At 70.0% G+C, this 57671-nt stretch carries 29 protein-coding genes (1 of these 29 running past the window's edge); 11 read left to right on the top strand and 18 right to left on the bottom strand.

Features of this window, described 5'->3' with window-relative positions:
- The 12 genes from VFK57_19065 to VFK57_19010 form a co-directional block, all read right to left on the bottom strand.
- On the bottom strand, positions 1 to 159 hold the 5' portion of the coding sequence (locus VFK57_19065; GenBank protein ID HET7697822.1) for a hypothetical protein. It extends 1767 nt beyond the left edge of the window; the window shows 159 of its 1926 coding nt (coding positions 1–159); its start codon is at positions 157 to 159; its stop codon lies off the left edge, out of view.
- Positions 146 to 5605 (bottom strand): hypothetical protein, encoded by a 5460-nt coding sequence (locus tag VFK57_19060; protein ID HET7697821.1) that lies wholly within the window; start codon positions 5603 to 5605, stop codon positions 146 to 148. Before VFK57_19060 ends, VFK57_19065 begins: the two co-directional genes overlap by 14 nt.
- A gap of 9 nt (positions 5606 to 5614) precedes the next feature.
- A complete protein-coding gene (locus VFK57_19055) occupies positions 5615 to 8932 on the bottom strand; it encodes a hypothetical protein (GenBank protein ID HET7697820.1) in 3318 nt (1105 codons plus the stop codon).
- A complete protein-coding gene (locus VFK57_19050; protein ID HET7697819.1) occupies positions 8929 to 12429 on the bottom strand; it encodes a DUF6603 domain-containing protein in 3501 nt (1166 codons plus the stop codon). Before VFK57_19050 ends, VFK57_19055 begins: the two co-directional genes overlap by 4 nt.
- 73 nt (positions 12430 to 12502) lie before the next feature.
- Positions 12503 to 14224 carry a hypothetical protein gene (locus VFK57_19045; GenBank protein ID HET7697818.1) on the bottom strand — a complete coding sequence of 574 codons (1722 nt, stop codon included), beginning with the start codon at positions 14222 to 14224 and terminating at the stop codon, positions 12503 to 12505.
- Positions 14225 to 14229: 5 nt separating this feature from the next.
- Entirely contained in the window at positions 14230 to 15219 is a 990-nt protein-coding gene (locus tag VFK57_19040; GenBank protein HET7697817.1) for a M64 family metallopeptidase, read from the bottom strand.
- 121 nt (positions 15220 to 15340) lie between these two features.
- On the bottom strand, positions 15341 to 16996 hold the full coding sequence (locus VFK57_19035) for a hypothetical protein (GenBank protein HET7697816.1): 1656 nt from the start codon (positions 16994 to 16996) through the stop codon (positions 15341 to 15343).
- 7 nt (positions 16997 to 17003) lie between these two features.
- Positions 17004 to 22331 (bottom strand): VCBS repeat-containing protein, encoded by a 5328-nt coding sequence (locus VFK57_19030; protein HET7697815.1) that lies wholly within the window; start codon positions 22329 to 22331, stop codon positions 17004 to 17006.
- Positions 22328 to 24949, bottom strand: coding sequence for a hypothetical protein (locus VFK57_19025; protein ID HET7697814.1), 2622 nt, complete (start codon positions 24947 to 24949; stop codon positions 22328 to 22330). Before VFK57_19025 ends, VFK57_19030 begins: the two co-directional genes overlap by 4 nt.
- The gene (locus tag VFK57_19020; protein ID HET7697813.1) at positions 24946 to 28377 is read right to left on the bottom strand and encodes a DUF6603 domain-containing protein; all 3432 of its coding nucleotides are present in this window, start codon (positions 28375 to 28377) and stop codon (positions 24946 to 24948) included. The genes VFK57_19025 and VFK57_19020 overlap by 4 nt, the downstream gene beginning before the upstream one ends.
- A 7-nt stretch (positions 28378 to 28384) precedes the next feature.
- Positions 28385 to 30166: a phospholipase D-like domain-containing protein gene (locus VFK57_19015; GenBank protein ID HET7697812.1), complete on the bottom strand. Its 1782-nt coding sequence runs from the start codon at positions 30164 to 30166 to the stop codon at positions 28385 to 28387.
- A 230-nt stretch (positions 30167 to 30396) separates the two neighbouring features.
- Entirely contained in the window at positions 30397 to 31038 is a 642-nt protein-coding gene (locus tag VFK57_19010; GenBank protein HET7697811.1) for an NAD(P)H-binding protein, read from the bottom strand.
- A gap of 83 nt (positions 31039 to 31121) precedes the next feature.
- On the opposite strand from VFK57_19010, the gene VFK57_19005 reads away from it, so the two are divergent.
- Complete coding sequence (locus tag VFK57_19005) at positions 31122 to 31952, top strand: polyprenyl synthetase family protein (protein HET7697810.1); 831 nt, start codon at positions 31122 to 31124, stop codon at positions 31950 to 31952.
- Positions 31953 to 31965: 13 nt separating this feature from the next.
- Here the strand turns inward: VFK57_19005 and VFK57_19000 are convergent, their stop codons facing one another.
- From VFK57_19000 to VFK57_18985, 4 genes are read right to left on the bottom strand one after another with little or no spacing between them, the layout of a single operon-like run.
- Positions 31966 to 32967 (bottom strand): hypothetical protein, encoded by a 1002-nt coding sequence (locus tag VFK57_19000; protein HET7697809.1) that lies wholly within the window; start codon positions 32965 to 32967, stop codon positions 31966 to 31968.
- A 6-nt stretch (positions 32968 to 32973) separates the two neighbouring features.
- Positions 32974 to 34776: an AarF/ABC1/UbiB kinase family protein gene (locus VFK57_18995; protein ID HET7697808.1), complete on the bottom strand. Its 1803-nt coding sequence runs from the start codon at positions 34774 to 34776 to the stop codon at positions 32974 to 32976.
- A gap of 3 nt (positions 34777 to 34779) precedes the next feature.
- Positions 34780 to 35043 (bottom strand): hypothetical protein, encoded by a 264-nt coding sequence (locus tag VFK57_18990; GenBank protein ID HET7697807.1) that lies wholly within the window; start codon positions 35041 to 35043, stop codon positions 34780 to 34782.
- Between the two features lie 11 nt (positions 35044 to 35054).
- Complete coding sequence (locus tag VFK57_18985) at positions 35055 to 35420, bottom strand: hypothetical protein (GenBank protein ID HET7697806.1); 366 nt, start codon at positions 35418 to 35420, stop codon at positions 35055 to 35057.
- 230 nt (positions 35421 to 35650) lie between these two features.
- On the opposite strand from VFK57_18985, the gene VFK57_18980 reads away from it, so the two are divergent.
- From VFK57_18980 to VFK57_18935, 10 genes are all read left to right on the top strand, one after another.
- Positions 35651 to 36610, top strand: a complete 960-nt coding sequence (locus VFK57_18980; protein ID HET7697805.1) for a hypothetical protein — start codon at positions 35651 to 35653, stop codon at positions 36608 to 36610.
- 12 nt (positions 36611 to 36622) lie between these two features.
- Positions 36623 to 38194, top strand: a complete 1572-nt coding sequence (locus VFK57_18975; protein HET7697804.1) for a radical SAM protein — start codon at positions 36623 to 36625, stop codon at positions 38192 to 38194.
- 112 nt (positions 38195 to 38306) lie between these two features.
- On the top strand, positions 38307 to 39077 hold the full coding sequence (locus VFK57_18970) for an alpha/beta hydrolase fold domain-containing protein (protein ID HET7697803.1): 771 nt from the start codon (positions 38307 to 38309) through the stop codon (positions 39075 to 39077).
- Between the two features lie 12 nt (positions 39078 to 39089).
- Positions 39090 to 39917, top strand: coding sequence for a hypothetical protein (locus VFK57_18965; protein HET7697802.1), 828 nt, complete (start codon positions 39090 to 39092; stop codon positions 39915 to 39917).
- Between the two features lie 11 nt (positions 39918 to 39928).
- Complete coding sequence (locus VFK57_18960) at positions 39929 to 43165, top strand: DUF6603 domain-containing protein (protein HET7697801.1); 3237 nt, start codon at positions 39929 to 39931, stop codon at positions 43163 to 43165.
- A complete protein-coding gene (locus VFK57_18955) occupies positions 43165 to 46485 on the top strand; it encodes a hypothetical protein (protein ID HET7697800.1) in 3321 nt (1106 codons plus the stop codon). The genes VFK57_18960 and VFK57_18955 overlap by 1 nt, the downstream gene beginning before the upstream one ends.
- Positions 46485 to 51140, top strand: a complete 4656-nt coding sequence (locus VFK57_18950; GenBank protein ID HET7697799.1) for a hypothetical protein — start codon at positions 46485 to 46487, stop codon at positions 51138 to 51140. The genes VFK57_18955 and VFK57_18950 overlap by 1 nt, the downstream gene beginning before the upstream one ends.
- Before the next feature lie 2 nt (positions 51141 to 51142).
- Positions 51143 to 52903 carry a hypothetical protein gene (locus tag VFK57_18945; protein HET7697798.1) on the top strand — a complete coding sequence of 587 codons (1761 nt, stop codon included), beginning with the start codon at positions 51143 to 51145 and terminating at the stop codon, positions 52901 to 52903.
- A gap of 33 nt (positions 52904 to 52936) precedes the next feature.
- Positions 52937 to 55351, top strand: a complete 2415-nt coding sequence (locus VFK57_18940) for a hypothetical protein (protein HET7697797.1) — start codon at positions 52937 to 52939, stop codon at positions 55349 to 55351.
- A 2-nt stretch (positions 55352 to 55353) separates the two neighbouring features.
- Complete coding sequence (locus tag VFK57_18935; GenBank protein ID HET7697796.1) at positions 55354 to 56076, top strand: DUF5995 family protein; 723 nt, start codon at positions 55354 to 55356, stop codon at positions 56074 to 56076.
- Positions 56077 to 56882: 806 nt separating this feature from the next.
- On the opposite strand, the gene VFK57_18930 is transcribed toward VFK57_18935, so the two are convergent.
- Together VFK57_18930 and VFK57_18925 are read right to left on the bottom strand one after the other, a co-directional pair.
- On the bottom strand, positions 56883 to 57398 hold the full coding sequence (locus VFK57_18930; GenBank protein ID HET7697795.1) for a hypothetical protein: 516 nt from the start codon (positions 57396 to 57398) through the stop codon (positions 56883 to 56885).
- 52 nt (positions 57399 to 57450) lie between these two features.
- Positions 57451 to 57671 (bottom strand): hypothetical protein (locus VFK57_18925; GenBank protein HET7697794.1); only part of this gene is annotated, 221 nt, incomplete at its 5' end.

The raw sequence follows: 57671 nt of genomic DNA, 5'->3' as shown, positions 1-57671 counted from the left end.
GGACAGCATCCACAAGGCGTCGCGCACTTCGGCCTTCAGCGCGCGATCGAAATCGTGGGTGCGCGGACGACCCTCGAGACGGTTCCAGCGCGTCACCGCCGGATACAGCCGCGCGTCGAGCGCGTGGCCGATGTTGGAGACGATCTCAGGCTGGGCCATCGGCGGACCTCGCGATGCCGGCGTAGATGGACAGATTGCGCAGCAGATTGTTCGAGACCGAGATCTCGGGGAACGTATACGGCGCCATCGTCGCCGGAAGGAACCAGCTGTAAGGGGTCGTCGCGACGTGAACCGGTTCGATGGCGCGTTTCCGCGCCGAATCGAGCGCGTCCACGACCGCAGCGAGCAGCTCCCCCCACGACCACCGCGAGTCGTCGCCGACCGACGCGGGCACGGCGAGGAGCCAGCTCTGAGGAGCCTCGCTGTTCGGGCGATCGTACTGGAACGCGAGCCCGGTCGTTTCACGCACGTCCGGAACGACCTCGGTCCACTCGTCAATCAGCAGGCCGCAGATCGGCCGCGCCTCGTCGAACGGCACGGCGAAATGCGCGGTATAGAGCAGCCGATCGCTCGTGATCTCGTGGCCGGCGGGGATCTCGAGGCCCAGCCATGGCTCACCTTCGACGGACGGAATCTGCAGCGGCGTCAGATCCGACGTTCCGGCTGTCCCCTCGGGATCGGTCAGGAGGACGACGTTCTCCCAGTCGCGCAGCTTGCCGCGGACTCGCGCGACGCCGTGCAGCCAGTCGTCCAGCGGAAACTCGTGGGCACCGGTGAGATGCGCCGTCGACGCTCCGGACACGGCGGAATTCCACGCGTGGGCAAGCTCCTCGACCGCCTTCGCCGGCAGCCTCAGATGCGGCACGTACTGAAAGTCGTCGCCGAACAGGATCTTGCCGGCTTCCTGCAGCAGGCTCACGGCCGCGGCGCCGCTCGCCGTCGGCCCGGCGGCGGCGAGACGATCGTCGACGCGCGCAAGGCGGCCGGTCACCTCCTGCCTCAGGGACGTCACGGCACCGGCGAGCTGCGCGCGGAACCGTTCGATTCCCTCCACGTCGGCGGACACCTCGAAGTCGGTGACGTCGAACGCGGTGAGCGGCAGGGCGGCCCGCACGCCGTCGACGAGTCCCGCGAGCGTCGCCGGCGCGGCGGCGGCGAGCGCAGCCAGTTCATTCCGTTTGGCGACGAACGCGGCCCGGCGCGCCACGAGCACGGTGCCGCGATAATCGTCGGGATCGGCGGGCAGCGGGCGGGTCACCACCGTGCTGACGATCGCTTCCGCGCTGCCCAGCCGCGCGAAGCGCTCGTCATCCGGTGTCGCGGCCGGCAGATTGTCGTACTCGTCCAGCCGCGCGTCGAACCGCGAGAGGCGCCGATCCCAGTTCTCGACGTGCTGCCGGATCCTCTGGACGAGCGCCGAGTACGCGGCGTGGCGCCACTCGTAGACGAACCCGACGCCGGTCTGCGGCATCCGGTACGCGGCGAACTCGGCGACCGTCGCCGCGAACTCGTCGAGCGCCTCATCGATCGGCACCGTGCCATCGGCCACTGTCGCCGCCAGGGCGTCGAGCGCCGGCAGCAGCTCGTCGCGCAGACGGTCCCGGGCCGTGACCACGCGTGCCGCCGGGAGCGACACCGTGGCCTGCTGCTCCATCGTCGCGTCGTTCGCCCGCACCAGGTCAGCCGGCTGCAGCGGACGCGACGCGAGGAGCGATCGGAGGCTGCGAAGCAGCGCCTGCAGCGCGAACCAGCTGACCTTCCCCGCCACCCGCGCCGTGTGGTGAATCACGATCGGCCGATCGTGGCGCGGCGCGTGCGCGGTGTGCACCCGAAGCAGGATCAGCGCATCGATTTCGCCGAGCGCTTGATCGCCGTCCGCCCGGACGCGATACAGAAGGTCGATCGGGTGCAAGCCGAGCTGCGCCTGATCGATGAAGACCTGCTGCTCGGCGTTCGTCGCGCGATCCGTGAACACCACCGGGCAGCCGACGTCGACGGGCAGCGGCAGGCGGTCGCGCAGCCAGACGTTGACGGCCGGCTCCGCAATCGCGAGCGGCGTGGGATCGAGGCCCGGCAGCGGATCGCCGGGGGGATCATCGGAGAAGTGGATCGCCGCGCGCAGCGTGAGCGCGATCCCGGTTCGCGGCGTTCGGATGACGTCCGGCTCCGGCGGGTAGTTGCCCTTCGCGAAGGCGTCGAGCGTGCCCGACGACCGCTCGTAATTGCCGAGCACGGCCTGGTGCACGCCTTCGGCGAGGATGAGATCCGCCACCGCGTCGTTGATGTCGCGGATGTGGGCCAGCGCATCGGTGATCGCCTGCTCCTCGGCCGCCGGCCGCGGCGGCAGCGTCGAGAGGTCGAAGGGATAGATGAAGTTCGGCGGTTCGAGCCCTTCGGCATATTCGATCAGCCGCCGTCCGTCGACGACGTTGACCGCGCTGATCGATTCCTGGGCGGTGCCGGGCTCGCCGCTCGTCGTCTCGATCCGGTTGGCCGCCAGGGGAAATGCCCGCCGGAGCGGATAGATGAGCGCGCGGACGCCGATCGGCCCGTTGTCGTGGATGTGCCGCTCGAATTTGTACCCGAGCAGCGCGCCGAGCGACTGCCCGTTGCGCATGCCCTCGAGAATGTCGAGCGCCAGACGCACGCGCCGCGAAGTCAGATTCACCGCGAGCCGGCCGTCATTGGCCAGGTAGCCGTTGCGGAGGACCGCGGCGGTGGCGGCGTGATTGATCGACATGGCATGGATCAGGCCGGCGTTCGCCGGGTCGCGCATCAACGGCGCCGCGGCACGGCGGTTGACGGGCTCCTCCACGTCCCGCGGCAATTGCGCGGGCATCAGCACGCGCCCCGACGGTCGCAGCGATTCCAACCATCCGTACGCGCCGAGGTACAGTCCGCGTCCGGACGCGGCTCCGTCGCCGGGCCGGCGCAGCGTGTCCAGCTGGGCCGCCAGCAGCCCGGTCTTCCACGCGTCGAGCCGATGGCTGCAACAGTCGACGTGCTCGGCGAAGAGGCGCTCGAGCTTCGCCGTCGACAGCGGCGCCAGTTGATCCAGCGCATCGACCTGATCCTTCAGCCCCGGATCCACCGTGATGATCGTCCGCGCGATGAAGTCCCCGATGCGCTCCGCGTTCGACCCGGTGATGCTTTCCTGCGTCTTGAACAGCAGATCGTAGCGGCTCTCGCTGCCACGGCGCCGGTCGCCGACGTGCACGAACGCCGGTTCGCGCCGCGCGGCCTGCGCGTCCTCGATCAACCGGGCGTCGACGTGCAGCTTGATGCTGGTTTCATGGAAGCCGAGCTGCAGCGCATGGCGCAGCAGCAGATAGAGCAGGGCGGCCGGCGGACGGCCGCCGTCGAACCCCTGCTCCTCCTGCAGCGCCGTGATGCCGGTCCGCGCGGCCGCGGCGAGCCATTCGATGTAGTTCCGGTCACCCGCATAATCGCGAATCGGCTCCCGTTCCGAGAGCGGCCGGTCGTCGATCACCGGCCCCGTCAGCGGGGTCTGACGCGCCTTGAACACCTTGTTCAGAAGGTCGGGGACCTCGGCGCCGGTGTAGCCGAACTCGCGCAGCAGCATCAGCGGCAGGATCGCCGGGAAGGCGGAGAGAAGATCGAGCGACGTCGGGAAGCTGAAGAAGCTCAACTCGTGGAACTTGTGGTCGACGCTCTCCGCCTGGAGCGGGTGATACTCGACCGACGCGGGGTGCAGGCCGAGCACGTCGAGCAGCACCTGATGCGGATCGCTGCCGGGTTTTCCGATGTAGCTCAGCGCGTCCGCGAGCGGCTGCCAGTGCTCGTCGATCTTCATCAGCATCGCGTGCAACCGGCCGGCACGCGACGGCGGCCGTACGGGGAGGAAGGTCATGCGGCCGAACGCGGCGGTCGGCAGAATGCCGTAGGGCTGACGGCCGATGCGCAGCGCGGGCAGCGGACCCCGCCCCGCCACGTATCGGCTGAAGAACGCGCGCGTCCATTCCACGGTGTCGGCCGAGAACACGGACGTGAGTTCGCTCTTCATCATGTAGCCGAGCGTCGCCGGCCACAGCGCCGTCTGCATCGCCATCGCATCGCGCCGATCGAAACCATCGGCGTGAGGGACCTGCTGCACGAGCGCGTGCGGCAGCGCGAGCAGGTCGGCCAGCCACTGGCCGTCGCGGCGCAGGCGAACGTCCGGCTCGACGTCGTACAGCGGCTGGTTGCGGACGAACGCGGCAAAACTGGCGTCGGGATCGTCGCGGAACGAATACCCCGAGGCAGCGCTCTCGGTGTTGTTCGTGGGTGTGCCCTGCGGCAGGATCTCCAGGCCGGCACGGCTGTGCAGATGGTGTTCGAGGAGCCCGGCGAGCCGAGTGGCGCCGTGCTCCGCATCGTCCGCCAGCCTCACCCCGAGCACGATGACGCGCGCGAAGCCTTCGCGCGCCTGCGCCGCCGAAATGTCGACCCGAATCGCCATCCCGACGGCCTCCGCCGCCTCGAAGTCGAACATCCAGGCGAGGTCCGGCGGAATCTGCAGCGTGTCGTCGACCTGCCTGAGCGCCTGCGCCGGCGGCGCATTCGGATCGGGGCTCGCCGACAGCGGAACGCGAACCCGACCGCCGGCCATCGTGATGGGCGCTCCGGCAAACGGGTAGGCGACGACGACGAAGCGGTCCGGCAACAGCTCGATCCGCGAGGGCTGTGACCAGGACGTGCGCCGGGTCTCGAGCGACTCGATCGGCGGCAGCTCGAGCACCGCCACGACGACCCGCGCCGTCTCGCGCGTCGTGCCGGCCGGCGGCAGGTCGTCGAAGTTGTAGGGCCGATGGCGTTCGAGAATCGTGCGCGCATCCGGTTCGCCGACGGCCGCGACGAGATCGTCGAAGGCCTCCCGCACCGCCTCCGCGTCGCCGCCGGCCCGCCATGCGGCCTCCCAATAGGCGGGCACCGCGCCGGTCAGCGCTGCCGGTGCGGTAACGATCAGGAACACGTCGGCCGCGTCCGGATCGCCGGGCTTGTCGTCCGGGTTGAGCGGCATGTAGTTGCGGAGGATCCACCGCGACCGTCCCGATCCATGCGCCGCGACCAGCTCGCGCCAGGCGGCGCGCTCGAGGGGCTCGTCGCCGGCGGCGCGCCAGAACCGTGCCCAGAACGCGCGCGCGTTCTCCACTTCACGCTCGGCGAGCGACGGCTCGAAGGTGTCGACGAGACAGCTGTCGGGATAGACGCGCACCCACAGCTGCGGCCCACCCTGGGGTCCCGTCCTGAACCGCGTCTCCAGCCGCAGCGGCAGCAGCAGGATCGGCGATCGATCGCCCAGCGTTTCGAGCTGCGTCGTCGGATCGCTGAAGCGATCGAAGTCGTCGCGCAGCCTGGCTTCCTCGGCCCGCAGCCGGTCGAGCTCGGCATCGACGCCGTGCTTCCGGTCCTCCGCGATCGCCAGCTGCCGCCGCAGCCGCTCGCGATCGCGTTCGGTCGACTCGCGGCTGCGCCGTCCCAGTTCGGCGAGATCCCGCTCGGTCCGGCGCACCGTTTCATGGGCCAGGACCGCTTCCGACCGCGTCCGCTCGAGCGACGCGCGGATGCGGGCGAGTTGTGCGCGAAGGACGTCGACGTCAGCCATGGGGATTCATCAGACCGCTTGTTTGAGCATTTCGGCGGCGTGCACGGCGATGCGCACCGGGACCTGATAGAGGATGTAGGCGAGTTCCGCCGCGTCGGTATCGGCGCGCCACAGATAGTTCCGATCGTCGTCGTATTGCACCTTGTCGTCGCTGCCGCTTCCCGGGTCGGTCAGCATCCGGGACGTCTCGCCGATGCGCAGGAAGTCGCCCGGCGTGTAGGCGTTCAGCACGTCGGTCCACGACAGATCGTTCCAGGTGTGGAGCGCCAGCGGCGGCGGCCCGGTGCGGGGAAGGTCGAGGCCGAACCGCGGCTCGCCCGGGCGTTCCTCGACGACGAAGAACCATCCGGGATCTTCTTCGCCATCCACGCTCTGCCCGCCGCGGGCGCGTTCCGCGGTCAGATCGAAACCGAACAGATAGAGATCCGGGTCGACCTTGGCTTCGTAGAGGGGCGTCTTCACCAGATCCTTCGGTGGATCGAGCGCCTGGGCGTCGGTCAGGGTGACCGGCCGGCGCGGCTTCGACTTGTCGACGGCGCCGGCCGTGCGCTGCCACTCGGCGCGGTGCGCGTAGATCACCGCGGTCGGATACTTCTTGAGCAGCTCGCCGCGGATGACGAGCACCACCTCGTCCTCCTTGTCACCCTGCTGCTCGCGGTGGTCGTGCGCGCCGAGCTCCGTATCCGTGGGCCAGCGATGGAGCTCCGGGATGTCGCGCAGCCGCTCGCGCAGGGCCTGCAGGTCGGCGCCCGCCTCGGCGAGAAAGTCGCTCACGTCCCAGAACTGCCGGAAATAGCTGCCACGCTGATCGGTCGGGTATTCGCGCCAGAGCAACTCGCGCGCGAACTCGTGGTTGAGGCCGACCATATAGGACTCGATGAACTTCTGATTCGTCTCGAGCAGCGTGATGCTGTTGTTCTCGATCAATTGCAGGTTCGGAAGGAACAGCTCGCTCGAAATCTCCTTGAGCGGCTCGTACATGGGCTGATCGATCTCCGGATAGACCATGATCTCGTCGAACGTCGGCGGCAGCTTCTCCGCGATGCGCGCGGGGATCCGTACCGATCCGAGGACGCGCGCCGGCACGGTGCGCGCCGGGTGCAGCGGCTGCACCGTGGCTTCGGCGATGGCCCCGACTTCGATCGGCTGGCGCTCGACGCGCGGAATCGCCCGCTCGGCCACGTCCACCGTGTAGGCGTTCCGCAGCGCGAACTTGAACCGCCGCGCCTCCGCACTGTCGACGGTTCCTCCGATCTGCGGCGCCGCACCGGGCTGCGCCGGACCGATGCGAAAATTCGGGCTCGCCGGCATCCGGTCCACGCTTTCCGGAGTGCGGGTGTCGGGATCGAGCGCGGTCGCGGCCGCCGCTCTCGGGAGCGCGCGGACGATCCACGCGGCCGCGGCGCCGATGAGGACGGCGAGGACGATTGCGGACGCCGGGGCAATCGCGAACACGAGCAGCAGCAGGATCGACGCGGCGACGACCAGCCACGTGCGGAGCGCGGGACGATCGATCAGCGCCCGGAGCAGCGGCGCCAGGAAGCCGCGCGGGACGAACCGATCCGCGAACTGCCGGCCGGTCGGCAACTGCGGAGAAACCGTCTTGGGCGGCGCGGCGGACACCTTGCCGTCGTCGCCGTCGGGCAGCGCCATGCGCGGCAGCAGCGCCTCGCGCGGGTGCGCGGCATCGTAGCCGGCGAGGCGTTCCAGCCGCGCCCGCGGACGGCGGGCCTGCCGGAACGGTTTCGACAGCGCGGCCGCCGGCAGCGTGCTCTGGCGGATCTGATGATGCACGGTGACGCCGCCGACCACGACGCGGCGCTGCACCGGCGCGATGAGCGACAGATAGCGCGCCGCCGACTGACGCCGCAACGGTTCCAGCTCGCGCGCGTGCCACACCAGCGTGGTGATCTTCGCCATCTGGCCGAAGCGAATCTTCTGGTTCGCCTCCAGGACTTTTCCCACCTGCCGCCAGGAGGCTTCCATGTACTGCTCCTGGTTCGTCTGCACGACACGGGTGCCGAATCCCGCCGCGACGCGGAACCGCGGATCGAGCCCGAGCTCGTGCACCCACCGCTGGCGCGCCGGGTCGCCGTCGCTGTCGACCAGACGTTGCGTCTGCGCGTGCCAGCGGCCATAGAGCGGAGGGACGATCACGGGATCTTCGTCATCCTCGATCTCCTCCAGCCCGCTCGCGGTGTTTGCCGTCGCCGGATCGGTCCCCCCGTAGTCGTTCGCGAGGTTGACGAGCGAGGCGAGCGCCGTCTGAAAGCGATGCGGATAAGGACTGCCCCACTGTTCGAAGCGGTCGTACTCCTCCCTCGCCTGCACGCTCAAGGTGATCAGCGGCGCGCGCAGCGCGCCGCCCAGGCGCAGGATGCCGCCGAGCTCCGGGATGCCCGGGAGATTCGCGCCCGGCGCCTGCACGTCCATGTCGCGGCGCCCGACCCGCGGGTCCACCGTCCGCGGCTGCAGCAGCCGCACCAGGTACTCGAAGTCCCCGACGGTGCCGGTGCGGAAGTACCAGCGGTGGTAATACGGAAAGAGATCGACGTCCTCGCGGCCCGGATAGATCGACCACGCGCTCTCGGTCGCGAACGGAGCGAGGGCCGGATCTCGGCCGAGGCCGGCCAGCCGTCCGGTCTCGAACGTGGGCACCAGGAACGCGTGATACGCGGTGTCCGGCTTGAGGATCCGCGGGCACAGCACGCGCGAATACGCCAGATCGCGATCGGCGCGAATCGTGTCGGCCAGCTCCGCGGCGACCGCGGCGGCATCGGCGGGATCGGCGGTGAAGCTGCCGTTGACGTGGACGTGCGCCCAGGCCCACAACTGGTCGGCGGCGGGAAACGCGCGTCCCGGATCCGCGATCTGCACGAACGGCAACGGCCGATCGCGGCCGCTGGCGCCCTGCGCCGGGATTTCGCTCTCCTCGAGCACGATCACCGTCACCCACGGACGCAGCCGCTTCCCGTCCGCCGACGCCGCCGCCGGCGTATAGCGCCAGGGAAAGTCTTCGTCGTAGAACTCGACGAAGGGCATGTAGTTCGATTCGAAGTTGGTGATCCAGTTGCGCGGCTCGCTGCGGACGATCGCCCGGGCCTCGATGCCGATGATGTCGCCGGGGCCATAGAGCTGCACCACGCGCGGCGGCAGCGGTTCACTGAACGTGCCGCCGCCGACCCGATCGCCGCTCAGGCGCAGCTCGACGTCGATCGAGCCGCGCACCAGCACCGCGGGATCGAAATCCGGCTGCCGGATGAAGGTCCCCAGCCCCTCGCGCGCCCAGGGCAGGAACGAGTACGCGGCGATCGGCCGTACGCTCACGCCGCCCTCCGCGCTTCCGCCGCGGGAATGACGTGCACCGCGTCGGCCAGCAGCGGGTTCGCGCGCACCAGCGCCTCGAGATGCGCCGCCGCCTCGGCGTGGCTGCCGAATGTCGCCCCTTCGAATGGCGTGTTGTCGATCTGCTGCGCGAGGGTGAACGCGTCCTCGTCGATCGCGATCAGCGCCGTGAACGGCTGGAGGCGCTTCTCGGCCGCCAGTGACACCGGCGACCGCGACACCGCGGCGCCCTTGCGGAAGTGCGAGAACAGCACGTCGAGTACGCGGATGACGCCGGCGCTGAAGCGCTGGAACGCGGTGTCGATGACGATCGTCTCGTAGCGGACGTTGCGCTGCGCGACGCGGCCGGTGGCCCATGGCTGCCCTGCCGAACCGAGCTGCACGCCGCTGTCGAGCGGCTCGTAGGCGGGCGCCGACAGCTTGGCCGCGTCGGTCATCTCGCGATACTGCGCGATCGCGAACTTCTCGCGCGCGGGTCCCTTGACCTCGAGCTCCGCGGTCTCGGCGGTGACCGTCACCCGCGTGACATCGGAGACCTTCTGGTTGCCGACCTTGTCGAGCGCGAGGTTCAACGGCGCGAACCGCTGGCTGATCTGCAGCGTCCCGACCGGATGCAGCACCAGCTCGCTCGCCTCGTCCAGCTCTCGCAGCGACACGAAGAGACGGCCGGATGCCGGCAGCGTCGCGCGCCAGCTTTCAGGCTTGTTGAACTCGTCGCGCAGCCGCGGCAGCACGGCGATCGGCGGCAGCATCTGCGAGCGGCGCTGCCCGAAGGTGACCTCGACGTCGACGTCGAACGACCAGAACAGCAGCGAGATTTCCGCGGAGCCGTCGATGTGCCACGGGGTCGGGCCTTCCAGCGAACCCTTCAGCCGCACGCTCCACACGCCGACGCCGAAGACCTTCACCGAGAAGCCGGCGGAAATCTGCACGATCAGATAGAACGGCGAGAAGCGCAGCAGCGCGTCGAAGCTCAGGTGCCCGGTCACGCTGAAGGCATCGAACCCGAAGAACGCTTCGGCGCGGCACCCCATCTGGACCGAGTTCGAGGTGATCGCGAAGTACAGCTCGACGCGGACCCGTGCGTAGCTCTCGTTCACCAGCGTCAGCGCCAGCCGCGCCGGCGACGGGAACGGCAGCGGCGGCGCGGTGAAGCGCGGGTGGAAGCCGCCTACCGACATCACGAAATTCGGGTTGTCGCTGAAGTCCAGCAGCAGCCCCATCTCCCCTTCGAGCGTGATGAACAGCACGCGCGACTCGAACAGGCCGGCGAAGAACCACAACCGCCGCTTGTCGAACTCCAGCGCGCCGACGAAGGCGAGCTGCAGCACCAGGACCGCCTCGTCGTCGTCGGTGGGCAGCGCGACGCGCAGCTTGCCGACGATGGCGACGTTGCCCGGGATCTGGATGATCACGCCCAGCGAGACGTTCAGGAGCGGCGGCGTGCCCCAGCTGATCTTCGCCATGGGTCCGATCAGGAAGATGCCCTGCTGCGGCGGGAAGATCGCTTTCAGATCGCTGATGATCTGCGGCGCGTTCTCGACCACGTTGGTGGGAAAGAGGAGGCGCGACACGGCGCCGGTGCGGACCCCCGCCACCAGCGCATCGAGCCGCATCGTGCGATGCAGGCCGAGCAATCCGCCGACCCCGGTCAGCGCGAAGCCGAACCCGAGCTGAATCCCAGGGCTGAACTCCGCGGTGATGATGATCAGCAGCGAGAACCCCGGCTGACCCCCGGGCAGCTTCGTGGTGATCAGTCCGATCGCCTTGAGCGACAGGAAATCGTCGATGGTCAGTTCGAGCGCGCCGGCGTATTCCCCCTTGTCGAAGTCCAGATAGAGATACCCGCCCCCCTTGACGACGCCGGCGTCGAGCGACAGGCCCACGCCGTTCGGCGGCTTGAAGCCCAGATCGAAATCGGCGGTGCCGGCCGCCCCGCCTTCGCCCGCGGGCAGCGGCACGACCGACGCGCGGACGCCGATGTTCTCGATCACGGCGGTCAACGGCCCGAGGCGGCCGACGATGCCGACGCCGAAGTCGCCGTCGAGCACGGCGGTGCCGTGGCGCGTGCGCCCCGCCAGCGCCAGATACAACGTCGAGATCTCGATCGGGCCCAGCTCGAGGTGCAGCGGAATGGCCAGCTCGAACCCGGCCTGCCCCTCGAACGCGAATCCGTGCTTCGACGACCAGGTCAGCGTCCCACCGACCTCGATCGCCACATCACGATCGCCGGCGATCGAGGAGACGAAGCTGTCGGCCCCCTCGAGTTGCAGCACCAGCCGGAGCTTCTTCACCGGTGACGCCCCCGGCGCGCTGGTGCCGATGCTGACGATCGATTCGAGATCGTCGATGCGGCCGCGAATCGTGTAGGAGGCGTGGAACCCCTCGAGCTCGAAGCGCGTCGACTCGCGCCCGCCGAGCAGCAGCCACGGCTCGCCGGGGGCCCCGACCAGCGCCATCGATGCTTCGAGGGTCGCGTTCTCCCACGCGGTGTCGAGCGTCACGTCGTTGGGATAGATGCGCAGCAGGATCGACCGGTCGGCGTCGAACGCACCGGTCAGCTCCAGATAGATGTCGCGCCCGAAGTAGGTCTGGATCGAGAGGTCGCCCTGCAGGATTGGCGCGATGGCCAGGCCCGTCGGCGCCACGTTCGCCTTCACCGGATCGGTCACCGGCACGGCGACCAGACCGATCTTCCAGTACGTCTGGTCTTCGGCCGCGATGCCGTCGACGATCGGCATCTCCAGCTCCGATACGCCGTCGGCGACGACCGCATCGTGGAGGAGCGCCGCCGCCAGCGCGGGCCGCGGCGGCTGCATCGACGCCCGCACCCCCAGGGCGTGCAGGCCGCGCTCGAGCGCCCGCAGCAGCGCGGCGTGATCGAAGTCCTCGCCCGGCGTGTCCCACGAATACCGCGCCTTCAACGCGTCGTTGGGACTGGCGAAGAAGGCACCGAGCTCCGACCAGTCGAGGCGTCCCCGCGTGAACGGCATGCGCCGCGGACCGGCCGGCGTCACCCGCTCGAAACGAATCGCCCCGATCAGGTGCAGCAGAGCGAAGATCGTCCCCTGATTGGTCCGGAGGTATTCGACGAGCAGATCTTCGAACAGGACGTCGCCAAGCTCGGACCAGAACGCGCCGTCGTCGAACGGCGGCGACAGCGCGCCGACGCCGCCCGGCGCGAGATTGCCGACGTGCTCGATCAGGTTCTTGAGCTGCTCGAGGATGTCGAGCGCGGCGCGGAAGCGCGCTTCGTCGCTGCCGTCGACCAGTTCGTCGAGGTTCTCGAGCACCGCCTCGAGCAGCGGCGCCACGGCGAACGCGACGTTGATCGCGTCGAGCTGATCCCCGTCGACGTCGACGTCCCACCCGTAGCGGGCGAGGAACGCTTCGAGCTCCTGCTTGCTCGAGAAGCCGTTCGCCACCGGCGAGAAGGCCTGGGCGAGCGCCGTCACGAACGGGGAAAGGAAGTCGCTCACCGGTCTTCGCTCGTCGTGCCGCCGTCCGACGTCACCGGCGGGACGCGCGTGCCGCCGGTGTTGGAGCGCGCCATCACAGGTCCTGGAGCGCCACCGTGCCCGACACGAAGGTGCCCTGGGGAACGCCGTCGACGCACGATCCGATGTGCGTCGCGTCGCGGTAGCGGAACAGTTCGTAGACGGTGTCGAAGAATTCCATCATATCGGCCTGCGTGGGCGTCGCGAAGATCGGCAGCTCGTCGTTGATGACCGTGGCGAGCCCGTCGACCGTCGAGGACTCGATCGGCAGCGCGTAGCGGTAGGCCCATCCGATCCCGTGCTCGAAGATCACCTGTTTCTCCAGCGGCTTCGGCTCGTTGATGTCGGTGCAGTACCAGTACAGCTTTCGCAGCACGTCGAGGGCCGCGGGCGACGCTGGGTCGATGATGTGGTCGGCGTTGTGGCGGACCGCGTTGGGACGGCACAGCGCGAACGTCAGCCGCTGATTGGGCGGAAGCAGCGGCGACCCGTTCAGCGCGTACGCCCACGGAGACCCCACCGACGTGTTGCGCGACGTCCGGCGAACGCCCTTGTCCCATCCCTTGAACTGCCAGCCGCGATCCCCTTCCGCCTGCTCCGCCGCGAGTCCGGCCCAGCGCCAGTGCAGGTGGATGCAGGAGTGCCCGCAGAACGGCGCGTGGATCGGCACGTTGCCGCAGCTGTCGTTGGGCATCTTGGCGTGGGTGTGGATGTTGTCGTAGTCCCCCTGGCGATCCTTCTTGGCGACGGTGATCCGGTACGGCGTGCCGACCGGATACCGGAAGCGGGCGCGCCGGGGCGTGGTCTGGTCGTACTTGTTGCCGTCCAGCGGGCCGTAGACGCCGACGATCTCTTTCTCGGTGGTCATGTTGGCGAGCAGGTAGTCGAACACCATCAGCCAGCCGAACGGTTTTCCGGCCCAGCTGCTGATCCAGGTGCGCAGCCGGTCGTCATCGTCGCGGCCGTCGTTCATCGACTCGTTGCTGTCGGTGAAATAGCTGGCGACGTTCTCGTGCGCCGGCATCGGGCCGTCGTCGTCGTGCGCGTGATACATCATGTTGTTGGCGAGCAGTTTCACGCTGCCGCGCATCCGCTTGACGACTTTCCGGCCCAGGTGCTCGTGCTCCCACGTCCAGCCAATCTGCGGCCAGAGATCCAGCGCGACGGGGACGCCGCCCGGATCGAAGTCGTTGGCGGCGCCGCGAAACACCACCGAGATCTCCAGCGTGACGAACATCGAGAGCCCGGTCGAGGCGAGCACATCCTGCCGCAGCGTGAGCTTCAGCCCCCGCTGGAACAGCCGGTCGTTGGGCGTGACATACGTACGCCGTCCTTGTTCCGAGACGAGCAGCTCCGCACTGGACGCCACCAAAGCGGCCGCCATGTCGAACGCCGCGGTCGTCCCGTCGGTGAACTCGATACCGAAGTCGTCGAACTCGATCGACTCGAACACGTTGTCGCTGCTGCCGGCGGACCTCGCGTCGCGGACCACCACATTCGAGAAGCGCAGTCCCGAGTTGGCATCGAGCTCGTAGTCGAACTCCCAGTAGGGCGGCGTGGCATTTTCCGGGCTGATTTCCGGAATGTCGACATCCAGGCCCAACGGCAGGTTCTTCGTGATCCCCGCGCGCGCGCCGGCAGGCCGGCCGCGCACCTCGGTCGCGGGCCCGCCGCTGCTGGGCAGCAGCGGCGAGGTCCGAGTCGTGGTGGTCCAGCGAATCTCGTCGTAGATCAACGTCTGGGTGGCAAGCGTCCGGCGGGTGTTGAGTCGCGCCATGCGGATCAGAACAGAAGGTTGGCGAGATGAAGTCGGCAGACCTTGCAGAACGGCACCGGTGCCGCCGACAGCGGCAGGCGGCTGTCGCCGACGCGGCGCCGCATCAGGCAGTCGTGTGCGGAACGATAGATCTTCGTCCGGTACCCCCCGCCGCCCTCCCAGTACCCGATGGTGCTCGGCGTCAGCGGAATCGGATCGACGCCGTGGTCGGCGACGGCAGGATCCGCCTTCGGATGAACGGCCGGCGGCGCAATCCGTTCGGCCACCGACAGGTAGCGATGCCACTTCAGGTGGAAGTCGTCGTGCGTGGTCGGGGGTTCAGCCGCATACACGAGGTTGACGTACGCGGCCGCCCGCCGGTCCGCGGGCTCGAGGAAGCCGTCGCCATCCAGTTCCCATTCGTCGCCGAGTCCCATCACGCGGCCGACGCCGCGCAGCACCACCTGTGGCCACAGATTGTTGGTCGTGCAGGCGACGAAGTAGTAGTCCTCTTCGCCCAGCGCACTCTCGGCTTCCGCGGTCGCGGCCTCGCCGGCGATCGGCGGCAGCAGCACCGCGACAATCGTGCCGGTTGCGCCCATCGACACGTCTCCCGTGCGAAGGATGTCGATCAGCGGCAAGGCTTCGTTGCCGAACGTGAGCGTGGTGGCCGGGTCCTCGACGAAAGCATTGACCTTCGCCTGGCTGATGGTGAGTCGGTGGGAAGCGGTCTCGTAGCGCGCGTCGAACGCGGTGCGATCGATCGCCGGCGCGTCGACGGCCGCGCCCGCCGCGGCACTGGCGACGAAGCCGGCGTGCACGCTGATCGTCGTCGGGTGCAGGTCGGTGAGACTGAACGGCGCCGTGTGCGTCAGCACGTCGACGAACTCGCTGCACGCGGCGGCGAATTGCGGTCGATCCACCGCGCGGTACCCTTCGGCGAGCAGAATGATCTTCAGCGTGTGCAGCGGCGAGACCGCTGTTCCGCCCGGGAAGATCTTCTTGATCGCAGGCATGTCACCACCCAATCGACAACGGTGGAACGTGAACGGAGACCATACGATCGGTCCACGACCACGTCAATCAGATCCGAGGGGTATTCATTACCCTCGTTTCCGGGCGAGGGTTGAGAACGGCTCAGGCGGACTCGAGATGGTCGAACCGGAGTCCCGCCGAACTCTCTCCGCGTCCGCTGCGAATCTTTCGCGCCGTCCACACGTGCGTGGCGCCGTGGATCCAGCGGGTGCGGCGATCGCGCCGTTCGGCAAGGCGGCCGGCGCGCGGCAGTTCCTCGGACGCGAGCGCGAATGGCGCGCCGAGCAGCCGTCCGAGCGGCGCGTGCAGACCGCGCAACTCCAGGCGGGTTCCGCCCGCCCCTGAGGTCCGCGGCACCAGCGGCAGCCAGTGTGGTGGCACCGGCGTCGCCAGCCGGTAGGCGCGCTGCGGGTTGGGGCCGAGCGGCGCCGGCTCCGGCGTCGCTCGATCGTGGATCTCCGCGCGATCGACGGCCGAGCCCGCGGGACCGGTGATGCGCTGCTCGACCGCCCAGGCGAGGTTGGACATCTCGTCCCGGCTGAAGAGCACCGCCTCCAGCGGATCGCCTTCGTGCACGTCCATCCCGAAGGCGGGAAGCACCAGCCATCCCGGTGAATCGCGATCGCCGACTCCGCTCGACAGCTGGAACATGCGCCATCGCTGGACCGCATTCACGTCGGCGGCGGCGACGCTCGGAATGTTCACCCGCTCGCCGAACGTCGTCGAGACCTCGATCTGAAGAATGCGGCAGACACTGCCGACCGGAAGCGGCAGCGGCAAGCCGAAGAAATCGTTCCCGTACACGAGCGCGAATTCGGCGAGCAGGAGCCGCCCGAGATCGTCGGGAGCGGCGTCGAGCGCCCCGAAGTCGATGCGGCGATTCTCGATCTGCCACCAACGCGGAGCCGGCATGCCGGGAAACCCGAGCCCGGTGGGCAGGGCGTCAAACGTCGTCTCGACACGGCCGGCGTCGGCCGCCGCGCCGAGCGATTCGCCGGCGCTCACGTCGAACGCCGTCCAGTCGAGGCGCCCGCCGCGGTGCGCCGGCGCGTGCAGCACGACCTCGCCTCCGGTCACCGGCGCCGCGACCGCGAACTGGTACATGAGGCGATCGGGAATCCACGCGTCCGCCCCCGCGGCGCCGGTCCGGCGATCCCACCATCGCAGCCACGCTTTCGCGGCCGCGGTGACGGCATTCTCATCACCGGCGTCGATCGGCGGCAGTCGCGGCAACCGCCCGGCCGCGACGGCGGCAGACAGTTCGGCCTGCAATGCGAATCCGTCGAGCCCACGCCCGCCCAGCAGCGCCGCGAGCGTCTTGCTGCGCCCGTCGGCCGCTTCGCCCGGCGCCGCGGTGAGATCGCCGAACGCATAGCGCTCGCGATAGCCTGGACCATAGCGCGCCGCCAGCGTGGCACCCAACGTCTCGAGGAAGCGGAGACCAGCCATCGCGGCGAAGCGGAGATCCGGCGTCGGCGGCTGGCGCTCCGGCTCGACGATCGCGTCGAGGGGCTGGCTGGCGGCGAGCGCCGCGCCGGTGCGGGTGCCACGGGCGCCGCCGGCATACCGCGTGAACGGGCTGACCTCGTGGCGCACCCGGATGTCGACCGGCGACCCGGTATCCTCTCCCTGCCATTCGCCGAATTGCCACTGGCGCGCCATGAGCCACAAGGGATCCGCAATGCGTGCCGCGAGACTGCCGAGCGCGCGATCGGTGCTCTGCGGTTCCAGGCGGCTCCAGCTCGTGATCGATCCCATGGCGTCCTCACTTCCGAAACAGCGTCGCGATGGTGTCGCCGGCGGGATCGCCGCCGGTGTTGCGCGCGAAGAACAGCGCCGGGATCGCGTGTCCCACCCCACGCAGATCGTGCGGCTGCACGGATCGCATGCGCGTCAGGTCGTACGTCTCGAGCAGGATCCGTTCGAGCAGGTCGGCGTCCCACTTCCGCGCGCGGTTCGGGCTGACGGCGAGCAGCAGCGCCTGCGGTGCGCACGAGCCCGGCGCGTCGTAATGGAAGACCACGCCGGTCGTTTCCTGCGCGTTCGGCACGACCTCGACCCACTCGTCGACCACCAGGCCGGCCTGATCAGCCGCCGGATCCCAGTCCTCCGCAGCGGCGAGCACGAGACCGGTGACACCTGCGGGGAACGCGGTCCCGGCGGGCATCGCCGCGCCGACCCAGCGCGGCGGGCCGGGCGCGGGCAACTGCACCGCCTGGAGCGGCGCGGGCGGTTCGCCGGCCACGGCGCCGGCGACGACGCGGACGTCGTGGAGACGGCGGGACGGGGCCCGCACCCGCGCCACGCCGTCGAGCCAGTCCTCCACCTCGATCGGCGTCGCATCGCCGGCCGTCCGTCGGACGGTGCGGGCATTGTCGAGGTCCGCGGGCTGCGCGACCGCGAATACCGGCAGCACTCTGAACCCGCGGCCGATCAGCGCCTCGATGCCTCCCGCGGCGGTGTCGGCCGCCGCGGCGGTGCTGAGACGCGCCGCCGCCTCCTTCACGACGTCGCGCGCCTGCGCCGCGAGATCGCGCCGCGCCGCTTCGTCGCCGACGGCGATCGAACGGGGCGCGGCGTTCTGCAGTCCGGCCGCGGCCATCAACGCGAGCCCGTCGCGGATGTCATCGAGCGCCCCGAGCGCCGGAACGCCGAGCTCGTCGCACGCCGCCCCGATATCCAGGTGGGAGGGAAGATCCAGCAGCGTGGACAGATTCCCCGGAAGGTCCGGATATCGCAGCACGGCGCGCAGCGCGCCCACGTCTGCCGCGTTGATGGCGAACGCGGCCTTCAAGGCCGACACCGCGCCGGTGAGTGCCGTCGTGACGCTCGTCACGCGGCCGTCGATCTCGGCCTGGCGCACGCCTGGACGGCCGGGCAGGCCGGCAGGCGCCAGGTCGCGCGCGTCCGCGGCGCGTGTGCCCCCCACGAGTTCGCGCGCGATCTCGGCGACCGTGAGGATCTCGGCGAGGGAGAGCACGTCCGTCGTCCAGTCCGGCGAGCGATCGGGCAGCAGTCTCGGAACGGCAGGGCGCAGCGCCGCCGTCTCCGCCGCGGCGTACAAGAGCAGCCGGCGTCCGAGATCCGTTTCGGCGAGCGCGGCCACATCGGGCGACGGTCCATACAGAATGTCCAGCGGACACAGACCGGCGTCGGCCAGCGTGTAGTCGCGCGTGCCGTCGGCGGTCGGCTCCCCCGTCTCCGGATCGACCAGGACGACGCGCCATTGCACGCGTGCGGGATCGCCGAGCGCCTGCGCCGCCCAGCCGTTCAACCGCGGCTCCGCCTGCGCGCGGATCCACAGCGCGCGCTGGGCTGCGGTCGCGGTCCACGCGCGCAACGCCGTGACCTCGTCCCGTCCCCCCGTCATGACGAGCAGCCGCCAGGTCACGCCGATCCCGGTGCGGGGCGTCTGCAGCACCGCGGGGTCCGGCGGAGGCACGTCGCCGCGCGCGAGACCGTCGAGTGCGCTGCCGGCGCGGATGTAGTTCCCCTGCAACGCTTGATGGACGCTCTCGGCGAGACCGACGTCCCCGACCGCGTCGATCGCGTCCTGCACGACCGCGAGCGCGGCGAGCACGCCCGTGTAGTCGGCCGTTCCCCGCGCCGGCAGCGCGTCCGGTTGCCCGGGTACGGTGCCGCCCCACGGAATCGCGTTCTCCTTCCATTTCCTGAGGAGGACGACCCCGTCGACGGTTGCCAGCCCCGCGAGCGTTTCGATCGCCGTCCCCGCGGGGGCCGGCGTGAGATGGCCGACCGCCTCGGGCGCAAGCTGGCGCAGCGCGGGCAGATGCTGCAGCAGCCGCCGTTCGGCGAGCGCGCGTTCGAACCGGTATCCCAGCAGCGCCCCGAGAGTCTGTCCACTGCGGACGCCGTCGAGGAGATCGAGCGCGAGCCGCGCGCGCGTAGACGAGAGATCGACCGCCAGCGCCGAGGAACCGTGTGTCAGGTAGCCGCTGCGCAGTACGGCGGCCGTCGCCGCATGCGACAACGATGGCGCATGCACGTAGCCCGTGCTCGGGGGCGCGGTGGCCGGCCGCAAATCGGTGACGAGTCCGTATCCCCCGAGGTGCAGGCCCTCCGGGGAATCGGCGCGCAGCTCGTGCAACCGCCCGGTGGCGACGGCGGTGATCCAGGCGTCGAGCCGATGGGTCGAGAGATCGAGCGCCTCCATCATCAGCCGCTGAAGCGTCGCGGCGGGACGCCGCGCGAGCCGCTCAACCGCGGCGATCGTCGCCGCGAGCGGCGCCACCTCGGACCGCGGCGCGGCCGTGCGCGCCATCGCATACAGCTCCGGCGCGACCGGGCGTCCCTGCCACATCGCCTCGGAGAGATGCCGCCACGAGGTCAGCGTCCGCGTGGTCACGGGATCGTTACCCATGATGTCCGCGAGATCGACGAGCTCCGGTTCGGGCAGCGGCGGATCCGGGATCGGAACGAGGGCGAACGCCGCATCCGCATACGCCTGCAACAGGCTGTGCCGAACGAGCCGCGCCAGGAGCGGCGTATCGTCCGCCGTCCACCCGTCGTGCAGGTCCTGCGGCGTCGCCGCGGCGAGTTTCGCCAGGTACTCGACGGGCTCGTCCTCCGCGCCGGCGCTGACGAGCGGCGCCTCGAAGTCGAGCGCCTGGTCGGCATACGCGCAGGCGCCCAGGCGCACGCGGCCGGCGACGGCCCAGCGATTCAGCCACTGCGCCAGTCGCGCGTCCAGGTCGTCGCGATACGTCGCCGCCAGTGGATCGCCCAGCGCGAACCACAGACTCTCCGCGAGCGCCGGACCGATCAGCGAGCGCACCGCGACTGACGCGGACGTGCCGTCGGTCGCGAGCAGATCGAGCAGCGTCCGATCGACGTCGCCGCTGCCGATTCGCGGAACGGCGTCGGCGAGCCTGCGCCAATCCTCAGCCAGGCGCCGCAGCAGGTTGATCCGCCCCGCGGTCGTGGTCCACCCGACCTGGTTGCCGCGGCCCACGCTGGACACCACGATGCCGGCGCCGAGCGGCAGACCGGCGCCGCCGGCACCCGCGTTGAACGGAGAGCCCCATCGCGCCGGCGCGCCGGCCGGATCGAGCCCGGACCCGACGCGATAGGCCCCGGCGGCGACCCCGCCGCCGTCCCACGCGTAGTGGACGACCACTTCCCGGGTGCCGTCGCCGTCGACATCCGCGAACGCGATCCCGCCCGCGTCAGCGGCGACGCCGCCCGAGGTGACCTCCACCGGCGCAGACCACCGCTCGATGTCTGCGTCCGACAACGAGCCGCGGCCGCTGCGGTACTGGACGGTCGCCGAGGCATCCGTCAGCAGCACCAGCTCGGGAAGCCCGTCAGCGTCCAGATCCTCGACGGCGATGCCGAGCAGCCGTTCCGATCGATCGATCCCTCGGAGCGATACGGGATCGGACCACTGGCGCGCCGCGCCCGTCGCCCGCAGGCCGGTGCCGATCCGCAGCCTCAGGCCGCGGCCGCGGCCGCCGGCCTGCTGGGTGACGAGCACGAGCGCACGCCCGAGATCCGGCAATGTCGCGGCCGCCAGCGCCAGTCGGTCGGGCGCTTCATCGAGCGTGAGCTCGGTATGGCGGGCGCGGGACACCGCCGTACCGGCGCCCTCCAAGCGCAGCACCGAGTAGCCCGCGCGGCTCGTTCCCGGCTCGATCCATCCGACGATCAGCTCCGGTTGGCCATCCCCGTCGAGGTCCATCTGCGTCAGCGCCGTCGCCACGGCGCGCGCCGGCAGTGTCAGCGCCGGCAGTGTCAGCGCCAGCGGCGGCGGCGCGTCGCTGTAAGCGCCGTCAGTCTGGAGATCCCAGAGAACCTTGAGCACTGTGCGCGACCGCCGGCCCCCGCCGACCGCCTGAAGCACGAGCAGCTCGGGCTGATCCGGATGCGGCTGCCAGCGCTCCAGCGACGTGACCGGCAGCACGCCGTACGGCTGATCGCCGACACGCAACGCCGGCAGGGGACCGCGCGCGCGCACCGTCTCGACGAACCACCGCCGCCAGAGGTCGAGATCGATCGCCGTGAACTCCGGCCGGAGCATCTGCGCGAGAAAGTACCCCCACGTCGCGGGCCAGAGCGCCGACGCCATGTCGGCGGCGTCGGCTTGATCGCGCAGATCGGCGTGCGCGATGGTGCCGAACGGGCCGCGTGTCGTGCCGGTGATCCCGAACGCCGCCGCGATCATCGCCGCGTCGGATTCGGAGGCCGGCGCCACCGCCTGCGGAACGCTCGTGCGTGCCGGCTGTCCGGAACGCTCGCCGGTGGTGTTGTTCGTCGGCGTGCCGACCGCGATCAGATCGAGGCCCCACGTGTACCGGTGCGCGTCGAGCAGGTCGGTCCATGTGGCGGCGCTGCTGAGGGCGGTCTCGGACCCGCGCACGCCGGCGACGAGGAGCAGGTCGATTCGATCCACGAGCGCGGGATCGAGCGACATGACGAGGCCCATGCCGGCGGTCTGCGCCGCGGCGAAATCCACCATCCACAGCATCCCGGGATCGGTGGTGCCGGCGGCGGCAACGGGCGAGGGTCCGGCCGCGAGCGGCCTGGCGATCAAACCCCCTTCGGCCGTACCGATCTTCCGCCCATCCCGATAGGCCGTGGCGATCCAGCGATCGGGCAGTCCTTGCGCGCGCACCGCGCGCGACCAGCGCGACGGCCGCGGCGCGACCACAGGAAACGACGGCGGCTGCCCGGCTTGCGGATCGTTCGACGGTGTGAGCACCTTCATCACGAACGCCGCGCGCGTGTCTCCGAGCCGATCGGCGAGTTGCCGCCACGCGGCGACGCGCTCCGCCTCCGTGGTCGCGGTCCAGGTCGTTCGCCAGAAATGTTCGCCCGCCTTCACCTCGTCCGCGGTCAGGCCTGCCTCGTGCCCGTCCATCTGCACGTCGTCGGGATAGACGCGAATCAGGAGTTCCACCGGTCGGCCGGGCGGCGAGGGGCGGAACCGGGTTTCGAGACGGATCGGCAGCAGCAGCAGCGGGACAGCCGGATCGAGATCGCCGATCGTCGCGGCGAGCGCGGCGCGGTAGCGCGCCTCGGCATCGGCGCCCTGCGGGGCGGCGTCGCGCAGCGCGGCGAGTTCGTCGTACGTCATGGCCTGACCGCCGGCAGCAGATCGGAGGCATGGATGCAGATCCGGAACGGCCGCTGCTCGGTGAGGGCGGCGAGCGTCGCGCTCGTACTGCTGACGCCCCATCCCGCAACCGTGGCCCCGGTCAAGCCCCCGGCAAGATCGATGTGGTCCGACGTCGTCCTGGCCACCGCCGGCCACGACGGCTCCGCGGGGTCGGTCGCATCGGCATCCAGTCCGAGGCGCGGCTCGGCCGGGGGCTGCTGAAACACGAAGAACCAGCCCGGTTCGTCGACCGCCGGATCGGGATTGCCGTGAGCCTCCGCGGGATCGAGATCGAAACCGAAGAAGGTGATGTCCGGAGGGATCGTGCCGCCGAAAACGGGGTACTCCTCCGGGAACGCCGGCGTCCCGGGTTCCGCGCCGGGGGCCGCCGTCGCGGGCACACGCCGCCCGCTGCTCCACGTCGCGCGTGCGGCATAGATCAATGTGCGCGGATAGCGCTGCAGGACCTCGCCGCGGACCACGAGGACGACCTGCTCGCCGCTCGTCAGGTGCGTGCCGAGATCGCCGGTCCAGGTGTCGATCGGCGGAATGTCGTCAGCGGGACCGGCCAGGGACGCGGCGCGATCCCAGAAGCGGCGAAAACAGGTGCCGCGTTGATCGGTCGGAAAACCGCGCCACAGCAGCTCGCGCGCCATCTCGTGATTGACGCCGACCATCAGCGCTTCCACGAACCGTGGATTCGTCGGCAGCGCGGTGACCGAATTCGCCGGCAGATTCTGGATGCCCGGGAGCATGTGCTCCTGCGTGAGATCCAGCAGATCGCGATACACCGGCGTGTCGAACCGCGGCGCGGCCCACACCGGCGCCAGGGGGTCCTCGGGATTCCAGCCCGGAGGGAGCGTCAGGCGCGCGCGCACGCGCGCCGGAATGGTGCGCGCCGGATCGGTCGCGGCGAGGATCGCCGTGCGCAGGGCCGGCAGATCCAGCGCCGGCCTGGGTTGCCGCGGCACCGGCTCGCACCCGGGCAGTCCCTGTTGATGTGCGGCCGCGGCGGCGATGAACGCGCGCCATTGTTCGGGCGACGCCTGGCCGTGCCGCGCGGCCAGCGCCTGCGCGACGCGGGCGCTCGTGATCTCGCAGAACCGGATGGCGCTCGGCGCGGCCGCTTCGTCGACGGTGGTGGATCCGTGGGGGCGCGGCGCGGGCGCGGTCAGCGAGAGGCGCCCGTCGTTCACCGCGCGCAGCAGCGCGATGCCGCTCGTACGCGATCGCCGCGCCAGCCGGCCGCGCGGCCGGGTGGCGCGGCGGAATGCCCCGCTGGTCATGGCGCGCGGGACGCGGCTCGCGTCGACGACCGCCGCGACGGTTGTGGCGCCCGCCAGCACGCGTGTATGAATGGCGGTGCTGATGTGCAGCACACCGGCGTCAGACAGTCTGCCGATCTGCCCGTGCAGCACGAGGCTCGCCCCGCGCGCGAGCTGGCCCTGTCGCAGCAGCGCATTCGCCGCCTCGATCTCCCCCGCCTGGCGCCACGCCGCGGCCATCAGCTCTTCCTGCCGCGACTGCACGATGCGCGTACCGAGCGCCGCCGCGGCGCGATACCGCGGATCCAGATTGAGCTGGTTGACCCAGCTTCGCGAGCGGCTGGCGGTGCTCGAGCTTTCCACCGCCGCGTGCCACCGGCCGTAGAGCGGCGGCGGGAGCACCAGATCGGCGGCAGGCCTTCCGTCGATCGCGCGCTGCAGCGGATCGGTGAATCGCGCCGGCGGCCGCGGATCGGGACAGGCGCCGATCGCCCCCGGCATCATCCACTCGCCGAGATCGGGGATCCCCGCGGGCAGCGACGCCACGATGATCGGCGTTGCGGCCGTGCCGCCCGCGCCGTTGCGGCGCAATCGCGAGACCAGCGCCTCGAAGTCCCCTTCCTGGCCGGTGACGAACTCCCACCACACGTACATCGGCAGATCGATCTCGGTCGTGGCGTTCGTCCACGACGCCGCGGTCGTCGCTGCGTTGGGGTCTATCGCCAGACCGAGCCCCGCCCGACGGCCGAGCTCGAATGCCGGCACCACGGCGGCGACATAGCGCGTCCGCGGGACCAGCAATCGTGGACAGACCAGACGCGCGAGCGCGCGCACCGGCGGATCCGCGAGGAGATCCGCGGCCGCGCCCACCTGGGCGTGCGCCCAGGCCCACGATTGGTCGAGATTCGGCAGTTCCTGTTGCGCGTCGTCGACCCGGAGGACCGGCAGCCGGCCTGCCGTCGCGTCGATCGTCGCGCGATCCTGCCGGACGGCGATCAGGACGATCCACGGCCGCAGCCGATCCACGTTCGGCGCGGCCGGCGTGAACAACCACGGCAGCTCGGGCCGATCGAACTCGATCGCCGGAAAATAGTTCGGCTCCGCGTCGGGAGTGTCTGGCGCGGGTTCCCGTCTGATCACGTGCCGCGTGTCGAACCCCAGCACGTCGCCCGGACCGTAGACCTGGATCGCCGTCGGCGCCGGCGGGCCGGTGTTCACCGCGGTCGTCACCGTCACCTCGGCGCGCGCGCCGACCGGACCGGTCAACGGATCGATCGTGCCGGCCCCCGCCAGGCCGCGGCGCACCCACGGAATGTACTGACGCGCCGTCATGCCGCCACCTCGTGCGAGCCGACGACCTGGGCCGCCGTCCCACCCTGGCGGCGCGCCGCATCCGCTTCCACGAAGCTGACGTGTGCCGCGCCGGCGGCCGCGAGATCGGCCGGCGCGGCGAGTGAGTACGACTGCGGCGCCACGGCGATGCCGAGCACCGGACCGTCGTAGCGCAGCTTCGATGGCGCCTGCGCGGCGGCGCCGATGCCCGCCACCGCGCCGACCACGGCGCCGTGCATGACGTAAAGCGGGCCGGGGACTTCTTCGGGCTGGTCGACGATCCGGGTCTCGTACTCGTCGGCGCCGGCGACCGCCGGACCCGATTGCAGCGGCGGCGCCGCAATGCTGGTATAGCCGCAGATCAGCGGTTCGAACGCCGGACGCGACAGCTTCTCGTCGTCCGACATGGCGAAGAAGAGTCCCGGCGCCAGGTCTTCGCGAATCGCCGTTCGCGTCGCGTCCACCGAGGCGCCGCCGATCGCGAACGTCAGGGCGAAGCGCCGCGCCGTGTCTACGACCGGTGCCCCGTTGTAGATGTCGATCGCGATCTCGAGCGGAACGACGCGCTGACGAACGCCGATGGTGCCGAGCGGATGCGCCAGCACATTGGGGCTCTCGAACTCGCGCAGCGTCACCACGCCATTCGCCACGTCGGGGAGTTGCGCCATCCAGTTGCGCTTGTCGGCGAGGGCCGCGGCGAGATCGGCCGTCGGATCGACCGCGGGCGGCGGCAGCGGCGGCGGCTCCTCGCCCATCGTCACGTCGATCGGAATGCGGTGCGTGCCGAGGAAGATGACCTCGGCGTAGCCCGAGGCGCGCCAGGGTGTCGGGCCCGACAGCGAGAGGAGCACCGAGGCCGAGAGGATGCTCTTGCCGTTGCGGCGGATGTCGACCCCGCCGTAGATGTCGACGACGAATCCGAACGGATCGAAGATGACGAGCGCGTCGAACCCCAGATACGCGCACGCGCTGAACACGCCGAGAAAGCCGGTGTCGAGCTCTGCGTAGATGTCGACCTTGGCGCCGATCTGCACGCTGTTCGAGGTGAGGGCGAAGTAGGTCTCGAGCCGAAGCCTCGGGTTGTCGCTCGTCGCCAGCGACAGCGCGAGCCGCCGCAGCGCGGGGAAGCCGCCCGGCGCGCTGAAGCGCGGATTGAACCCGCCGGCGGAGACCGCGAAGATCTTCGTCGCCCCCCAGCCGATGCGGACGGCGATGTCCCCGGTCAACGTGAACACCGCGATGCGCGAATCCCGCAGCGACGCGTCGATCGAGATCTCGCCGCGTCCGAAGTCCAGGATGCCGACGATGTCGAGGCGGAGCTCCACCACCGCGTCGTCCGACTGCGGGAGGAGGAGCGTGACGCGGCCGAGAATCGCCAGGACGACCGGTTCCGGCACGACGATGATGACGCCGAGATCGACGGTGATGAGGTTCGACCCCCATCCGATGCGCACCATCAGACCGATGACGAAGCGGCCCGGCGAGACCGGGAAGATCGACTGCAGGTCGCTGAGGACCTTGGGAATGTTCTTCAGCGGATCCGGCGGGAACAGAATCGAGTCGAGGGCACCGGTACGTGCGCCCGCCCTGAGCGGCTCGACCGCCATCGTCCGGTTGAAGCCGAAGATGCCGCCGAGCCCGCTCAACGTGAAGCCCATGCTGAGCTGAATGGGCGGGAATTCGGCGGTGAGGATCACCAACAGGCTGAAGCCCTTCGACCCGTCGGGCATCCTGGTCGCGATCAGCCCGATCGCGGTGATGGTGATGATTTCCTTGATGCTCAGCTGAAGGATGCCGGCGTACTGGCCGGCGTCGAAGTCGAACAGCGCGTAGCCCCCGCCCTTGACGATCGAGGCTTCGACCAGCAGGCCGGCGCCGTCCGGCGGTTTGAAGCCGAAGCCCAGATCGAGCGCCCCGAGGTTGCCCGGCGGATCGCTGGCGCCGCGCGGCGTCGCCAGCAGACGCGCGCCGACCTTGCTGACCGTCGCCGTCACCGGGCCGAGCGTCAGCACGACGTCGACCGAGAGATTCAGGACGATGCCGCTGCCGGTTCGCGCCAGCAGCTCGATGGTGATCGTCTCGATCCGCAGCAGGATCAGATCGAGGTGCGCCGAGATGACGAACCGGAAGCCGCCCCCCGCGGCCAGCCGTACGCCCTTCTTCGTCGACGCCACGATCTCGAGATCGAGCGTCACCGACTGGGGATTGGTGCCGAGGAACTTTCCCAGGAACGAGTCCGCGGACGAGGCCTGGATGACGAACGCCAGCTTCTGCACCATCAGGCTGACGATGAACTCGAGATCGCTGGGCTCGCCCGATACCGCAAGGCGGAACTCGAACCGGTCCACCTCCAGCCGCATGCCGGTGGGCGATCCGAGCAGCAGCAGCGGCGTGTTGCGCTGCAGCGCCACGGCGGCATCGAAGGTGACCGACACGCCGGTGAGCCGGCCGTCGATCGAATCGGGCCGCAGATCGACGACGAGGCCGCCTTGCGCCTGAAGGGCCCCTTCGATCGCCAGCGCGAGTGGACCGAGATCGATGGTGACGCCGATCGCCCCGCCGACCGCGGCATCGATCTGCAAGGCCACGCCAATCGCGTCTCCGGTTGGGGTGTTCTTGGCCGGAATCGGCAGGACCGAGACGCCCAGCGCGCCGAACGTGTCGGTGGTGGGGTCGTAGGTCTCGAACAGCGTCGCCGTCAGCTGACGCAGCGATGGCAGACCCGGCGCGGTCGGCGCCCAGTACGGCGTGATCGCGCCGTCGCTCGGCTCGGTGATATACGCCGGCCCCAGAATCTGGGCGACGCCGCGCAGGCGCGTCAGCACCCGATCCTGATCGAGCACTCGATTGTCGCCCCATCCGAACTCGGTCTTCAGGTGCGTGACCGGGTCCGCCAGGAACGCCGCGAGCTTGCCGAAATCCAGCACGCGGGCGCGATAGGCGAGCCGTGGCGCCGCCGCCGGGACGTCGTACTCGTCGATGCCGCCGACCACGCCGAGCAGCGCCGTGATCGCCGGCTGCGATCGTTCGACCGTCCGGATCAACAGCATCTGGAACAGCTCGTTCGGGAACACGCTCCAGAAGGCGGCGGTGTCGAACGGCGCTGGCAGCGTGGCCCTGTCTGCCGGCCCGGTGGTGAGCGCCCGCACGAAGGCGACGATATCGGATACGGACGACGCCGCCGCGAGCACCACGACGGGATCGGTGAGATCCCCCCCGGCGATCGCATACCGGGCATCGGTGAGCACGTTGCCGATGTCGAAGGGAGCCCGCACGCCGGACAGATCGTCGGCAGGGTCGACCGGCCATCCGAGCTGGGTGAGCACGGCGGCGAACTCGGACTCCGATCGGGCGAGACGCGGCAGCGGCTCGAGCGCGTCGAGCAGCTGCGAGGCGACGCTGATGATGAAGTCCTCGATGTCGCTCATGGAACGCTCACACGATCCGATCGACGAACCGCATCTGCGAGGCCTTGAACGTCGTCCAGTCAGGCGACACGTCGGTGGTGACCTGCTGGGATACGGGCCGGTCGACGTCGAAGAGTTGCTGTTGCACCTCCGCCGCGAAGGCGGCGTTCTGGATGACCACGCCGAATTCGAACAGCTGATCGGCAGAGCTCTTGGCGAAGTTGTAGCTGCCGACGATCGACGTGAGGTTGTCCGCCGTGGCGACCTTCACGTGGAGCATGTGGTTGTTGTAGGCGTAGATCTGCACGCCGGCGGCGCGCAGCGAATCCCAGCGCGCCTTCATCAGTTCGCGGGCCGGCGCGAGATCGAGGTGCTTGTCGGGGACGATCAACTCCACCGGCACCTGACGTATCTGTGCGGCGTGGGCGATGAAGATCGCGATCAGATCGTCGGTGACGTACGGGTTCTCGATGCGGATCTGCTGGGTGGCGTTGCGGAACAGTCGCAGGTACTCCGCGGCGATGTCACGCTCGAGGCCGGGAATGTTGGCGACGACCTTGACCGAGACGTTCCCCCGGTTCTGCGGCGCGGGAAAGTAGTCGAGCGACGTGCGCGAGAGATACTCGCCCGCGCACACCGCCCACCTTTCGGCGAAGCACCGCTGCGCGTCGCGCACCACGGGCCCCTCGATCCGGACGAACGCGTCGTGCCACTTGTCCCACTTTTCAGTGGTGGCGGGATCGGCTATCTCCTCATCGATGTCGCGCGCGGGATCGATGGGATCCTGGTACAGGTAATACCGCTGGCCGTTGGCGCCGCCGCAATAGGCAATCGTGCCGTCGATGATGATCAGCTTGGTATGGTCTCGACACCCTCCGAGCAGGAACGGTGAGGCCAATCCGGCAGACCCGAAGTCGCGAGCGGACTTGAACACCTCCTGCAGCGCCCGAGGAATCCCGCCAAGGATCTCCGCTTCGGTGCGGATGCGGAGCGCGGTCATGGCGTAGAGACCGCCATAGCGGGTGGCAATCGCCCGGGCCGCGACTTTCTGCACCTCGAGCCGCTCGCGGTACTCGGGATCGGTCACGGTGGTCAGATTGTCGAGCGGCGGAACCAGCAGGCCGGACGTGGCGATTTTGACTCCGGCGGCCGTCAGGGCATTCATCCCGTCCAGGAACTCACCTGGCGCGATCCCCTGCCCCAACGGCTCGGGCATGGCGGTCGCCACCTGGTCGAAGAGCAGGCGGACCTCGACCCCACGGGCGGCGCACGCTTGCAGCGCGGTCGACACGTCGGACACGGTGGCAAAGAAGAACCAATTGAGGTGCACGTGGTGCTGCGCGGCGGCGAGCGCGGGCAGCAGGCTCGCCAGGATCTTGTCGCCGTCCACCAGCAACTCCACCCGGTTGCCGGGCACGAACGCCGGCATCGTCCGGCGGATCGTCGGCGCTGTCACCGTCGATCCGGGCTGGCCGACCAGCGCGGCGGTGAAGTACAGCGGCGGAAACAACAGATCGTCGGTAATCGGCGTTGCGAGAAACGAGGCGTTGGTCTGATACGCGAGCGTTCTGCCGGCGTCGCAGCAGGCGTTGAAGTGGCTGTAGTAACCGGTGAAGATTTCCAGCACCTTCCACTGGTAGTTCAAGGTGACGCTGGCGCGAGCGGAAATCGGCGTGGATCCCACGGCGCCGATCACCGCGATCCGCGTCGCCAGCGGCGGCGACAGCGCGGTCTTGAACAGCTTGAACACGACGACGCCGCCCGGGACATCCGAGACGTCCACCACCATCTCGGCGGTGCGACCGAACACGAAGTTCGTGACTGACTGACCGTCAATCAGCCAGCGAGGATTGCTGAGGGGCATCGGTGGCGGCGTCTGTTGAGCGAGTCCCGCTGACCATATCCGCCGCGTTGACGCGCGTCAATGACATCGCGGAGTTCGCGCGTGGGGTAACGCATACCCGTCGCCGCGCTCGACGCCGGCCGCTCACGAAACGTCGTGCGACACGTGATCCGCAGACGCGCGCGGACGCGGGTTCATCAGCCGCCGGTAATGAGCGGCGTGCGCCGGGAGAACTCGGGCTTCTCGAGCTCGCTGACGATGTAAGCGGCGACGGCTTCCCGCGGGATGCTCGCCGTCGCCGTGAAGCGGTCGGTGATGCGTGCGGGTGCGCCGGGCGTGCGATTGGTCAGCGTCGTGGGACGCACCGCCATCCAGTCCAGACCGCTGGGCCGGAGGATGTCCTCCACACGCTCGAGGTCGGCATACGCGACGCCGACGTTGCTCGTCGCCAGCAGAATGCGCATCATGACGTTGAGCGCCGGTCGCGAGTCGGCGACTCCTGCCGCGCTGATCACGGCGATGCGCCGGACGCCGCCGCGCGTCATCGCCCGCACCATGTTTGCCGTCGCGCGCGAGATGAAGTCGTCGGGAGAATGGCGCCTGGCCCAGGGATGGGTGTAGCGGATGCCCAGCGCGCTCACGACCACGTCGTGTCCGGGGACCGCTCGGGCCACGAACTCGGGATCGAGGACGTCCCCCTTCACGACCTGCACCCCTGCCGGCGGGGTGTAGGACGTTTCGGGACGGACGATCGCCGTCACCGCATGCCCCCGGGATGCGGCGAGCCGCGCGATGTGCGATCCGGTCCGTCCCGACGCGCCGAACAGGATCAGTTTCATCGCCCGTCCTTCGCCGCGCATTCTGACACAAACCGCCGCGGGCGCACCTTGACGTCCGTCTCGGCGGCATGGTCTGATTCCGTGTGCGTCAACCCGCTGCGGAGATCGCCCGGGCGTTGGCCGCGATTCCCTCCCCGGTCCGCGCCGACCTGCAGGCGGTCGACGCGCGATGCACGGCGTACCTTCACGCGCACGGTCCGGTGCCCTCGCCGTTCGTCCGCCACCTCGATCGCAGTCCCAGCCGCGGACTCCGCTCGGCGCTGCTGCTGCTCTCGGCGCGTTCCTGCGGATATCACGGGGACCTCGCGATCCAGTACGCCGCCGCCGTCGAGCTGATCCATCGCGCCACGCTCCTGCACCGTGCGTTCACCTCGGCGGACGCCCCGGTGCACGCCGACACCGTGGCGCAGCGCGACCTCGCCGTGCTGCTCGGTGACTTCTTGTACGTCACCGCGATGCGGCTCGCGCTGGCACCGGATCGGCGGGACATCGTCCTGCTGATCTGCGAAGCCACGATCGGCACGTTCGAAGGCGGGTTGTACCAGTTGGCGACGACCCCGGGCAGCGCCGCCGACGACTCGGAATACCTCGAACTGATTACCCGCCAGACCGCGCCGCTGTTCGCGGTGTCAGCGGAGATCGGGGCGCGGCTCGGGAATGCCGGCGCCGCGGCCGAGCGGGCGTTCGCACGCTACGGGTTCGGCTTCGGCATGGCGTTTCATCTCCTCGATCACCGCGCCATCGCCGATGCACCGGCGCGGGCGCGGCAGCACGCCGCCGAGGCGCGGCGCGCCATCGACTCCGTAGACGCGTCCGAAGAACGCGACGTCCTCGTCGCCCTACTCGACGCCCTCGATCCGCCGCCGCCCCGGCACGCTCCGGCGATGCCGCGGCTCGGCACGTCTCGCGTGTGACCCGCGGACGCGGCTAGGGCCGGCGCACGACGATCACACGCGGCCGGCGGCGGACAACGGGCACTGGCCGCGGCGCGATCGCGATCGACGTTTCGAGCGCACGCAGCCACCGCTCGACGATCGCCGCTTCGTCGTTCAACGCCGGATGCGACTGCATCGTCAAGGCGAGGCGGCCGCCGGTGATGACCGCGCCCAGGGCGAGCGGCTGAAAGCGGGTCGCCGGCGGGCAGAACAGCCAGGCGCCTGACGGAACGGTCTGAGGAAGGTGCCAGGCGCCGAGATTCGAAACGGTACCGAGTGCGCGCCATCGCCGCGCTCCGGCCGCAAGCGCATCCTGCAGCAGACGCGTGCCGGCGCTGCGCCCCGCCGCGAGGGCGTACCACGATCCGACGTCTATCCCCCGCCGCAGATCGTGGCGCACCCGCTGGTGCACGTCACGCGGGCGATCGTCGTCGCGCACCGGCACGATGAGAAACCCGAGATGATTCGCCGTGTCTCGGCGCAGGCGGACCGCACCGCGCATGTTCACCGGGACCATCCATGCGGATCCGCGATCGGAGTCGAGCTCGTCGCGGATCGCGTGGTGCAGACACCACAGCAGCCAGCTGTTCAGACTCACGCCGCACGTGTCGGCCCGGCGCAGGACCTCCGACGTCGCGGACTCGGAAAGTATGGTCCACGCCACGGCCACCGGGCGTGAACGCGACGGCTGGCGCGGGCGCCAGTCGTCATCGAACATGTCCCACCGCGCCGGGCGCCGCCGCCGCTGTCCGAGGAATGCGCGGAACGATCGCAGGACGGGCGCGGGTGGGCGCCGGCGCGTGACTGGCGGCGTCACGTCCACCCCGGCGTCGCGCAACAGGTGCAGCAAACCGCCCATGCCGTCGAAGCGGTCGTGGGGCAGGAACGTCCATGACGGCGTCGCCGATCCGTCGGGAATGAATCCGTAGCGGATGTCGACCGACTCCCCTTCCGCCCGCAGCGCCGCGAACCAACGCCCTGCCCGATCGGTCATGGTGTCTCAGCGCGCCGGGTAGGTCGAGAGCGCGGTGATCTTCTGCGACAGCCGCCGGAACGCGACGAACGCCATCACGAGGCCGACCAGCAGCAGCAGCCGCCAGGTCCCCTGCATCCGTCCGAAGGTCGCGGCCATGATCGCGTCGACCACCCCGGTCGCGCGGTTCGGATAGACATCCTGCACGAACGACAACAGCACGACGACCGCCGCGGCCAGCGACAGCCGCGACAGCAGGACGACGCCGGTGGACAGCACGAGCCCGGCGACAGTCACGTTCGAATCGAACGTCGTCAGCTGATTCCGCAGCCGCTCGCTTTCATAGAACGTGTTCTCGGCGAGGTTCGCGGCGACGTCGAGGATGCTGACCAGGCCGACCACGCGATCGAGCATGGCGGGCCCGCTGGCCGCGCGGTGCAGTTCACGACGGCGGGCCGCGCGCTCGTAACGCCGGATCATCTCGTGGTAGTTGATCCGCGGCAGCAGGTACGCCAGTGACGCGTCCATCGTCACCTCGGCGCGGTTCACCTGCATGAACTCCCAGCCGAGCCCGATCCGGTGCTGCCGGTAGACATTCGCGATGCCCTGCATCGCATAGGTGAGCGACCGTTCGTGGTAGCTGAGGCGTTCGACCGCGACGCGGACCTCCCACTGGCGCAGGGTTCGAACGATGTCGGCCTTGACGTCCTGGACGCGCACCGGGCGCAGCGGCGGACCGAGCAGCAGGAAGACTTCCGCCGCCTTGGTGTAGTCCCCCTGGCCCATCGCCTGAAAGATCACGTAGTACTTCTTCAGCTTGCTGCGATCGATCGAGCCGATGGATCCGAAGTCGATGAGCGCCAGCCGGCTGTCGCGCAACAGGACGATGTTCCCGGGATGCAGATCGCAGTGGAAGAGGTTGTCTTCGAAGACCTGCCGCGTGTGCGTCTCGTACAGCCGGCGTCCCACCAGCCCGGCCTTGATCCGGTTCTCGGCCATCCAGGCGCGCAGCCGCGGCGGATCCGTCTCGGCGGCGCGGATGAACTCGGTCATGAAGACGCCGCGAATGAACTCCATCACCAGCACGCGGCGCGAGCTCTCCCGGCGGAACACCTTCGGCGCGTAGACGTCGTGCCCCTTGAGGACGACACGCATGCGCCTGATGAACGAGGCCTCGACGCGGTAGTCGGTCTCGTTCCGCATGATGTTGTCGAGTTCCCACACCATCTCGAGCCAGCGGGCGTGCGGCAGGATCGAGCACCGCTCCAGCAGCCGCGCACAGCGCCGGATGAAGCGCAGGTCCCGGTGCATCACCAGTTCGACGTACGGGCGCTGGACCTTGACGGCGACGTCGACGCCGTTGCGGCGAAGCCGCGCCCGGTGCACCTGGCCGATGGACGCCGCGGCGATGGGGACGGGATCGAAGCGCGAGTAGAGATGCTCGAGCGGCGCGCCGGATTCGGCCTCGATGATCGCGCGGACGTGCGACGCGGGAAACCCGAAGGCGCTGTCCTGCAGGAAGGAGAGTTCGGTGCAGAACGCCTCGGGGAACAGGTCGCGGCGCATCGCCAGCAGCTGGCCGGCCTTGATCCAGAGTCCGCCCAGCCGTTCGAGCGTCACCCGCACGGCCACGGCGACGTCCGAGGTGTGATCGCGGCCGCTCGCGCGCCGGCGCAGCAGCGCCAGCAGCCAGACGAACGCGACGCGCACGGCGGAGAACGCGATCTGGCCGCCGCGAAGCGGCCGGGGGCGCCGCGCCGCTACGATCCGGACGGGCGCCCGCTCCTCACCGTCGAAGAGGGGCGTCGGGATCGAGTTCTTCGGCTGCACCCGTCAGCAACGGCTCGGCCAGTCGAACTGGAACTCGCTCCGGCTGCGCCGCTGACGAACGACGACGACCACGAGCTGCGCGTCCGCCTTGACGGCGCCCTCGCGGCGCAATCCGTCGAGCACGTCGTTCACTTCCGCGTACAGTTTGCCTTCGCCCTCGCGAAGCCGCTTGATGGCGCGGCGGCCGCGCTTGCCGAGGTCGACGACGATAGGAGCGGCACCGTGAGTCTCAGTTGTCCGCGCGCCCGATGGGTATTCCGTGCTCATATCGTCCACCTCTACCTCCTGCTCCGGTAGCGCCTGACGGACCGCGGAGCCCAGAAACGCCTGAAGCCTTCGCGTGCCGCGACGTAGAGATTGCTTGGAATGTCGACGAACCAGCCCTCGCGCAGTTCGTCGCTCGATCGATCGTGGCGACGGAGGTACACATCCGTTGACTCGCGCACGGCGTCGGCGAACTGGCGGCTCACCGTGTCGAACGGACACCAGCCATAGTCCAGGTCGTCGTCGCGCCGGCCGCGGCGACGGCGGCGTTTGGTGGACACGCGTACGACCGTAGGCGCGCCGGGACGTGCCGGCGGAACGACGCGCACGACCCTGGTGACCGATGACGGGTCGGCGTAGATCACACGGACTCTTGCCATATGCCCCTTCCGCGCGCGGTCGTGCCGCGAATCCGGGTGGCCGCAGGGGCGCCATCATACCTCATTCGCGCGAGTGTGTACGTCGCGTGTCGTGTTCGGTTCGCTGATGCGGATCGTTTGTGTTGACCAGACGTATCAGGTCTGCTACGAATGTGCGCCTCAGACTGCGTCAAGGAGTTCACCAGCAGATGCCGGTTCAGCACGTCGCAGAAACGTTGAGTGACGCGTTCGTGCCGCCGCGGATTGAGGCGCCGGCGCGCGGACGCGGGCGCGGCGTTGTCGCGGGCGCCGCCTACGGTCTTCTCACTCACGCCGTGTTTCACTCCTTCTCCAGCGGACCCGGAACCATGTCGGCCGCGCTGCTGCTGGTCACACCGTTCAGCATCGGCGCGCTCGCCGCGCTGCCGCCGCCGCGCGGATCCGCGCTGTGGCGATCCGCCGTGGTGAGCGTCTGCACCTGCGTCGGCGTCGCCGGTCTGCTGGCGGCGCTCGGCATGGAGCCTCTGCTCTATGTCGTGATGGCGCTGCCGGCGCTGGTCACCTGCGCGGCGTTCGGCGGCGCCGCCGCGTTCGCGCTGAGGCGCGCCGGCCGGCGAGTCGCGGCGACCGCGGCCGTGGCGCTGGCGCTCGCGCCGTTCGCGGTCGGCGCGGCCGAGACGCTGGTGCCGACCGCCACCGCGATTCGCCACGTGCAGACCGAGGTCTCGATCCAGGCGGACAAGGCGGTGATCTGGCGCAACATCACCCGCGTCTCCGAGATTCAGCCGTTCGAGCAGCGCTTCAGTGCGTTTCACGCGCTCGGCCTGCCGCGGCCGCGCCAGGCGATGCTGTCGCACGACGGCGTCGGCGCCATTCGCGACGCGACGTTCGCCGGCGGGCTCAGCTTCGTCGAGACGGTGATCGGGTGGCGTCCGGAACAGGAGCTGCGCTTCACGATTGCGGTGGATCGCACGCGTCCGGTCCCGGCGGTCATCGACGCCATCGACGGCGTGATCTTCACGGTCACCGAAGGGCGATACCGGATCGAGCCCTCGAGCGACGGGCGCTGGCGGCTGCGGCTCGACAGCACGCAGCGGTTGAGCACGCGGTTCAACTGGTACGCGAGCTTCTGGACCGACCGCGTCATGGCCCACCTGCAGAACTACATCCTGCGGATCATCCGCGAGCGCTGCGAACGCGTCGCGGGGTAATGGAGAGGCATCGTGCCACAGCCGCCGCAGCCGCCGTACCCGGCGCTCCTGCCGTTCCAGGTCTTCGACTATCCCATCGCGCACTTGATGCGGGAGAAGGGTCCGGTCCCCGCCGACGCCTGGCCGCCGCGCGCCGATCCGAAGGTCGCGGCGTGGCGTGACGCGACCTCCCATCTGCCCGACGGGGGCAACCTCATCTATGTACACGTCCCCTTCTGTCCGTTCTTCTGCCACTTCTGTTTTCTCTACAAGTCGAAGGCGGCGTCGGACCGCGGCCCGGCGCGGCGGGAGGAGTTCGTCCAGGCGCTGCTGCGTCACATTGCGATGCTGGCGCGGCGGCATCGCTACGACGGCCCGCCGTTCACGACGATCTATTTCGGCGGCGGCACGCCGACCGAACTGACGCCGTCGCAACTCAAGCGCATTCTCGCCGCGCTCGGATCCGCGTTTCCGATTGCCGGGGATGCCGAGGTGACGCTCGAATCGGTGTCGTCGCACCTGCTCGACGACCGGCTCGATGCCTGCCTGGAGGCCGGCTTCACTCGCGTCTCGTTCGGCGTGCAGACGCTCGACCCGGCCGTGCGCCGACGCATCGGGCGGGGCGAATCGATCGAATCGTACGAACGGCTCGCCGAGCGCCTCCGCGGCCGGAACGTGCCGTTCAACGTCGATCTCATGATTGGCCTGCCGGGACAGACGGTGGAGAGTTTCGCCGCCGACGTGCGGCGCACCTCCGCGTGGGGCACCGGCAGCGTCGACATCTATACCTACTGGATGGTGCCGGGCAGCCGGATGTACGACGGCGTGCTGTCGCAGCACATCGACGATCCCGCCGACAGCGACCGCCGGCTCGCGTTCCGGGTCGCGGCCAAGCGGCTCATGAAGGAGATGGGCTTCCGGCCGGTGGCCACCGAAGCCTACGTGCGCAGCGATACGAACAGGTTCATGCAGAGCACGTTCGGCGGCGGCGGCAACGCGCAGGCGACGTCGCTCGCCTTCGGTCCGTCGGCGTTCGGCTTCATCAACGGCACGCTGCACCGCGACGTCCCGGATCTCCACGAATATCTCCGGCTGATCGATCGCGGCTATTTCCCGTTTCAATGCCGCCAGACGCTCGACCTGCCGACGGCGCGCCGGCGCGCGGTGCTGATGGGCATTCAGCGGCTCACCGTCCCGCGGGTGATCATGGACGCGCAGGCGCCCTGGCGGCGGCTCGCCGACCGCTGGGTCGAACATGGACTCGTCGTCGCCCGCCCTGAATCGTACGACCTGACCGACTGGGGCGCGACCTGGTTCAATCTCATGCAGCTCGAGGTCGTCCCGATGCGCGAGCGGCTCGGCATGGCGGGCATGATGGGATCGCCGTCGCAGCAGCTGGCCCGGCTCGCCGGCGCCGAGACGGGAGGCGACGTGATGATGCGCGAGTTCACCCGCACCGTCAGCGGGCGTCCCGGACTCGAGGGGCGGCTGCGGCTGACCGCCTACAAGAACTATCTCCGCCTTCGTCGCGTGGTCGACGATCGCGCATTCAATTTCGCGGGGGCGGTCGACGGTCCAGGCACGAAGCCGGAGAGGCCGGCCTGACCTGAGTCTGAGCGCACGCGCATGGACGCGAGTCGTACGACTGAGCCGATGGAAGTCCACGTTCACCTCGAGGCAGGCGTTTTCCCGGTTCGTGCGGAGTCGCTCGCGCGCGGTGCCGAGGCCGCCGGCCTGGTTCGCGCGCCGCTTCTCCGTCGCCCGGACGGCGCACGAGGGCTGGCCGGTGTACTCGATTGCGCCGCGCGGCGCGAACGCGGACGGCCGCGTGCTCTACTTCCACGGCGGCGCCTACGTCGCCGGGATGAGCCTGCTCCACTGGATGCTCGTGTCGTGGCTCGTTCGGAAGCGCCGGCAGATCGTGATCGTGCCGATGTACAGGCCCGCGCCCGCGGAAACGGCGCGCACGACGGTGCCTCGCGCGCTGCGGTTGTACCGGAGACTCCGCGCCGATCCTCGTCCGCTGACCGTGATCGGCGATTCCGCGGGGGCCGGACTCGCACTGGCGATGGCGCAGCTGGCGCGCGACGAGGGCGTCCCGCAACCGGGGGCGCTCGTGCTCGTCTCACCGTGGGTCGACGCGACGGTGAGCGCGCCGCAGGTGCAGAAACGCGCCGCCGGCGATGCGTTCCTGGCGGCGCCGGGTCTCGACGAAGCGGCCCGGATCTATGCCGGCGACCTGGATCGAAACGACTTCCGCGTCAGTCCGCTGTTCGGGTCGCTCGCGGATCTGGCCCCGATCACCATCGTCACCGGGACGAAGGACATGTTGAACACCGACGCCCACCGGCTGCGTGACCGGGCCCTGGCCGTCGGCACGCCAGTGACGCTGCACGAGTATCGCGACATGATGCACGTGTTCCCGCTGTTTCCGATCCCCGAAGCGCGCCGCGCCCGGACCGACATCGCGCGCGCGCTCGCCCGCTGACGGCCCGCTGCCATGGCGCGAGACAAGCAGCACTACGTCGTGCAGTCGTACAACAAGGCCTTCGGGCAGTACAACCCGAGCGACTGGGATCACCATCGCGGGTTCGCCTACAACCAGCCGCGCATCCTGAAGCTCTACGACTACTATCGCGACACCTATCTGGCGAAACCCGACCGGTTCCTCTGGGCGGGGCTCGGCCGGATGGCGGGCGGCGCCGTGGTCGGCGGCCTGCGCGTCTTCGTGACCGCGGGAGAGACGATCTTCTCGCAGACGATGGTGAAGATCGGCCGCGAGATCTTCGAAGACCTCGCCTGGCAGCACGAGGCGGTCCTCGACGACGAGGCCAACGCCTTGACGCTCGCGGCGGCCCACGACAACGTGCAGCGGGCGCGCCACAGCTATCACGCCGCCTGGAGTCACATCCTGTCGAACGATCCCACGCGGATCGCCAAGGGCAACAAAATGCTGCTCGAGATCGAGCAGTTCACGATCATCCAGCCGTATTACGATGCCCTCGGGCGAACCAGCGAAGCCGGGCTCCTCGGCCCGATGCGGTCGATGAGCGCCTTCACCAACAGCATCCATCCGTACCATCGGGATTTCAGGTTCTTCAGCAAGACCGGGGACATCGCCGTCTTCGCCGACCGCTGGGCCTGGATCACCGAGACCGGCGGCATGTGGGAGAAGTGGGGAGAGACCCGCGGGACGCTGGCGCAACCCATCGCCATGTCGCAGGCGGAACGGACGCGCCTCGTGTCGCTCACGATGGACAAGATCCTGCGACGCGAGTTCGCGCCGATCGATGAATCCCTGCGGCCGCCGGGCGCGTTCGACATCTGACCGGGACCGCCATGGCCGTCACTCGCGCCCGCGTGCTGGAACTGCTCGACAGCGAAGAACCCGATTACCGCGCCGCCGCGGCGGAAGTCGGCGGCGACGGCTGGGACGTGCTCGAGGCGATGGTCGAAGAGGCCGACGTGTCGGTCGCGGCGCGCGCCGCGTCGCTCGTGGCGATTCTGGCGCAGGACGCCGCGCTGGCGAGCCAGGCGGTCACCGCGATCGGCAAGGCGGCGGCGCATCCCGATCCGAACGTCCGCGCCGCCGCGGCGGTGGGCGCCACCCGCGCCGGACCCGACGCCGACGACATCGTCGACGCGCTCCTCGACGATGCCGACGCCGGCGTGCGCCGGCTGGCGTTCCGCGGCCTGGCCACGCCGCTGCCGCCGGAGATCGCCGCGTCGGTGCAGGGGCTCGCCGTCGATGTCGACATCAGCGTGCAGAGCGCGGCCGCGGCGCTGGCGGCGCACATTCCCGATCCGGACCTGCCCAATGAGCTGCTCGCCGGCGCCATCGAGTACGCGCTGGCGCGGCTCAACGAACTCCGCGCGGCGGTACTGCTCACCGTCCCGAGTTTCGCGGCCGCCGTCGGCGTGCCGGCGTTTCCCGACGCCGGCGGGACCGTCGCGGCGCTGCTGGCGGCGGCGCGCGCGGCCCTCGACCTCGTGCCCTCGCGCCTGGCGATGAAGGATTTCACCGGCGCCGCGATCCATCTCGGGCTGGCGCTGAAGGCGATCGCCGACGCGACGATCGCGGTCGGCGGCCTGTCGCTGACGCAGTTGCTCGACGCCAAGATCAACTGGGCCGCGGTGCTCCCCTCGGGACTGATCAAGCAGCTCGGCCTGCCGTCCGTGCCGGGACTGACGCTGCAGGGTCCGGTCCTGTCGTACTCGCTGGGCGCCGCCGGACGCGTGCTGATCCCCTCACCGCTCAAGCTGGCGTTCGATCGCGCCGATCTGCGCGCGCAGCTGCGGCTCGACGGCAGTGCGCCGCCGCTCTCGGTGGCACTGGCGATGACCGGCATCGAAGTGGGGCTGGGCGGCCCGCCGCTCAACACGCTGCTGGGAAACGATCGGGGATCGGTGCACGCGGACGTCGCGTTCGGCGTCGACACGGCGCGCGGCCTGACGATCGGCGGCGGCTCCGGCGCGCGGGTGACGCTGCCGGCGCGGCCGAAAGCGGGGCCGTTCGACGTCCGTGAGATCACGCTCGAACTGCCGCAGGGTCTCGCCGGCACGTTCGACGTCGGCGCCGCGGTGACCTGCGACCTCGGCGGCGTGATCACCGCGACGGTGGACGGCGCCGGCCTGCACGTGCACGTCGACCCGGCGCGAGCCCTCGCGGGCAGCAATCCGCTCTCCGTCTCGCTGAAGCCGCCGACCGGCATCGGCGTGGTGCTCGACACCGGCCTGGTGCGCGGCGGCGGCTTCCTCGGCATCCGCCCGGGCGGCTATGGCGGCGCCCTGCAGCTGCGCCTCGGGCCGGTGGAGGTCAAGGCGGTCGGCCTGCTGACGCTCGACCCCAGCTTCGCGCTCGTCGTCGTCATGTCGATCGCGTTCCTGCCGCCGATCGATCTCACGTTCGGCTTCACGCTGAACGCCGTCGGCGGCATCGTCGGGATCGAGCATCGCCTCGATACCGATGCGCTCCGGGCGAGGCTTCCCACCGGCGCGCTCGATCACCTCATGTTCCCCGAGGATCCGGTCGCGGCCGCACCGACGATCCTGTCCACGCTCGAGCAGGTCTTTCCGGTCGAGCGCGGCGCCATCGTCATCGGTCCGATGATCGAGATCGGCTGGGGGCGTCCGGTCAGCTTCCTGACCGCTCAGCTCGGCATCATTCTCTCGCTGCCCGATCCGCGCATCGTGATCATCGGGCGCGTGCGCATTGCGCTGCCGGCGCCTCAGCTGCCCATCGTGGACCTGCGCGCCACGATCTACGGCGAGATCACACCGGATCACCTGGTGATTCTCGCGTCGCTGAACGGGTCGCGCATCGCGACGTTCACGGTCGGCGGCGACATCGGCTTCCTGCTGCGGTGGGGGGGCAGTCCGGAGATCGCGATTTCCGCCGGCGGCTTCCACCCCCGCTACGATCCGCCGCGCGAACTTGCCGGGATGCAGCGGCTCGGGATGAATCTGTCGCCGCCGGCGATCCTCGCGCTGCGGGCGGAATGCTACTTCGCGGTCACGTCGAACAGCGTGCAGCTCGGCGCGCGAGTGGAGATGTCCGCCGACCTCGGGGTCGCCGACATCAGCGGCTACTTCCTGTTCGACGCACTGGTCGTGTTCGCACCGCAGTTCATGTTCGTGATCGAAGCGGGGGTGGGGCTGACGGTGCGGGCCCTCGGCGAGACGCTGGTCGGCGTCCATTTGCAGCTGCACCTCTCCGGCCCGGCGCCGTGGCGCGCGCACGGCAGCGCGGAGGTCGAGATCTTCATCGTCACGGTCTCGATCGACGTCGGGCCGTTCACGTGGGGCGATGCGGAGAATCCTCCGCCGGCCCCCGCCGATCCACGGCAGCTCGTCTACGCGGCGCTGCACCACAACCCCGGTGCGTGGCAGGCGCTGGTGCCATCAGACGCCGATCGCGTCGTCCGTGTGCATGCGCAGGCGCCGGACGACATCGGCGTCACGGTGCACCCATTGGGCGTGTTCGACGTCCGGCAGCATGCGATTCCGCTCGAGACGGTGATCGCCCGCGTCGGCGCGAACCCGGTGCCCGAGGGCCTGCGCCGGGTCCACTTCGGCGTCCCGCTCGTCAACGGCGTGCCGGCAGGTGCGTTGAGCGAAGTCACCGATCTGTTCTCCGCCGGCAACTACCTGGATCTCACCGACGACCAGAAGCTGTCGCGCCCGTCGTTCGAGCCCCTGCCCGCGGGCGCGCGCATCCGGTCCGCGGGAGAGACGGCCCCATTCGCCGCGTCGCGTCAAGCCAACCTGCGGTACGAGACGTTCGTCTGCGATCTGGAGGGAGGCGCGGGTCCGCGCAGCCAGCCGGCGGAAGACACGCTGATGGCGAGCAGCGTCGTCGCCGTGCTCGCCGCCGGCGCGGCCGGACGCACGGAGCTGCGATCGCGTCGGCGGTATGCCGCCGACCCGGATCCGATCGCCCTGGCGGATCCCGGTGAGGTGCGCGTCCTTTCGAAGGTCACCGTCACCGCCGTCGACGCCCTCGTCTCCACCTACACGCATGCCGCCGAACGTCCGCTGGCCGGCGACGTGCAGCTTGCACGGCTGGGAGTGGCCTGATGGCAGACACACTGCGATCGCTCGCCGGCGACACGGTCTTCAGGCAGCGGGACGTGCTCGACGCGATCCACGCCGCGGTCCCTCCCGAGGAGGTGATTCTCAAGCGCTACGTGTTCCTGCCGTACGCGCGCACCGGCATCGCCGCGGCGCTGAACGCGCCCTTCGCGTGGACGCTGCCGGTCCGCGCCTCCATCGCGATGCGCGTGCCGGTCGTCGACGATCGCGGCCCCCTGGACGCGGAGATGAGCGTGCGCGTCTACGGACCGGCCGACGTCAGCGAAATCGATCCGCGCCAGGTCATTCGCACGCTGCCGAAAGCGGACACGGCCAACGCCGAGATCGACGATCTCGTGCACGTCGAATTCGATCGCCCCGACCTGCCCTGGCTGTTCACGCCTGCCGGGCCGGACGCGCAGGGACGGCTGGTTCCGTGGATCACGCTGATCGTCGCCGAACGCCGCCATCTCGACTGGGGCGAGCGTCGCGGCGCGGTGCGGCATGCCCGGATCCGGCGCGATCAACTCCAGCCGCTCGGGGATGCGTGGGCGTGGGCGCACGCCCAGGTCATCGGCGCCAAGGGCGCCACGGCAGAGGCGTCCCCCACGCTCGAGCAGCGGCTCGGCGACAACAACGCACCGCAGAATCTCAGCCGCCTGGTCTGTCCGCGGCGCCTCGCGCCCCACACGTCGTACGTCGCCTGCGTGGTGCCGACATTCCTGGCGGGCGCGCAGGCCGGCCTCGGGATCAGACCGGGAACGACGCTGGCGCCCGCGTGGGGAACGCACACCGACTTCTCGGGCGGCGATCCGTTCGACATGATTGCGCTGCCGGTCTACTACTCGTGGAGCTTCGGCACCGGCGAAGAAGGCAATTTCGAGAGTCTGGCACGCAAGCTCCGGCCGGCCGTCGCGCCTCCCGGCGTCGGCCGCCGCCGCGTCGACACGACGCACGCCTGGCGCGGCCTGGCGCTCGATGACGGCGATCCCGGCGCGGAAATGGTCGTCACCGGACCGGTGGTGTCGCCGCAGCCGCCCGACAACGGCCCGCCGGAGTCGTGGCCCACGGAAGCGGAACAACACTGGGACGACGATGTCACGGAGGCGCTGGCGGAACAGATCAACCGCCCCGACGAGCACGCCCACGCCCCGGCACCGGGTCCTCCGGAGGTCGGGCCGCCGTTGTACGGCGGCACGCATGCGCGTCAGCCGCGGATCGCAATGCAGGAGCCGGAGCTGTCGGCGCAGCCGCCCTGGCTCCGTCAGTTGAATCTCGATCCACGCGATCGCATCGTCGCCGGCCTCGGCACGCGGGTCGTGCAGCAGGAGCAGGAAGCTCTGATGCTCGGCGCATGGAATCAGCTCCCCGGCCTCGAGGCGACGAACCGCGCGCTGCGGCTCGCGCAGCTGGCGCGGTACGTGAACGCGTCGCTGCACCGCCGCCATCTGAAGCGCTTCACCGATGCCGCGCTGGTGTCGGTGACCGGCCGGGTCCACGCGAAAGTGATCGACACGGCGGCGCGCAGCGTCTGGGCCTCGGTGGAGCGATCGAGCCTGCCGCTGTCGGTCACGACCGGCGCGTTCCGGCGGCTCACGCGGGTCCGGGGGCCGATCGTGAGCGCGGCGGTTCGCGCCGGCGCGCACGCGCGCAACGTGGATCCCCTCACGGTACTCGGCGATCGCTTCACCAAGAGCTGGGTGCTCACTTATCGCGCGCCCGACGGCATCCACGGATTGAGCAGCGCCGCCGCCGGCTCGATTACCGATGGTCTCGCGCAGACGCTCGTGCCGGGATCGGACCGCGACACCATCGTGGCGCAGTGGCGTGACGCGCTCGCGAAGCAGTCCGGTCCCGATCACCTCACACCGGCAGCGTTGTCGCGCGTCGAGGTCGAGGGCCGGTTGGATCTCGGATCCGCGCTGGTCGCCTCGCTGGCGGATCGGGTGGTCGGCACGTTGCCGAGCGAGCGCGAGATGCGCACCGATCCACAGGCGGCGCTGACCGGCGCCGCGCACCTCCCGCTGCTGCAGGTGCTCGTCGAAACGGCGCGCGCCGCAGGCGCCCGCGAACTGCCGGTTCTGCGCGCGGACGCCAGGCGGCTCCGCCTGACGCCGGTCGGACGGACCGACGACGAGGCCAGACGCGTGCTGGTGGCCGGCGAAGATCTGCTGGCCCTGGGCGAACAGGCGATTGCGCTCGCGCGCCAGCACGGCGTCGCGATTCCGTTCGACGACTTCAACTACGGCGCGGCGCGGCTGCGCGAGGTGATCGCGCCGACGCTGCAGCTCCACAGCCGGGTCGTGATGGGAGCGCTGGAATCGATCGGCGGAAAGGTCGTCGGCGCCGACGCCTTCGCCGATCCGGCGCGCGATCGCATTCACGCGCCGACGCTCGGCCTCACGGCCAAGCTCGATCCGGCGATGACCGTGCCGGCGCGCATCCGCGGCCGGCTGCTCGGCGGAACGGGACGAATGCCGGGGTGGCTGCGGACCGACTGGTTCGACGACGGCCGCATCGAGCCGGTGATGGCGCATCCGCGCTTTCGCGACGCGATGTACGAGCCGCTGCACCGGTACGACCCGGAATGGATGGTCCCCGGACTCGGCCTGATCGTGCGGCCCGACATGGCGACCCTGCTGCAGACGAACAATCGATTCGTCGAGGCCTACCTGATCGGTCTCAATCACGAAATGGCGCGGGAACTGCTCTGGCGCGAGTTCCCGACCGATCAACGCGGCACCTACTTCTCCTCCTTCTGGACCGGGACGCCGGAACTGGTGAGCGATCTGCACGAGGCGCCGTGGCGCACCGGCGGGCTCGGCTCGCACATCACCCTCGGCGACGGGCAGATCGTGTTCCTGGTCCGCGGCGATCTCGTGCGACGCTATCCCGGCGTCGTGGCGCACGCCGTGCCGGCACTGGGCCTCGACGCGCAGGGCGTCCCGTATTTCGCGGCAGGATCCCCGGTCCGCACGCTCTTCCATGTCCACCTGCCGCCCAACGTCCTGCTCGTCGGGTTCGCCATGACGCGGGCGCAGATCGACGACACGTGGTGGTTCACGTTGTCGGAGAACCCGACCGAGCCGCGGTTCGGGCTCGATCCGAGCCGCGACGATCCGAATCCCACCCGCGACAGTTTGATCTGGGCTGACTTCGGCGTGCAGCGCCCCGGCCAGTTCCTCGACGCCACGAGGAACACGGCGATCGCCTTCGATCAATCGCAGTGGGGCGCGTCCAGCGCGTCGGTCGCGTACCTGTTGTTCCAGTTGCCGGCCCGCGCCGCGTTCCTCGCGACGACGATGGTCGATCGGACGGTGCCGTGATGGCTGACTTCGAGGAGATCCGCCGGACGCTGGCGGAAGCGACGGCGGAAGCGGAACGGCTCCGGCGGCAGCTTGTCGATCGGAGCACGGCGGTCGCGGCGGAGCGGGCGCGGCTCGCGCGCCTGCAGGCTGAGGCGGATCGCGAGGCCGTCGACGCCGCGGCAGCGCGGATCGGTCAGATGGCCGATGAACGCGCGGCGCTGGCGCGGGCGCTCGGCGGATTGCACGATCGGGTACGCCGCGACCTCGATGGGCGCCTCGGCCGCGTCCTCGATCTCGAAGCGGACGTGCCGCTCGTTCTGCTGCCTGTCCGCGTCGAGGTGCGGTCGACCGCCGCTGGCGCGGCGCTCCGCGTGCGAATCTTTCACGACGCGCTGCACGTCGAGACGCTGGACGAAGGGATCAGCGAGGCGGAACGCAGCGCCGGCATCGCCTACTGGACGACGGTCTGGGCGAGCGGCGACACGGCAACGCCGTGGCCGGGACTGGTCGCGGCAACCGGCCGCCGCGCGGCGTGGGTGGCCGAAGCGCTGCGTCCCACGAATCTCGCCTCCGCCCCGTCCGCCGTACCGAATTTCCCCGCGACGGCGGCGCGGCGCAGCCGTCCGGCGGTCGCGCGCACGCTGCCCGATCGGTTCTTCGTTCGCGTCGAGCAGGACGGCGCGGCGCCGGTCACGCACAGTGGCAACGCCATTCCCGACGAACTGCCGGTCGGCCTCGCGGACCGCGACGAGTTCACGCGGCTCGAGCTGGCCGGCCGCGACCTGCCGCCGATCGACGAGTCGCTGCGGTGGATGATCGACTACGACACCGCCGTCGACGTCGGCATGGCGCTCACGGTGCCGCTCGCGCGTCCCGGGCAGCCGGTGCGGCGCCTGCTGGTCTACGGTGTGCGCGCCGCGGTGGACCGGACGGCCAGTGCCGCGCGACTGGAGCGGCTCATTCGCTCGCATCGCTTCACCGATGGCGCCGAGTTCCTCGCCCAGGGCACGCCGACCAACAACACCGACGCGGTGCGGACCGAGTGGAGCCTCCGCACACCGCCGGGGCCGCCGGCGATCTCGCCGCCGGTCGCCCTCGATGCGGGCGCGAACGCGGCCGTGACCGCCCGGGCGTTCGGGCTCGGACTGTCGGTGCTCGGCGCGCTGCCGGGCGCCGCCGATCGCCAGCAGGCGCGCGCCGCCGCGTTCAACACCGCCTTGTGGACCACGACCTGGGGCGACGCGATCGAGCACATCACGCCGGCAGGGCGCGCGAACGGCGACCAGCGGCTCGACAGTCCGTCGCTCGACGCGGTGCGCCGGCACTGGGTGGACTACGTCCGCGGACGCGGGCCCCTGCCCGTGCTCCGCCTCGGCCGGCAGCCCTACGGCCTGCTCCCAATCGTGGCGACGGACGCGTCGTGGCGGCCGCTCCGCGGCGGATTCGTCGAGAACCGCCTCGTCCCGTTCATCGATCAGCAGGTGCGGTGGATGTGGAACACGGCGCTCGCGAACGTGCGCAGCGTGATGACGGAGCCGCTCGACACGGCGCTGCCCGCTATCCTCGGGACCGATGCGGTGCTGCGCGGACTGCGCGTGCGGACGGCGCTTTCGCCGGAGCCGTTCGTGCAGGGGGCGATGGCGCTCACGCTGCCGGATCTCGGCGACACCAAGAGTCAACAACAGGTCACCAGCGCCGTGCTGATCCTGTCCGGCGTGTCTCCCGACGCAATCACCGAACACGAGCTGCTCGGCACCAAGACGCGATCGCTCGCGCTGCCGCTCGTCCACGAGTCGGACCCGGCCTTCGTCCGCGGATTGTTGCAGCCGGAGCCGCCGGCGGTGCCGGCGGAAAGCGTGCTGCAGGTCCTGCTGGCGCATGCCGCCGAAGTCGATCGGCACACGTCGGCCTCGATCGCGACGCTGCAGATGCATGGCGTGCTGCGCGAAGCGATCGCGTCGAACACCGTCGGCGTGGACGGCGATCTGACGACGCGGGCCTTCGACGCCGTGGTCGCGCAGCGCTCGGGCGGCGCCCTGGCGGCGTCGCGCGAGACGCTCGTTGCCGACGCGGCGGCACACGTGGCGGCGCGCGCCGGCCGGCTGGACACGCGAATCCTCGCCGACCGCCATCCGTTTCCGGCGATCGCGCCCGCGACGGTGGCGCAGCAGATCGGCGGACCGGAGCTGCGGGTGGAGCGATTGACCGGCGCGGACGGCATGCAGCTCATCGGCGAATTCTTCGCGCGCGCGAACTGGTCGGCGGCGGTGCGCACCGCGCTCGAGGACATCGCCCGGATCGAATCGCTGGACGAGCGCCGGCTGCTTCTCTGTGAAACGCTCGACTGCTGTTCGCACCGGCTCGACGCCTGGATCACGGCGACGGCGGCGCGCCGCTTGAGCGATGTGCGCGACGGCGCTCCGAGCGGCGCCTTCATCGGGGCCTACGGCTGGCTCGAGGGGATCGAGCTGCGCACGCCGGCCGCGGCCGGAACCGTGGACGGCACAGCCGTCCTGCACGACGGCAGCGACGGCGGCTACATCCATGCGCCGGGGCTCACGCACGCGGTCGCCGCCGGGATCCTGCGCAGCGGCCGTCTCACCCATCGCCGCGGCGACCCGAACAGCGAGGCGCTCGAGATCGATCTGTCGAGCGCGCGCGTGCGCGATGCGCTCGCGCTCCTCGACGGGATGCGGCGCGGGCAGCCGCTCGGCGCGCTGCTCGGCTATCGGCTCGAACGCCGGCTGCACGAGCGATCGGGCAACGGCGTCGAGCTGGATCGGTTCATCTACGTGCTGCGCGCGCTGGCCCCCCTGCGCGGCGGAAAGCTCTCCGATCCAGGTCAGGCCGTCGAAGAAAGTCTCGCCGCGTCCGACGTGGTCGACGGCCTGCGGCTCATGACCGTGCCGGTCGCGGACGTCAAGCAGAAGATGCAGGACGGTCCGGAGGACGCGGCCTACATTCCGGCCGGATCCTGGGTGCGAGCCACGGACGACGAAGTCAAGGCGGTCCTGGCGGCGATCGCCGAACTCGACGAAACGCACGACGCCGTCGCCGATCTGCTGCTCGCCGAATCGGTGTATCAGCTGGCGGCGGGAAATCCGGCGCGCGCCGCCGCGGCGCTCGACGTGCTGGGCGCGGGCGAAGCGACGCCGCCGGAGCCGGAGGTGATCCGCACGCCCCGATCGGGTGTCCCGATCCAGCACCGGCTGGCGATCCTCGTTCCCGATCCGGTTCCGCCGGCGCTGCCCGGCTGGAACGTCCACGCGCCGCGGGCGCAGGCGGAGCCGCGGCTCGAACGCTGGGCGCAGGGCGCGTTCGGCGCCGCGACGGCGATCGACGTCACCGCCGACGGCCGCGTCACGCTGGACGCCGCGGGGTTCTGCGCGCTCGACCTGTTGTACGACGCCGACGGCGACAGCGTTGCCCGGAGCACGCTCGCCTCGCGGCTTCGAACGATCGTGGAGGATGGCGAGGAGACATTCAGCACGCTCGCGCCCGTCTGGGAACTCGCCGGCCTGCTGCGGGCGATGGTGATCGCCGGGCACCCGCTCGACGTCGCGAGCGTCGGCCGGCCGGTCGAGGACGGCGCGATCGGACGAAGACCCGATACCGAGGAGCTGATCGCGCGCGCCGCCGCGGCGATCGAGGGACTGACCAACGCGATCGACGGCGGCGGCACGCTCGACCTCCTGGCGCCCTACGGCGTCCGCCGTGCACCGGGCGAGAAGACCCTGGCGGCGTCGGCGGCCGAGACCGCAGCGGCGCACGACGCGCTGGCCGCTGCCGCCGGCGAACGGATCGCGGAGGCCGAGAGCCTGCTGGCGCGCGCACGCGGGACGGGTGCCGACCAGGGCCGCGTCGAACTCGCCTCGCAGGCACTCGCCGTGGTGTTCGGCAGCAGCTTCGTCGTCGTACCGCGACTGCTGCCGCCGCCTGCCGGTGAGGCGGACCTGTGGACGGGCGCCGTCGGCGCCGGCGGTGTGAACCCGCCTGCGGGGGCGCACATCCGCCCGTGGCTCGCGCGCGCCGGCGCCCTGCGCGCCGCGGCCGCGGCATATGGCGAGACCGTGCTCGTCCGCGAAGCACGCGGCCGCCGTCCGCGCCTCCGGGTCATCCAGACGCCCGCCGGCGCGTACCCCGCGTGGGCGGCGCTTCCGTTCGATGGCGCCCCGCCGACGGTCCCGCTTGCCAGCATGGTGGCGGAAGTGACCGGTGCGGAGGCGGGTCAGCCGGTGCCTTCACTTGCCGGAGGCATCGCCGGGATCGTTCTGGACGACTGGGTCGAAGTCGTGCCGCGCCGGCTACCGCGCTGGGAAGACGGCGATCGTGACGCGGCGCCGACGTTTCACGACGTGACGTCCACCGGCATCGCGATCAACGCCAATGCGCCCGGCGCGCGTCCACCGCAGGCGATGCTGCTCGCGCTCAGCGCCGACGGCGCGCGATGGACGGGCGATCGGCTGGTCACGCTGCTCGACGAAGCGATCACGCTCGCCCGCATGCGGACGCTGACCCTGCAGGAGATTCCGTTCATCGGCCGCGTGCTGCCGGCGTTGTACTTCCGCGACTGGTCGCTGCAGGGGGAGCCGGTGATCGACTGGCTGCAGGTCGCGACCAAGTTCGATCTCAACGACACGATGAAGTTCCTGGCCGTCGAGGAGGACGGCTAGCGATGCCGTCCGATTTTCTCGTCAAGGACAAGTTCGCGGCCATCGATGCGTTCGCGCTGGCGAAACCGCCGACGTGGACGCGGCTCGAGCCGCAGGGCGCCGCCGGGGATCCGCGTCCCGGCGTCGAGGCGCGGGTGCACGATCCGCTGTGGCTGCTCGGACGCCAGTGGCAGCTCGGCGAGTTCCAGGGCGAGGACGCCGGCACGCCGCTCACCGTGCGCGTCGTCTCGCGGACGACGGCCGTGGATCGCTGGTCGCCGAAAGGGAACGCGGAACGAGAGCCGATCGATCCGGCATCGCACGAGCTGCTGGAGCCGATGGTCGAGCGCGAGCCCGTGGCCGTTCGATCGCCCGGGCTGCGGCCGCGGGCCGAGGCCGGCGCGGCACTGCTCGCGGCGCTGGACGAAGCGGGACTCGGCGCGCACGCCGCCGCGGTGGCGGCGCGCTGCCCGCTGGATCTGAATCCCCTGTCGCATCCCGGCGGCGCCGCCGCCGAACTCGATTCACAGTGGCTCCGCCTCGTCCGTCTTCTCGGCGATGCGACGATGGCGGACGGCGAGCTGGCCGCGAAAGCCCTCGAAGCGGCCGGCGGCGGCCTGCCGTTCTGGCTCGTCCCCGGGAGCGCCGCCGAAGGCGCCGCGCTGCGCGCGCGGCTCGAGGACTGGCTGGCGTGGTATCGCGCCGAGATCTCCCCGCCCAGCGGCGGTGACGACGCCTGGATCGGCGAGCGGCTCGAGTATCGGTTCCGGATCGGCGCGGGCGCGACCACGCTCGCGGCGCCCGATCACAACGGCGGCGACATCGACTGGTACACCTTCGATCCGGCGGCGGCCGCCGACAATCTGCCCGCCGCCGGGGCGGCGGTGCCGGCGGAGACGCGACGGGTGCACGCATTGCTGGCGAGCCCGCTGCGATACGCCGGCATGCCCGCCGATCGGTTGTGGGAAATGGAAGACGCGCAGGTCAATCTCGGCGTCATCGAGGCGGAGCCGTGGGATCTGGCGCGGCTGCTCGTCGCCGAATTCGCCCTCACCTATGGCAACGACTGGCTGGTCGTGCCGGTGGACGTGCCGTTCGGGTCGCTCACCGCCATCGAATCGATTCTGTATACCACCACCTTCGGCGAACACTTCCTCGTCAAGCCCACCGCGGCGGCGAGTCCCGACGGCAAGTGGCGCATGTTCGCGATCGCCGACAAGGGCGCGAGCGCGAACGGATTGCTGATCCCGCCGGGCGCCGTCGCCGTCCAGGACGGCCCGGCCATCGAAGAGGTGCTCTTCCTGCGCGACGAGATGGCGAACATGGCGTGGGCGGTCGAGCGGGTCGTGCAAGGCCCGTCGGGGGGCGGTCGGGATCGCTCCCGCGAGCGCGACGAACGCGGGCCGCTCGGTCCGGGGCCCGTCGAACGCGCGCAGCTCGATTACGAGCTGCAGTCGAGCGTGCCGGCGCGCTGGATTCCGTTGCTGCCGCGATCGTCAGGCTACCGATCCATCGATCTGGTGCAGGGCCGGATGACCCGTCCGGACGGCACCGCCGTCGACCCGCTCGGCCGCCTCCTGAACCGTACCGATATCAGGACGCTCAAGGACGCCGAAGTGCCGCGCGAGGGAGTCATGGTCCGCCGGCAGTGTTCGATGACACGACGTGCCGACGGCACGTATGTACGCTGGACGACGCGTCGGGTCGGCGTCGGGCGCGGCGAAGGGGCGAGTCGTCTCGCCTTCGACAGCGCACGCGCCCGCAAGCCACGCCCGAACTCGTGAGACCGGGGACGCAGCGATGAACCGGAGCGTCTGATGCCGAGCCTCGACGACATTCTCAAGGACACGCTGATCAAGATCGCGGGCCAGAACGCGCCAACGGCGCTGAAGGAATTCGAGCCTGGCCCGACGGCGCTCTCGCCGCGGCCGCAGCCGCAGGCAAATGGGCCGGTGACGCAGCCGGTGTGGGTGTGGGACTACACCGGTGTGCGCGAAATCCAGCAGCAGATGGACATGAATCATGTGAGCGAACTGGAAGTCTGGTCGCGCACGATGACCGCGATGCACGGCAACGACGTGGATATGGGCTGGATGAGCGTGGCGCGCGCCATCGACTGGGGCCCGCTGCAGATCAATCTGCCGGGGGACCCGGCGCTCGCACTGCCGCTCAAGCAGAAATATTTCGTCAGGGGATTCACGATCGGCTCGGGTGTCAATTCCGGCGCCAATCCGTGGTGGCCGCTGCCGGCGGAGCTCGATCAGAGCTTCATGAGCGTCTTCGCCTACGACCTCACGACGCGGCAGCAGGGGCAGGCGCCGGGAACGGTCCCGGCGGCGATCTACAACAGTGCCACGTTCATGCCGGCGCCAGGCGCCGAGTCCACCGAACTGCCGATCGGCTCGACGCGCGACGACGCCCCGGTCGCCGATCGCCACTTCGTCTGCGTCGTGCTGAGTCTCGTCTGCATGCGCGAAAAGGCGGACTTCGAGCCGTTCGGCATCATCGGCATGGGACGCTTCTATCCGCACTTCATGATCATGAGCAACAAGCGCATCGCCGGCAAAGGCCTCGGCGTCGACGCGACGATCACGGTGACGCGTCCGGACCGATCCGGCTATCACGGCACCTGGAGAAATCCCGGCGGCGCGCCGCGCATCATGAATCATCCGGACATGGATCCGCCAATCAAGGCGCTGTTGATGACCGAGCCCAACGTGCTCCGCGGCGTGGATGCCAACAATCTGCTGCCCGCCCCCTACTGGGACCTGGTGTTCGACTATTACCTGCCGATCGATTACAGCGGCGGCCAGAAGGGAGAGGTCCCGCGCAACACGTTCACGACCGTCGTCGATCCCGGTCAGACCGCGGAGCGGATCGTGGCGTCCGCGGTGCGGCATCTCGACTACTCGAAGTTCTACAAGGCCGCGTCCACCTGGCTGAACAACCCGGCGCTCCCGAAAGCAATCGCCGCGGCGAGCAAGGTGATCGACGTCCTGTTGGCGCGTCCGAGCCTGCAGGGAGTGATGATCAACGGGTTTGCGAACGCGGTGCATACCACGGCGATCAAGACCGCGAACTTCCTGCCCCGCAAGCCGGTGACCGTGCGCAAGCTCCCCGGCCAGGGCACGTTCGACAATGTGCACATCGCCCCGGGCATGAAGGCGCATGTCGTCCTGGCGGATCCGAGGATGGCGACGCCGCCGGCAGACCAGAGCTGGCAAGCCGCCCGCGACACGCTCGACAAGATCAGGATGGCCCCGTTCTGCGAGCACGACTGCCTGCACACGCACTGGCGGTGGGGAAGCGTCTTTGACCCGACGCCAAACAGCGCCACCTTGAAGGGCTTCGCGCCCGACGCGGACGCGCGCTTCACGGGCACCGGAAAGCCCTATCAGACGGTGGGCAACCCGATGGTGCCGCGGAACCAGACGGTCAAGGTCGCATTCGGCAAGAACGAGCAGCTCGTCTATCTGGCCCAGATCGCCAACATCGCCTCCGGCGTCTGGCAGCCGGTGTATCACCATGGATCTGCCTACGTCCTGGGCCTCACCGCCGCTGGGGACCCGGCCTTCAAAGGCGCCAAGGTCGCACTCGCCGGCGTCGCGGAGTCTTCGGAACTGTACTGGAACCTGCGCTACCAGGCCACCCTCGACGGACCGCTCGAGCGCGTCGAGCTGACGTCCGCCGAACTGCAGCGGGTAATGACCGCGAGCCGTACGATCCGCCTGCATCTCAAGGTATTCGAAGAGCCCGCGCTCGCGACCATCGAACAGATGCTGGTGAACGCCAAGGCGCTCTTCGCGCTGCACCACATCGACGTGGTCGAGATGTCGCGCGAGACGATGGCCGCGGAGAGTCCCGACTTCTCGCGCTTTCAGACCCTCGCCATCGACGCCGGGGTTCCGACCGACGCGCAAACGGACCTGTTCAACCTGCGCGGCGACGCCGAACCCGACGACATCGTGATTTACTTCGTGCGGACGCTGGTTCCGGCGCAGGCGGGATGCCCGGTGCATCCGCCCGACCGCCCCGGGGCCATCGTCTGCGCGTCACTGGCCGGCGAGTGGACGCTGGCGCACCAGCTCGGACACGTGCTCGGGCTGTCGCACGTGAACGACGACGATCGGCTGATGACGGCGCGCAGCACGGCGTCGATCGAGGCCGGCATTCCTGCAATCGTGGAGGACGAGGTGGCGACGATGATGGCGAGTCCGTTCAACCAGACGTAGCCATGGCGCTCGAGGACATTCTCGACCGCGCCCCTGTCGAGTCCGTCGAGGACGCGATCGCCGTCATGAAGGCGATCGACCGCGAACTGCCCGATACCGACGGCGTGAAGTGGTTCAACCGTCTGTACCTGCGCGTGACGGAGGAAGTCGACGGCGCACTCGGCGGCACCGGCTTCGCGGACCCTGCATTCATCGCCACCCTCGACGTCACGTTCGCCAATCTCTATTTCGAGGCGCTCGTGTCCGGCCTCGCCGGTGCGGAGGCGGCGCCGTCGGCCTGGCGTCCGCTGCTGCGCGCACGGCACTCGGAGGGGATCGCCCGCATTCAGTTCGCGCTGGCCGGCATGAACGCCCACATCAACCGCGACCTCCCCGACGGCATCGTCCGTTCGTTCGCCGCGATGGGCGGCACCCCGCTGACCGATCGGATCCGCGAACACGACTTCACGAGCGTGAACGATCTGCTGGCGGACGTCGAAGCGAAGGTCAAGGTCGAGTTCGCCGTCGGTCCGCTCGGCGTCCTCGATCGGCTGGGTGGACCGCTGGACGACGCGGTGGCGATGTGGAACGTGCGCGCGGCCCGGTCCACGGCGTGGACGAATGCGCAGGTCCTGACGGGACTGGGTCCCCTGCCGTTCCTGCGCGATCGGTTTTTCGAGCGGCTCGACAGCCTGGTCGGGATGTCGGGCCGCGGGTTGTTGGTGAGGCTCGATCGGATTAGGTAGCAGCCCGGGCGGAGTGGCTCCGGCAGACGCGCAGCACGAGTCTGCGAGGCGCCGCGCCGTGCCGTGGGTCTGAGTTCGACAACGGGCGCATCACCACGGGAATCTCCCCTCGCGACCGCCGGCGCGCGGCGATCGCGTCGGCGCAGCTGGGTACGCCGACGCACGTCGAAATGACGCCGAATGGCTCAGGCGAGCGATCGTTACCTTGAACTGTCGCGGATTCGAGTACCGTCCTCACGTCCAGTTTGCCGGTGATGCGGATCGATCATCTCGGATTCGCTCACTTCGCGTCCGTCGTTACGGTCGACGCGGGGGCCTGCAGCGACGACGCCGGATACAGACAGCTTCTGACGTGCTCCGACGGAACGAGAAACCACATCATCTTGTGGTCTCTCGCTGTCGACTAGATTTGCTCGAACTCGCGACCTCCGGCGTGACAGCCTACGCTTGATGTAGGCGGCGTCGACTTCCGAGCGGATCCGTCGTTTCTCGAAGATTTCAGGCCGCGCGGGTACGCGGGTGGCACCAAGGAGCGGTCCCGAGGGGTGCCGCCCGTTTCAACGCCGCCCGTTCGAATGGGGTGATGTTCCAACTCGTTCTTCGTGCTCTCCGCGAACGACCGCGACCTCGAGCCGAGGTCACGGTCATTCGCATCACGACAATGAGCGCCCACGAACTGCCTGCCGTTGAAAGCCGGCCGAAAGAGTGGCCGCAGCAGGCGTCGCGGACGCTGCGTGGGCTTCTGGACGATCGGAACGACCCCGGCCCTGCGCGAGCAAGCGGCGCATCCGCCTCGCATCCGTCTCTCAGTTTTTTTCCACGCTGATTGTCACCGAGTTGCCACCTTGTGGCCACACGCCGCTCTGGAATCTGACCTTATAGGTGCCGCACAACCATTCGAGCGTCCGCACCGTACCGCCTTCCTGACCGCGGCTCACGTTGCGCACCTCACAGCGCACTCCGGACGGCAATGCCTGCGCCAGTTGATCGGCGATCTCTTCGGCGGTGGGCGTGAATCCCGGTCCCCAGGTGAACGACACACTCTGGATGCGACCGTCGACGGTGCGCACGCCGATCCCTGGCTTGGTGGGACCGTGCTCGATGGGCTGAATCGACCATCCGCCGTCGATACGCTGCACGTTGTACTTGTTGCGCAACTGTTGCACGGCCGCGGCGTCGGGCGCGCCGAGCTTCAACGCCACGGAATCGAGCGTGAGCTGCTGCGCGGTGGCGGTCATGATCGACACGACGTTCGCGGCAAATACCAGCCGCCAGAGGCGGACGGGTCGTCGTCGCTCCATCGAGCTGGATTTGGCTTCCATATCCTGGGTAAGACCAGCGTGCGCCGCCAGTGACGCGCAGAATCCGCTCCGCTCACTTCTCCAATCGGCAGGAGAGGAAGATCGCCCGATCGATCAACCGACGCCGCGAACTATCGCGACGACGGCAGGAACGGCAAGGGCCGTCCAAAGCAGCAGCAGCATTCTGAAGCGTCGAATCAACGGTCTCGCTCGAGGCTCCTGCTCGGCCCACGCCGGCGTGAAGCACGCCCACCGCATGGATGCCCTCACGGCCGCGTAGATCGCCGGCGCGGC

It is taken from the genome of Vicinamibacterales bacterium (assembly GCA_035699745.1).
Classification (GTDB): domain Bacteria; phylum Acidobacteriota; class Vicinamibacteria; order Vicinamibacterales; family 2-12-FULL-66-21; genus JAICSD01.
The sequence above is the reverse complement of the archived record's forward strand: the minus strand, read 5'-3'. Positions and strand labels throughout refer to the sequence as shown.

Bases quoted from the DNA above. Each gene is read 5' to 3' on its own strand.
- VFK57_19025 (HET7697814.1), bottom strand. From the start codon at position 24,949: ATGACGGCGCGTCAGTACATTCCGTGGGTGCGCCGCGGCCTGGCGGGG.
- VFK57_19020 (HET7697813.1), bottom strand. From the start codon at position 28,377: ATGAGCGACATCGAGGACTTCATCATCAGCGTCGCCTCGCAGCTGCTC.
- VFK57_19000 (HET7697809.1), bottom strand. From the start codon at position 32,967: ATGACCGATCGGGCAGGGCGTTGGTTCGCGGCGCTGCGGGCGGAAGGG.
- VFK57_18950 (HET7697799.1), top strand. From the start codon at position 46,485: ATGGCTGACTTCGAGGAGATCCGCCGGACGCTGGCGGAAGCGACGGCG.
- VFK57_18930 (HET7697795.1), bottom strand. From the start codon at position 57,398: ATGGAAGCCAAATCCAGCTCGATGGAGCGACGACGACCCGTCCGCCTC.
- VFK57_18985 (HET7697806.1), bottom strand. From the start codon at position 35,420: ATGGCAAGAGTCCGTGTGATCTACGCCGACCCGTCATCGGTCACCAGG.
- VFK57_18960 (HET7697801.1), top strand. From the start codon at position 39,929: ATGGCCGTCACTCGCGCCCGCGTGCTGGAACTGCTCGACAGCGAAGAA.
- VFK57_18935 (HET7697796.1), top strand. From the start codon at position 55,354: ATGGCGCTCGAGGACATTCTCGACCGCGCCCCTGTCGAGTCCGTCGAG.
- VFK57_19060 (HET7697821.1), bottom strand. From the start codon at position 5,605: ATGGCTGACGTCGACGTCCTTCGCGCACAACTCGCCCGCATCCGCGCG.
- VFK57_19035 (HET7697816.1), bottom strand. From the start codon at position 16,996: ATGGGATCGATCACGAGCTGGAGCCGCCTGGAACCGCAGAGCACCGAT.
- VFK57_18945 (HET7697798.1), top strand. From the start codon at position 51,143: ATGCCGTCCGATTTTCTCGTCAAGGACAAGTTCGCGGCCATCGATGCG.
- VFK57_19010 (HET7697811.1), bottom strand. From the start codon at position 31,038: ATGAAACTGATCCTGTTCGGCGCGTCGGGACGGACCGGATCGCACATC.
- VFK57_18955 (HET7697800.1), top strand. From the start codon at position 43,165: ATGGCAGACACACTGCGATCGCTCGCCGGCGACACGGTCTTCAGGCAG.
- VFK57_19030 (HET7697815.1), bottom strand. From the start codon at position 22,331: ATGACGTACGACGAACTCGCCGCGCTGCGCGACGCCGCCCCGCAGGGC.
- VFK57_18990 (HET7697807.1), bottom strand. From the start codon at position 35,043: ATGAGCACGGAATACCCATCGGGCGCGCGGACAACTGAGACTCACGGT.
- VFK57_19045 (HET7697818.1), bottom strand. From the start codon at position 14,224: ATGGCGCGACTCAACACCCGCCGGACGCTTGCCACCCAGACGTTGATC.
- VFK57_19040 (HET7697817.1), bottom strand. From the start codon at position 15,219: ATGCCTGCGATCAAGAAGATCTTCCCGGGCGGAACAGCGGTCTCGCCG.
- VFK57_18940 (HET7697797.1), top strand. From the start codon at position 52,937: ATGCCGAGCCTCGACGACATTCTCAAGGACACGCTGATCAAGATCGCG.
- VFK57_18965 (HET7697802.1), top strand. From the start codon at position 39,090: ATGGCGCGAGACAAGCAGCACTACGTCGTGCAGTCGTACAACAAGGCC.